This is a genomic window from Streptomyces sp. NPDC050422 (assembly GCF_044458665.1).
GTDB lineage: Bacteria > Actinomycetota > Actinomycetes > Streptomycetales > Streptomycetaceae > Streptomyces.
This window is the reverse complement of the sequence record NZ_JBITIE010000024.1, coordinates 1-55,946: the sequence shown is the minus strand read 5'-3', so window position 1 is coordinate 55,946 and position 55,946 is coordinate 1. Positions and strand designations below refer to the sequence as shown.

Annotated in this window: 53 protein-coding genes, 1 tRNA gene, 1 pseudogene and 1 riboswitch; of the genes and pseudogenes, 16 read left to right on the top strand and 39 right to left on the bottom strand. The window is 69.5% G+C overall.

All coding sequences use genetic code 11. The features are described 5' to 3' along the window. Nucleotides 1-467: 467 nt before the first annotated feature. Nucleotides 468-1,313 (bottom strand): MurR/RpiR family transcriptional regulator, encoded by an 846-nt coding sequence (locus ACIBJG_RS32270; RefSeq protein ID WP_399312942.1) that lies wholly within the window; start codon nucleotides 1,311-1,313, stop codon nucleotides 468-470. 181 nt (nucleotides 1,314-1,494) lie between these two features. Between ACIBJG_RS32270 and ACIBJG_RS32265 the strand changes: the two genes are divergently transcribed. Beyond that, nucleotides 1,495-1,923 carry a hypothetical protein gene (locus ACIBJG_RS32265; protein WP_399312940.1) on the top strand — a complete coding sequence of 143 codons (429 nt, stop codon included), beginning with the start codon at nucleotides 1,495-1,497 and terminating at the stop codon, nucleotides 1,921-1,923. Between the two features lie 15 nt (nucleotides 1,924-1,938). On the opposite strand, the gene ACIBJG_RS32260 is transcribed toward ACIBJG_RS32265, so the two are convergent. Further along, nucleotides 1,939-2,700, bottom strand: a complete 762-nt coding sequence (locus tag ACIBJG_RS32260; protein WP_399312938.1) for an SDR family oxidoreductase — start codon at nucleotides 2,698-2,700, stop codon at nucleotides 1,939-1,941. 148 nt (nucleotides 2,701-2,848) lie between these two features. Here ACIBJG_RS32260 and ACIBJG_RS32255 point away from each other — a divergent pair, with 148 nt between their 5' ends. After that, nucleotides 2,849-3,682: a helix-turn-helix transcriptional regulator gene (locus ACIBJG_RS32255; protein ID WP_399312936.1), complete on the top strand. Its 834-nt coding sequence runs from the start codon at nucleotides 2,849-2,851 to the stop codon at nucleotides 3,680-3,682. 474 nt (nucleotides 3,683-4,156) lie between these two features. Here the strand turns inward: ACIBJG_RS32255 and ACIBJG_RS32250 are convergent, their stop codons facing one another. Then, nucleotides 4,157-5,569 (bottom strand): cystathionine beta-synthase, encoded by a 1,413-nt coding sequence (locus tag ACIBJG_RS32250; protein WP_399312934.1) that lies wholly within the window; start codon nucleotides 5,567-5,569, stop codon nucleotides 4,157-4,159. Between the two features lie 163 nt (nucleotides 5,570-5,732). Here ACIBJG_RS32250 and ACIBJG_RS32245 point away from each other — a divergent pair, with 163 nt between their 5' ends. From ACIBJG_RS32245 to ACIBJG_RS32235, 3 genes are all read left to right on the top strand, one after another. Continuing rightward, entirely contained in the window at nucleotides 5,733-6,782 is a 1,050-nt protein-coding gene (locus tag ACIBJG_RS32245) for an SGNH/GDSL hydrolase family protein (protein ID WP_399313033.1), read from the top strand. A 151-nt stretch (nucleotides 6,783-6,933) separates the two neighbouring features. Further along, nucleotides 6,934-8,154, top strand: a complete 1,221-nt coding sequence (locus tag ACIBJG_RS32240) for an acetyl-CoA C-acetyltransferase (RefSeq protein WP_266779662.1) — start codon at nucleotides 6,934-6,936, stop codon at nucleotides 8,152-8,154. A gap of 359 nt (nucleotides 8,155-8,513) precedes the next feature. After that, nucleotides 8,514-9,383: a hypothetical protein gene (locus ACIBJG_RS32235; RefSeq protein ID WP_399312931.1), complete on the top strand. Its 870-nt coding sequence runs from the start codon at nucleotides 8,514-8,516 to the stop codon at nucleotides 9,381-9,383. A 136-nt stretch (nucleotides 9,384-9,519) separates the two neighbouring features. Here ACIBJG_RS32235 and ACIBJG_RS32230 read toward each other — a convergent pair whose 3' ends face one another. The 3 genes from ACIBJG_RS32230 to ACIBJG_RS32220 form a co-directional block, all read right to left on the bottom strand. Then, the gene (locus ACIBJG_RS32230) at nucleotides 9,520-9,837 is read right to left on the bottom strand and encodes a hypothetical protein (protein ID WP_399312929.1); all 318 of its coding nucleotides are present in this window, start codon (nucleotides 9,835-9,837) and stop codon (nucleotides 9,520-9,522) included. Between the two features lie 150 nt (nucleotides 9,838-9,987). Continuing rightward, complete coding sequence (locus ACIBJG_RS32225) at nucleotides 9,988-10,875, bottom strand: Bax inhibitor-1/YccA family protein (protein ID WP_399312927.1); 888 nt, start codon at nucleotides 10,873-10,875, stop codon at nucleotides 9,988-9,990. A 196-nt stretch (nucleotides 10,876-11,071) separates the two neighbouring features. After that, nucleotides 11,072-11,683, bottom strand: a complete 612-nt coding sequence (locus ACIBJG_RS32220) for a DinB family protein (protein ID WP_399312925.1) — start codon at nucleotides 11,681-11,683, stop codon at nucleotides 11,072-11,074. A gap of 127 nt (nucleotides 11,684-11,810) precedes the next feature. Here ACIBJG_RS32220 and ACIBJG_RS32215 point away from each other — a divergent pair, with 127 nt between their 5' ends. Beyond that, complete coding sequence (locus ACIBJG_RS32215) at nucleotides 11,811-12,746, top strand: aldo/keto reductase (RefSeq protein ID WP_399312923.1); 936 nt, start codon at nucleotides 11,811-11,813, stop codon at nucleotides 12,744-12,746. A gap of 23 nt (nucleotides 12,747-12,769) precedes the next feature. Next, nucleotides 12,770-13,117, top strand: coding sequence for a MerR family transcriptional regulator (locus ACIBJG_RS32210; RefSeq protein ID WP_399312921.1), 348 nt, complete (start codon nucleotides 12,770-12,772; stop codon nucleotides 13,115-13,117). A 231-nt stretch (nucleotides 13,118-13,348) separates the two neighbouring features. Here ACIBJG_RS32210 and ACIBJG_RS32205 read toward each other — a convergent pair whose 3' ends face one another. Together ACIBJG_RS32205 and ACIBJG_RS32200 are read right to left on the bottom strand one after the other, a co-directional pair. Continuing rightward, nucleotides 13,349-13,726, bottom strand: a complete 378-nt coding sequence (locus ACIBJG_RS32205) for a DUF4259 domain-containing protein (RefSeq protein WP_399312919.1) — start codon at nucleotides 13,724-13,726, stop codon at nucleotides 13,349-13,351. 93 nt (nucleotides 13,727-13,819) lie between these two features. Next, a complete protein-coding gene (locus tag ACIBJG_RS32200) occupies nucleotides 13,820-14,233 on the bottom strand; it encodes a DUF3592 domain-containing protein (protein WP_399312917.1) in 414 nt (137 codons plus the stop codon). Between the two features lie 541 nt (nucleotides 14,234-14,774). Here ACIBJG_RS32200 and ACIBJG_RS32195 point away from each other — a divergent pair. Then, nucleotides 14,775-15,122, top strand: a pseudogene (locus ACIBJG_RS32195) (zinc ribbon domain-containing protein); the annotation flags it as partial. Nucleotides 15,123-15,167: 45 nt separating this feature from the next. Here the strand turns inward: ACIBJG_RS32195 and ACIBJG_RS32190 are convergent. From ACIBJG_RS32190 to ACIBJG_RS32175, 4 genes are all read right to left on the bottom strand, one after another. Continuing rightward, nucleotides 15,168-15,617 (bottom strand): hypothetical protein, encoded by a 450-nt coding sequence (locus ACIBJG_RS32190; protein ID WP_328894378.1) that lies wholly within the window; start codon nucleotides 15,615-15,617, stop codon nucleotides 15,168-15,170. 36 nt (nucleotides 15,618-15,653) lie between these two features. Beyond that, entirely contained in the window at nucleotides 15,654-16,244 is a 591-nt protein-coding gene (locus ACIBJG_RS32185; RefSeq protein ID WP_399312915.1) for a hypothetical protein, read from the bottom strand. 25 nt (nucleotides 16,245-16,269) lie between these two features. Continuing rightward, nucleotides 16,270-17,853 carry a hypothetical protein gene (locus ACIBJG_RS32180; protein ID WP_399312913.1) on the bottom strand — a complete coding sequence of 528 codons (1,584 nt, stop codon included), beginning with the start codon at nucleotides 17,851-17,853 and terminating at the stop codon, nucleotides 16,270-16,272. Between the two features lie 238 nt (nucleotides 17,854-18,091). Next, on the bottom strand, nucleotides 18,092-18,307 hold the full coding sequence (locus ACIBJG_RS32175; protein ID WP_399312910.1) for a superinfection immunity protein: 216 nt from the start codon (nucleotides 18,305-18,307) through the stop codon (nucleotides 18,092-18,094). Between the two features lie 141 nt (nucleotides 18,308-18,448). Between ACIBJG_RS32175 and ACIBJG_RS32170 the strand changes: the two genes are divergently transcribed. Next, nucleotides 18,449-18,676 carry a hypothetical protein gene (locus ACIBJG_RS32170; protein WP_399312908.1) on the top strand — a complete coding sequence of 76 codons (228 nt, stop codon included), beginning with the start codon at nucleotides 18,449-18,451 and terminating at the stop codon, nucleotides 18,674-18,676. Between the two features lie 44 nt (nucleotides 18,677-18,720). On the opposite strand, the gene ACIBJG_RS32165 is transcribed toward ACIBJG_RS32170, so the two are convergent. The 7 genes from ACIBJG_RS32165 to ACIBJG_RS32135 form a co-directional block, all read right to left on the bottom strand. Beyond that, nucleotides 18,721-18,806, bottom strand: a tRNA-Leu gene (locus tag ACIBJG_RS32165). A 248-nt stretch (nucleotides 18,807-19,054) separates the two neighbouring features. Next, complete coding sequence (locus tag ACIBJG_RS32160) at nucleotides 19,055-21,463, bottom strand: glycoside hydrolase family 2 protein (protein WP_399312906.1); 2,409 nt, start codon at nucleotides 21,461-21,463, stop codon at nucleotides 19,055-19,057. Continuing rightward, on the bottom strand, nucleotides 21,460-22,368 hold the full coding sequence (locus ACIBJG_RS32155) for an ATP-binding cassette domain-containing protein (protein ID WP_399312904.1): 909 nt from the start codon (nucleotides 22,366-22,368) through the stop codon (nucleotides 21,460-21,462). Before ACIBJG_RS32155 ends, ACIBJG_RS32160 begins: the two co-directional genes overlap by 4 nt. Then, nucleotides 22,353-23,294 carry an ABC transporter ATP-binding protein gene (locus ACIBJG_RS32150; RefSeq protein ID WP_399312902.1) on the bottom strand — a complete coding sequence of 314 codons (942 nt, stop codon included), beginning with the start codon at nucleotides 23,292-23,294 and terminating at the stop codon, nucleotides 22,353-22,355. Before ACIBJG_RS32150 ends, ACIBJG_RS32155 begins: the two co-directional genes overlap by 16 nt. 149 nt (nucleotides 23,295-23,443) lie before the next feature. Continuing rightward, a complete protein-coding gene (locus tag ACIBJG_RS32145; protein ID WP_399312900.1) occupies nucleotides 23,444-24,346 on the bottom strand; it encodes an ABC transporter permease in 903 nt (300 codons plus the stop codon). Then, nucleotides 24,343-25,338, bottom strand: coding sequence for an ABC transporter permease (locus tag ACIBJG_RS32140; protein WP_399312898.1), 996 nt, complete (start codon nucleotides 25,336-25,338; stop codon nucleotides 24,343-24,345). The genes ACIBJG_RS32145 and ACIBJG_RS32140 overlap by 4 nt, the downstream gene beginning before the upstream one ends. Before the next feature lie 119 nt (nucleotides 25,339-25,457). Next, entirely contained in the window at nucleotides 25,458-27,194 is a 1,737-nt protein-coding gene (locus ACIBJG_RS32135) for an ABC transporter substrate-binding protein (protein WP_399312896.1), read from the bottom strand. Nucleotides 27,195-27,417: 223 nt separating this feature from the next. Here ACIBJG_RS32135 and ACIBJG_RS32130 point away from each other — a divergent pair, with 223 nt between their 5' ends. The 4 genes from ACIBJG_RS32130 (at nucleotide 27,418) to ACIBJG_RS32115 (ending at nucleotide 32,972) form a co-directional block, all read left to right on the top strand. Next, nucleotides 27,418-28,437: a LacI family DNA-binding transcriptional regulator gene (locus tag ACIBJG_RS32130; RefSeq protein ID WP_399312894.1), complete on the top strand. Its 1,020-nt coding sequence runs from the start codon at nucleotides 27,418-27,420 to the stop codon at nucleotides 28,435-28,437. A 124-nt stretch (nucleotides 28,438-28,561) separates the two neighbouring features. Then, the gene (locus tag ACIBJG_RS32125) at nucleotides 28,562-29,395 is read left to right on the top strand and encodes an NAD(P)H-binding protein (protein WP_399312892.1); all 834 of its coding nucleotides are present in this window, start codon (nucleotides 28,562-28,564) and stop codon (nucleotides 29,393-29,395) included. 222 nt (nucleotides 29,396-29,617) lie between these two features. Next, a complete protein-coding gene (locus ACIBJG_RS32120; RefSeq protein ID WP_399312890.1) occupies nucleotides 29,618-30,388 on the top strand; it encodes an ABC transporter ATP-binding protein in 771 nt (256 codons plus the stop codon). A gap of 55 nt (nucleotides 30,389-30,443) precedes the next feature. Further along, a complete protein-coding gene (locus ACIBJG_RS32115) occupies nucleotides 30,444-32,972 on the top strand; it encodes an ABC transporter permease (protein WP_399312888.1) in 2,529 nt (842 codons plus the stop codon). A gap of 70 nt (nucleotides 32,973-33,042) precedes the next feature. Here ACIBJG_RS32115 and ACIBJG_RS32110 read toward each other — a convergent pair whose 3' ends face one another. The 8 genes from ACIBJG_RS32110 to ACIBJG_RS32075 form a co-directional block, all read right to left on the bottom strand. Next, complete coding sequence (locus ACIBJG_RS32110; protein WP_399312886.1) at nucleotides 33,043-34,347, bottom strand: class I SAM-dependent methyltransferase; 1,305 nt, start codon at nucleotides 34,345-34,347, stop codon at nucleotides 33,043-33,045. A gap of 362 nt (nucleotides 34,348-34,709) precedes the next feature. Then, the gene (locus tag ACIBJG_RS32105; protein WP_362542815.1) at nucleotides 34,710-36,095 is read right to left on the bottom strand and encodes an NAD(P)/FAD-dependent oxidoreductase; all 1,386 of its coding nucleotides are present in this window, start codon (nucleotides 36,093-36,095) and stop codon (nucleotides 34,710-34,712) included. Nucleotides 36,096-36,553: 458 nt separating this feature from the next. Beyond that, nucleotides 36,554-37,498 (bottom strand): exopolyphosphatase, encoded by a 945-nt coding sequence (locus ACIBJG_RS32100; RefSeq protein ID WP_399312883.1) that lies wholly within the window; start codon nucleotides 37,496-37,498, stop codon nucleotides 36,554-36,556. 216 nt (nucleotides 37,499-37,714) lie between these two features. Continuing rightward, the gene (locus ACIBJG_RS32095; protein ID WP_399312881.1) at nucleotides 37,715-38,254 is read right to left on the bottom strand and encodes a DUF501 domain-containing protein; all 540 of its coding nucleotides are present in this window, start codon (nucleotides 38,252-38,254) and stop codon (nucleotides 37,715-37,717) included. Between the two features lie 64 nt (nucleotides 38,255-38,318). Continuing rightward, complete coding sequence (locus tag ACIBJG_RS32090; protein WP_399312879.1) at nucleotides 38,319-38,789, bottom strand: septum formation initiator family protein; 471 nt, start codon at nucleotides 38,787-38,789, stop codon at nucleotides 38,319-38,321. Between the two features lie 112 nt (nucleotides 38,790-38,901). Beyond that, nucleotides 38,902-40,182: a phosphopyruvate hydratase gene (gene eno / locus ACIBJG_RS32085; RefSeq protein WP_399312877.1), complete on the bottom strand. Its 1,281-nt coding sequence runs from the start codon at nucleotides 40,180-40,182 to the stop codon at nucleotides 38,902-38,904. Between the two features lie 285 nt (nucleotides 40,183-40,467). Then, nucleotides 40,468-41,226, bottom strand: coding sequence for a transglycosylase family protein (locus ACIBJG_RS32080; RefSeq protein ID WP_399312874.1), 759 nt, complete (start codon nucleotides 41,224-41,226; stop codon nucleotides 40,468-40,470). 4 nt (nucleotides 41,227-41,230) lie between these two features. Beyond that, nucleotides 41,231-41,402: riboswitch (cyclic di-AMP (ydaO/yuaA leader) on the bottom strand. A gap of 301 nt (nucleotides 41,403-41,703) precedes the next feature. Next, a complete protein-coding gene (locus ACIBJG_RS32075; protein WP_399312872.1) occupies nucleotides 41,704-42,678 on the bottom strand; it encodes a transglycosylase family protein in 975 nt (324 codons plus the stop codon). Nucleotides 42,679-42,955: 277 nt separating this feature from the next. On the opposite strand from ACIBJG_RS32075, the gene ACIBJG_RS32070 reads away from it, so the two are divergent. After that, a complete protein-coding gene (locus ACIBJG_RS32070) occupies nucleotides 42,956-44,194 on the top strand; it encodes a cytochrome P450 (protein ID WP_399312870.1) in 1,239 nt (412 codons plus the stop codon). Between the two features lie 72 nt (nucleotides 44,195-44,266). Here ACIBJG_RS32070 and ACIBJG_RS32065 read toward each other — a convergent pair whose 3' ends face one another. The 9 genes from ACIBJG_RS32065 to ACIBJG_RS32025 all read right to left on the bottom strand — a co-directional run bounded on the left by ACIBJG_RS32065 (nucleotide 44,267) and on the right by ACIBJG_RS32025 (nucleotide 52,587). After that, a complete protein-coding gene (locus ACIBJG_RS32065) occupies nucleotides 44,267-45,235 on the bottom strand; it encodes a nucleoside triphosphate pyrophosphohydrolase (protein WP_399312868.1) in 969 nt (322 codons plus the stop codon). 32 nt (nucleotides 45,236-45,267) lie between these two features. After that, entirely contained in the window at nucleotides 45,268-45,924 is a 657-nt protein-coding gene (locus tag ACIBJG_RS32060) for a SurA N-terminal domain-containing protein (protein ID WP_399312866.1), read from the bottom strand. 137 nt (nucleotides 45,925-46,061) lie between these two features. After that, a complete protein-coding gene (locus ACIBJG_RS32055; protein WP_399312864.1) occupies nucleotides 46,062-46,463 on the bottom strand; it encodes a GtrA family protein in 402 nt (133 codons plus the stop codon). Next, entirely contained in the window at nucleotides 46,460-47,428 is a 969-nt protein-coding gene (locus tag ACIBJG_RS32050) for a glycosyltransferase family 2 protein (RefSeq protein WP_399312862.1), read from the bottom strand. Before ACIBJG_RS32050 ends, ACIBJG_RS32055 begins: the two co-directional genes overlap by 4 nt. A 98-nt stretch (nucleotides 47,429-47,526) precedes the next feature. Continuing rightward, nucleotides 47,527-49,059, bottom strand: a complete 1,533-nt coding sequence (locus ACIBJG_RS32045) for a protein kinase (RefSeq protein WP_399312860.1) — start codon at nucleotides 49,057-49,059, stop codon at nucleotides 47,527-47,529. Then, nucleotides 49,056-49,607, bottom strand: a complete 552-nt coding sequence (locus ACIBJG_RS32040) for a hypothetical protein (protein WP_399312858.1) — start codon at nucleotides 49,605-49,607, stop codon at nucleotides 49,056-49,058. Before ACIBJG_RS32040 ends, ACIBJG_RS32045 begins: the two co-directional genes overlap by 4 nt. 1,029 nt (nucleotides 49,608-50,636) lie before the next feature. Beyond that, nucleotides 50,637-51,128: a DUF4265 domain-containing protein gene (locus ACIBJG_RS32035; protein WP_399312856.1), complete on the bottom strand. Its 492-nt coding sequence runs from the start codon at nucleotides 51,126-51,128 to the stop codon at nucleotides 50,637-50,639. Between the two features lie 266 nt (nucleotides 51,129-51,394). Next, the gene (locus tag ACIBJG_RS32030; protein ID WP_399312854.1) at nucleotides 51,395-51,865 is read right to left on the bottom strand and encodes an NUDIX domain-containing protein; all 471 of its coding nucleotides are present in this window, start codon (nucleotides 51,863-51,865) and stop codon (nucleotides 51,395-51,397) included. A gap of 2 nt (nucleotides 51,866-51,867) precedes the next feature. Continuing rightward, complete coding sequence (locus ACIBJG_RS32025; RefSeq protein WP_399313031.1) at nucleotides 51,868-52,587, bottom strand: XRE family transcriptional regulator; 720 nt, start codon at nucleotides 52,585-52,587, stop codon at nucleotides 51,868-51,870. Nucleotides 52,588-52,869: 282 nt separating this feature from the next. On the opposite strand from ACIBJG_RS32025, the gene ACIBJG_RS32020 reads away from it, so the two are divergent. Continuing rightward, nucleotides 52,870-53,112, top strand: coding sequence for a hypothetical protein (locus ACIBJG_RS32020; RefSeq protein ID WP_399312852.1), 243 nt, complete (start codon nucleotides 52,870-52,872; stop codon nucleotides 53,110-53,112). Further along, the gene (locus ACIBJG_RS32015; RefSeq protein ID WP_399312850.1) at nucleotides 53,100-53,345 is read left to right on the top strand and encodes a hypothetical protein; all 246 of its coding nucleotides are present in this window, start codon (nucleotides 53,100-53,102) and stop codon (nucleotides 53,343-53,345) included. The genes ACIBJG_RS32020 and ACIBJG_RS32015 overlap by 13 nt, the downstream gene beginning before the upstream one ends. Before the next feature lie 423 nt (nucleotides 53,346-53,768). Here ACIBJG_RS32015 and ACIBJG_RS32010 read toward each other — a convergent pair whose 3' ends face one another. From ACIBJG_RS32010 to ACIBJG_RS32000, 3 genes are all read right to left on the bottom strand, one after another. Next, entirely contained in the window at nucleotides 53,769-54,341 is a 573-nt protein-coding gene (locus tag ACIBJG_RS32010; protein WP_399312848.1) for a T6SS immunity protein Tdi1 domain-containing protein, read from the bottom strand. 118 nt (nucleotides 54,342-54,459) lie between these two features. Continuing rightward, entirely contained in the window at nucleotides 54,460-54,867 is a 408-nt protein-coding gene (locus ACIBJG_RS32005) for a hypothetical protein (RefSeq protein WP_399312846.1), read from the bottom strand. Nucleotides 54,868-54,961: 94 nt separating this feature from the next. After that, nucleotides 54,962-55,912 carry a polymorphic toxin type 24 domain-containing protein gene (locus ACIBJG_RS32000; protein ID WP_399312844.1) on the bottom strand — a complete coding sequence of 317 codons (951 nt, stop codon included), beginning with the start codon at nucleotides 55,910-55,912 and terminating at the stop codon, nucleotides 54,962-54,964. Between the last annotated feature and the right edge of the window lie 34 nt (nucleotides 55,913-55,946).

Sequence of the window (55,946 nt, the reverse complement as noted above, 5' to 3'; positions counted from 1 at the left end):
GTTCCTTGGTGCGGGGTTCCGTCCTCAATCGCCGGACAGGCTTGTGTGCGGGTCCCCCGCGGGGTGCGCGTCACGTCCGGTGGGTGGGGGTGGGGTCCCTCCGGGGAGACTCCTCAAAAATGGCGTGTGCACCCGACGACGAACCTGTACCCGGGTCGTACGCCATTTTCTGCGGGGACTCCCCTGCACGCCCCCACCCGGTCCCGGCCGCGTCTGCACGCCGGTGGGACGAATGGTGCAGACGCACGGCGGCCGGGTCCGGGGGCGTGCAGGGGAGTCCCCGCAGGTCGACGAACAGATACCCGGGTCCGCTACGTACCCGCCGAACGTTCGTCGTCCGAGGAGACGCCCCGGAGGGACCCCGGGCCCCCACCCACCGGGGAACCGCGCCTCCGCAACGCGGAGCACCCGCACCACCCAAGCCCGTCCGGCAATTGAGGACGGAACCCCGCCTCACCGCGAACCGCTCACTCGACGAACAGGCCCCGGGCCACCGCTCCCGCGTCGAACTCCTCCAGCCGGGCCTGCGCGTCGGGCAGGTCGTCGCACATGGCCTCCAGCAGCACCCGCCCCAGCAGCATCGGCGCACACGCGGTGTCGAAGGCGAGCCCCGTTCCGACGGCGGCGGGAATCAGCAGGTCGCTGTGCGCGGCCACCGGTGCGAAGGCGGAGTCCGCGACCGACACCACGGCAAGGCCCTGGTCCCGTGCGTGGGCGAGGGCGTCCACGACCTCGCGGGGGTGGCGCGGCAGCGCGAAACAGATCAGCGCGCTCGCACCGGCCCGCCGGGCCATGTCGATCCGGTCGTGCAGCATGCTGCCGCCCTCGTCGAGCACCCGGACGTCGGGGTGCACCTTGGCGGCGAAGTATCCGAAGCCCCGCGCCTGCGAGGAGGCGGCGCGCAGCCCGAGCACGAGCAGGGGCCGCGAGGCGGCGAGGAGCCGGCCGGCCCGCTCGACGGGGCCCGGGTCGGCGAGCAGTTCCGCAAGGTGGCGCAGATTCTCGATCTCGCCGAGCACCGCCTGCTGGTACTCGTTGTACGTGTCCTCCCCGTCGCCCTCGCCGGCTCCGACCGGGGCGACCTCGCGCAGGTGCTTGCGCAGCGCGGGGTAGCCGTCGAACCCGAGGGCGACGGCGAACCGGGTGACGGAGGGCTGGCTGACCCCGGCCAGTTCGGCCAGTTCGACGCTGGACAGGAACGGGGCGTCGCCGGCCCTGCGCACCATCGAGTGCGCGATGCGCCGCTGCGTGGGCGTGAGCCTGCGCCCCTCGAACAGCTGCTGCACACGCGCGGCCGGGCTGCTCCCGCTCATCCTGTCCCCTCGGTAGACCTGTCGCACCGGGATCCGGCACCGACGAATCCATTCAGCCAGCAAGCCGACTGCATGTCCATATGCAGCCAGTGCGTGGACGGGCCACCGGCCGGGCCGCCGGAGGAAAAACAGGGGGGTTAGCCCCACTGACCCGGCCGCCCCCGCTTCGTACCGTGGAAGCATGGACGCACCCGACACCGAGCTCAAGAAGGAGCTCAAGGCCACCCTGCAGGCCCGCAGCGAGCTGGGGGCCGAGTACGAGTCCGCGCTCGTCGAGTCGTTTCTGGAGAAGGTCGAGCAGCGGCTCGACGGCACGCTCGACCGCCGGGTCCGGCGCCATCTCGCGGAGCAGCAGATCAACGTCGCCCGGGGCGCGCGGACCCCGCAGCCGCCGCTGGGGAACTTCGGTGAGCGCTTCGGGTTCGGGATCATCTCGATGATCCTGGCGATCCCGCTGTCCGCCATCGGTGTCGCGAACGCGGGGATCGAGGGGCTCGTCGTGGCCTGGCTCGGCATCGTCGGCGTCAACGTCGTCCAGGCCGCCCACGGCGGGCGGCTGTTCAAGCGCCGTGAGGACGAGCGGCGGACGGCGTCCGACTGGGAGGAGTGAGCGGAGCGGTCGCGCTCAGGCCTGACGGGTCGGCAGCACGACCACCTGTCGCAGGTTGATGTGGCGTGCGCGGCTGGTCGTGTACGCGATCAGGTCGGCGATCTCGTCGCTGGAGAGCCCGCCGAGCGCGTCGAACATGCCGTCGAGCTGGCCGCTGAGTTCCGCGTTGTCGACGTGTCCGGCCAGTTCGGAGTCGGTGAGACCGGGCTCGATGTTCGTGACGCGGACGTCGCGCGGGCCGAGTTCGGTGCGCAGCGAGGCCGACAGGTACGTGAGGGCGGCCTTCGTGGCCCCGTACACGGCGTAGTTGGGGAACGTGACGTGTGCGCCGATCGACGAGATGTTGACCAGGTCGGCGGTGCGGCCCTCTGCGGCGGCCGCCACCAGGTCGGCGGTGAAGGCCCGGATGATGCGCAGGGCGCCCGCCACGTTGGTGTCGAGCATCCGCTGCCATTCGTCGGCACGGCCCGCGTCCACGGGGTTCGGCAGCATCACACCGGCCGCGTTGACCACCAGGTCCACCGGGCCGAACTCCGTGTGCACCCGCTCGGCCGCGGCGTCCACGGACGCCTGGTCGGTGACGTCGGTGACCACGACGAGGGCCCGGCCGCCGTCGGCGGTGATCTTCTCGGCGAGCTCCTCCAGGCGCTCCGCGCGGCGGGCCAGCAGCGCGACCCGGACTCCCTGGGCGGCGAGCAGCCGGGCGGTCGCGTTCCCCATGCCGCTGGCGGCTCCGGTGACGACGGCGGTGCGGCCTGCGAGCGTTGCGTACGACATGTCCGTGCTCCCTGATGTGTTGCCGCCGGGGCGCTTCCCCGGCCTGGGCCCCACTCTGTGACGGCGCGCGCCGGTTACCCAGGGATGCGTCTTTCCTGGGTCCGGCAGTACCAGGCTGGGAAACGGCCGGTCTTCTACGATCGGCGGCATGGACGGCGACCTCGGAGACTTCCTCCGCTCACGACGTGCCCGCATCCAGCCCGAGGACGTGGGGCTGAACTCCTATGGCCGCAGGCGCGTTCCCGGGCTCCGGCGCGAGGAGGTCGCGCAGCTCGCAGGGGTCAGCGTCGACTATTACATCCGGCTGGAACAGGGCCGCGGCCCCAGCGTCTCGGATGCCGTACTCGACGCGATAGCCCGGGTGCTGCGGCTGGACGGGACGGAACACGCCTACCTGCGTACGGTGGCCCGCCCCGTACCCCGTAGGGCGAAGCCGCCCGCCGCGCAGCGGGTACGGCCCGGGCTGCGGCTGCTCCTGGACACGTTCGACCGGGCGCCCGCCTTCCTCCTGGGCCGCCGGATGGACGTTCTGGCGTGGAACGCGCTGGGTGACGCGCTCGTCGGCTTCTCCCGGATGGCCGCCGCCGATCGCAACATGCCGCGGCAGACGTTCCTGGAACCGGCGGCGCGGGAGCTGTACCCGGACTGGCCGGCCGTGGCGGCGGAGACGGTCGCGTATCTGCGCCTGGACGCGGGACTTCACCCCGACGACAGGCAACTCGCCACGCTGGTCGGCGAACTGTCCGTGAAGAGCGAGGACTTCCGCCGGCTGTGGGCGGACCACCAGGTGAAGGCGAAGACGTACGGCGTGAAGCGGATCGACCACCCGGTCGTGGGCGGGCTGACGCTTCCGTACGAGACGCTCGGCGTGCCCGGCGACCCGGATCAGTCCCTGGTGGTCTACACCCCGGAGCCCGGTTCGGAGACGGCGGAGCGCATCGCCCTGCTGGCCAGTGCTGCGTCGGTCAAGGTTTGCCCGTAAAGGAGCGGCGTCGGGCGCGTGCTCTCGGCGTGCCGGCCGGAAGGCCTCGTACTGGATGTACCTGGGCTTTCGGCCGGTGCGGCGAGAGTGCGTGCATGGCGTCGCGACGGGGCGGACCTTGGCTGACGCAGCACTGGCTGGGCGGCCGCGCCGAGGGCGCAGGACGGGGAGGCGGCGCGCGATCTGCGCGCATAGATGTGTCGCGGGGACCGCCGCACCCCCGGTTTCCCAGGGGGCGGGACGACGGCGGTCCCCGCGAAGGACGCGGTCCCGGGTCAGGGCCGGTCGCGCATCCGGGCGACGGTGGAGGTCCGGGAGCCGCTCCGTAGTCCGTGTCGCCGTAGGGGTGTCGGCGGGTTTCCCTGCCGACACCCACTAATCTGCCCGAGCCGTGTTAAGCCGGTGCTGCGGCCACGTGTCGCGCTCGTACCGTTTTCGCGAAGTGCGCGTTCCGGCCGGGCCCCGGGCCCTGCCCTACGGCTGGGCGGGCGTGGCCGACGCGTCCTTGGCGAGGAACGCCAGCAGGTCCTGCCGGCTGACGACACCCTTCGGCTTGCCCTCCACCAGCACGATCGCCGCGTCGGCCGCACCCGTGCCGCCGAGCACCGCCATCAGGTCCTCGACCGGTTCGCCGGAGCCGACCTGCGGCAGCGGCGGCGACATGTGCTTCTCCAGCGGGTCGGTGAGCGAGGCCTGCTGGGCGAAGAGCGCGTTCAGCAGCTCCCGTTCGACGACGGAGCCGATGACCTCGGCGGCCATCACGTCCGGGTGGCCCGCGCCGGGCTTCACGATCGGCATCTGCGAGACGCCGTACTCGCGCAGCACGTCGATCGCCTCGCCGACGGTCTCCTCCGGGTGCATGTGGACGAGCGTCGGGATCGGGCCCGCCTTGTAGTCGAGGACGTCGGCGACGCGGGCGGACGGGCCGGTGTCCTCCAGGAAGCCGTAGTCGGCCATCCACTCGTCGTTGAAGATCTTGCTGAGGTAGCCGCGGCCGCTGTCCGGCAGCAGGACGACGACCACGTCGTCGGGCCCGAGCCGCTTCGCGACCTCCAGCGCGCCCACGACCGCCATGCCGCAGGAACCGCCGACCAGCAGCCCCTCCTCCTTGGCGAGGCGGCGGGTCATCTGGAAGGAGTCCTTGTCGGACACGGCGACGATCTCGTCGGTGACCGTCCGGTCGTAGGCCGACGGCCAGAAGTCCTCGCCGACGCCCTCCACCAGATACGGCCGCCCGGAACCGCCGGAGTAGACCGAGCCCTCCGGGTCCGCGCCGACGACCTTGACGGCGCCGCCGCTGGCTTCCTTCAGGTAGCGGCCGGTGCCGCTGATCGTGCCGCCGGTGCCGACCCCCGCCACGAAGTGGGTGATCTTCCCGTCCGTCTGCTCCCACAGCTCGGGACCGGTGGTCTCGTAGTGGGAGCGCGGGTTGTTCGGGTTGGAGTACTGGTCGGGCTTCCAGGCTCCCGGCGTCTCACGGACCAGCCGGTCCGAGACGTTGTAGTACGAGTCCGGGTGCTCCGGGTCGACCGCCGTCGGGCAGACGACGACCTCGGCACCGTAGGCGCGCAGCACGTTGATCTTGTCCGTGGACACCTTGTCCGGGCAGACGAAGATGCACTTGTAGCCCTTCTGCTGCGCGACGATCGCGAGGCCCACGCCCGTGTTGCCGCTCGTCGGTTCGACGATCGTTCCTCCGGGCTGCAGGTCGCCGCTCTGTTCGGCGGCCTCGATCATGCGCAGGGCGATCCGGTCCTTGACCGATCCGCCGGGGTTGAAGTACTCGACCTTGGCCAGGACCGTCGCCTGGATGCCGGCCGTCACACTGCGCAGCCTCACCAGCGGGGTATTGCCTACGAGGCTGATCATCGAATCGTGGAATTGCACCGTGTACTCCGGGGTCTCCGAGATGGTGCCGCAAGAGTATGCGTACGGGCACGAGATTGGGCGAAGCGATTGAACGACGGCCACTTGGGGGCAGTTAGCTCTGTGTACGGCGGTACGGCGTCATGGCGATGAGGAGGTGGACCGGACTGTGTCGAGGGCAAGGGTGGCACGGCGGATCGCGGCGGGCGCGGCCTATGGAGGTGGCAGCATCGGGCTGCTGGGCGCGGCGGCGGTCGGCGTCGTGCTGGCGGAGGTTCAGCTGGCGAAGCGGCTGGTGGGAGGCGGCACCGCGCCGGTCCCGCCGAGCGCGAACGGGCGGTACGGGGTGGCGTTCGCCGGCCCCGCGGAGCCGGTGCGGTTCGGGATGCTCGGGGACTCCACGGCGGCCGGGCAGGGGGTGCGCCGGGCCGGGCAGACTCCGGGGGCGCTGCTCGCGTCGGGGCTGGCGGCGGTGTCGGAGCGGCCGGTGGACCTGCGCAACGTCGCGCAGCCGGGCGCCCGGTCGGACGATCTGGAGCGGCAGGTCTCGCTGCTGCTCGCGGACCCGGCCCGGGTGCCGGACGTCTGCGTGATCATGATCGGTGCGAACGACGTGACGCACCGGATGCCCGCCACCCAGTCGGTGCGCTGTCTGACGACGGCGGTGCGCAGGCTGCGTACGGCGGGGGCCGAGGTCGTCGTGGGCACCTGTCCGGACCTGGGCACGATCGAGCCGGTCTACCAGCCGCTGCGGTGGCTGGCCCGGCGGGTGAGCCGGCAGCTGGCGGCGGCGCAGACGATCGGCTCGGTGGAGCAGGGCGGGCGCACGGTGTCGCTGGGCGACCTTCTGGGCCCGGAGTTCGAGGCGAACCCCCGGGAGCTGTTCGGCCCGGACAACTACCACCCGTCGGCAGAGGGCTACGCGACGGCCGCGATGGCGCTCCTGCCGACGCTGTGCGCGGTGCTCGGCCTGTGGCCGGAGACCGACCGTCTGGACGGGGCCCGGCGCGAGGACATGCTGCCGGTGGCCAAGGCGGCCTCCCAGGCGGCCAGGGAGGCCGGTACGGAGGTCACCGGGGCCCGGGCGCCGTGGGCACTCCTCAAGCACCGCAGGCGGCGGCGTCTGCCCGCGGCCACGGAGCCGCACCCGCACCCGGAGATGCACGGGGGGGCGGGCGGCTCGACGCGGGTGGAGCGGCGTCCGGGCACGGACACCTCGCCGCACAGCATCTGAGGGTGTCGCGCGGCCTCACGACAGCGAACTGAGCGGTCGCTTAGAAAAGAGGCCCGCATCACACGCCCCGTCGGGTGACCTCAGCAGTACGTCCGGGTAACTTCCAGAGCAGTCCTGCCAGACAGCCTTCCAGCCCTCATGGAGCCGCGTGATGCCCGAAGCCGTGATCGTCTCTGCTGCCCGCTCGCCCATCGGCCGGGCCTTCAAGGGTTCGCTGAAGGACCTGCGCGCGGACGACCTGACCGCCACGATCATCCAGACCGCCCTCGCCAAGGTTCCCGAGCTGGACCCGAGGGACATCGACGACCTGATGCTCGGCTGCGGCCTCCCCGGCGGCGAGCAGGGCAACAACCTGGGCCGCATCATCGCCGTGCAGATGGGGATGGACCACCTTCCCGGCTGTACGGTCACGCGCTACTGCTCGTCCTCCCTGCAGACCAGCCGCATGGCGCTGCACGCGATCAAGGCCGGCGAGGGCGACGTCTTCATCTCCGCCGGTGTGGAGATGGTGTCCCGCTTCGCGAAGGGCAACTCCGACAGCCTGCCGGACACCCGCAACCCGCTCTTCGCCGACGCCGAGGCCCGCACCGCGGCCCGCGCCGCGGAGTCCGGTGCGAGCTGGCACGACCCGCGCGAGGACGGCCTGGTCCCGGACGCGTACATCGCAATGGGGCAGACGGCGGAGAACCTGGCCCGGATCAAGGGCGTCACCCGTCAGGACATGGACGAGTTCGGCGTCCGCTCGCAGAACCTCGCCGAGGAAGCCCTGAAGAACGGCTTCTGGGAGCGCGAGATCACCCCGGTGACGACCCCGGACGGCACCGTGGTCTCCAAGGACGACGGTCCGCGTGCGGGCGTCTCCCTGGAGGGCGTTCAGGGCCTGAAGCCGGTCTTCCGCCCCGACGGTCTGGTCACCGCGGCCAACTGCTGCCCGCTCAACGACGGCGCCGCGGCGCTCGTGATCATGTCCGACACCAAGGCGCGCGAGCTGGGCCTGACCCCGCTGGCGCGGATCGTCTCCACCGGCGTCTCCGGCCTTTCCCCCGAGATCATGGGCTACGGACCGGTCGAGGCGAGCAAGCAGGCGCTGAAGCGGGCCGGGCTGACGGTCGACGACATCGACCTGGCCGAGATCAACGAGGCGTTCGCCGCCCAGGTGATCCCGTCCTACCGCGACCTGGGCCTGCCGCTGGACAAGGTCAACGTCAACGGCGGCGCCATCGCCGTCGGCCACCCCTTCGGCATGACCGGCGCCCGGATCACCGGCACGCTGATCAACAGCCTGCAGTTCCACGACAAGCAGTTCGGTCTGGAGACCATGTGCGTGGGCGGCGGCCAGGGCATGGCGATGGTCATCGAGCGGCTGAGCTGAGCCGAGTTGAGCGGTGCGGTGCGCGGGGGCGGGTCGTGCGAGCCGCCCCCGCAACCCGTGTTTTCCGGTGACTCTCCGGATCCGCCGGATCACCGCTCATCGGCGCCCGCCGGGCCCACGCCGCCTTCCGGGCCCTTCGGCCGGGCGAAGTGGCCGGTTCCGAGCCCCGACCGTGACCGAATCTCCCCCAGGATGTGACCTATCTCCTGGGGGAGAGTCATTCCCGCAGGTCACACCCACATCAGGGTTAAACCCTGGGCACAAAGACCTGTCCAATTCGTGACGTAATGCACTGACACAGGGTGCCGGTACAGGACAAGCTGATGTAGGAAGTCGGGGGATCGATTGAAACCGGGAGTATGTCAGTGAGCGCCATGCCTCTTGCCCTGTTGCTGACCACCGCCGCTGCCACGGCCGTGGGCGCTGCTGCTCTGCACGCCGCTCACGGGCTGCGTCAGCAGGTAGCCGCCCTCCGGAAGGAGCTTGCCGACGGCCGCGCCCACAGTGCTGCCGTACCCGCTCAGAGCCGTAACGACGCCACCCCTGCCGCGGAAATACGCGCGGCGGTCGCCGACGCGCTGGCCGAGGAGCGGGAGCGCGAGCTCGCCGAGGCCCGGGCCTTCTGGGCCACGCAGGAGGCGCGTGACGCCCAGGACGCCCCGTCCCTGCTGGGCGGTCTGGCCGGGCTGGGCGAGGACGCCCCGTTCTTCATGCCACGCCAGAGCGACTTCGCCGGGCTGGAGTCGATGGACCTGGACGCCACGGAGGCGTTCGAGGAACTGACGGAACTCGCCGAGCTGACGGAACTGGCCGACATGGCCGAGCTCCCGGAGACCGCCGAGTTCGCCGAGGACTCCCCCGAGCTGGCCGCGGCCCGCCGCCGTCACCCCTCACACCCGGACTTCGTGCCGGTGCAGACGCCCGTCGTCACCGACCACGAGCGCACGGTGAACCGCCTGGAGGAACTGGCCGACAGCCGGACGGAGCTCTCCGACGTGCGCCCCGGCCCGCTCGGCACGCTCGACGTGTACGTCTTCGCCGACGGCACCACGCTCTGCATGACGCCCGGCCACCGCGAGACGGCCGAGCAGCTGGCCGCGTCGCTCCGGGCCGGCGAGCACCCCGTGCTGCTGGGCGGTTCCGGCGTCTCCGGCGCTTACGCGCTGACGTTCTCGTGCGGCAGGGACAACGTCTACATACTGGCCGACCGCGTCATCGCGAGCTTCTAGCCCGCGGACCGGTCTCCGGCCCCACCCCCGGCACAGCGGCTCTCGTCGGCCGCTGCCCCAGGACAGTGCGCGCGATCACCCCAGCGTGCGCCCACACTCCGACGCACCTGAGCGAACAAACACCCGCGCGCATCACTTACGCGAACGCCCGCGCCGCCGCTTCCTCGACGAACTGCACGGCCTCGTCCAGCTCCACGGACGGGGCCATTTCCAGTGCCACGGCCAGATCCCGCCCCGCGACGGCGAGTTGGTCACCGATGGCGAAGATCCCGGCGTCCGGCATGGTCCTCGGCTCCCGGTCCGGCCTCTCGACGCGCTGGGCCCGCACCGCCAGCTCCCTTGCTGCGGCCAGCCCTTCGGCCGCCGCTCCCCGCTGCAGCCTGCTCTGCGGGGCGGCGCGCAGCCGGTCGGCGAATCGGTCCACAGCAGCGATCAGGGGCGTCGTATCAAGCACCCCGCGACCCTACGCGCCCCTCCCGGGGGGTTGCCAACGAGCCGATGCCCGGGCCCGTCGCGGGGGCCGTCAACGCGCACGACGAGAAACGGCCCGCAGGCTCCGTGAAGGAGCCTGCGGGCCGTTCCCGCGATCACATCAGCGTGCGGACTAGTCGTCGCCGCTGAGGATGGAGAGCAGGCGCAGCATCTCCAGGTAGATCCACACCAGGGTCATGGTGAGGCCGAAGGCCGCCAGCCAGGACTCCTCGCGCGGAGCGCCGTACGCGATGCCGTCCTCGACCTGCTTGAAGTCCAGGGCCAGGAAGCACGCGCCGAGGATGATGCCGACGACGCCGAAGAGGATGCCGAGACCTCCGCTGCGGAAGCCCAGGCCGTCCCCGCCACCGAAGGCGGCGAACAGCAGGTTGACCACCATCAGGAGCATGAAGCCCATGGCCGCGGCCATCACGAAGCCGTAGAACCGGCGGGTGACGCGGATCCAGCGCATCTTGTACGCGAGCAGCACACCGGCGAAGACACACATGGTGCCCAGCACCGCCTGCATGACGACACCCGGTGAGATGTACGTGCTCACCGCGCTGGAGATGACCCCCAGGAACACGCCTTCGAAGGCCGCGTACGAGATGATCAGCGCGGGGACGGGCTTGCGCTTGAAGGACTGGACGAGCGACAGCACGAAGGCGACGATCGCGGCGCCGATCGCAATGCCGTACGACTTGCCCAGGTTGGCCTCGTCGACCGGCAGCAGGGCCCAGGCGAGCGCGGCACCGAGCACGACCGTGCCCAGCGTCAGCGCCGTGCGGGTGACGACGTCGTCGATCGTCATCACACCGGAGCGCGCCGGCGCCTGCGGGGCGCCGTGCTGGGTGTCCTGCTGGGCATAGGGGTTGGTGGCGTACGGGTTCGGGGCGGTGCCCTGCGCGTACGGGTTGGCACCCGCTGCGGGGGCCCCGGCCTGCGGTGACGCGTTGAAGCCCGCGTAACCGTTGTCGCGGCTGAAGCCCCGTCGCGAGAAGACCGGGTTGCTGCTCCTCATCTCACTCCTCCATGGCCACCCAGCGTGGCCTTGGGACAAGAGTAATGGGTAGGCAAAACAAACCGCCTAGTGCCAGGGGAGGATCTTTCCGCGATCGAAACGCGGCCCGGCCGCAGATGCGGGAGGGCAGGCAGCCCGGCACGGCCCGGAGCCCATGAGTCCGCCCGCCCCAGCCGCACCCCCGCCCACATCGCTCTCAACTCCCCGACCCCGCCTCCCGCGATGCCCGCTCCACCCGGGCCCGGTGGTCAGCCCACCACGCGGCGTCACCGGGCGCCATGTTGCCGTCGCTCTCCCGTTGCCCCGTGGCCCCGTCGATCAGTTCGCGGACGACGTCGGCGTGTCCGGCGTGGCGCTGGGTCTCGGCGACCATGTGGACGAGGGCCCGGTGGAGCGTGAGCTCCCTGCCCTCTCCCCCGGGGAGGCGGCCCGTCGCTTCGAGCTCCAGTGCGTCGATCGTCGCGTCGGAGTGGGCCCACACCCGGCGGTAGCGCGTGACGATCTCGGCGCGGGTCTCGTCGGCCGTCGCCCACAGGTCCGCGTTCGGCTCGGCGTCACCGGCGATCCAGAGCTCCGGCGCGTCGGCCGGACGTCCGAAGACGTCGCCGAAGTAGAATCCCTCGGCTCCGGTAACATGCTTGACCAGGCCCAGCAGATTGGTGCCGGTGGAGGTCATGGGCCGCCTGATGTCGTACTCCGACAGTCCTTCCAGCTTCCACAGGAACGCGTCGCGGGCATCCTGCAGATACAGGTGCAGGTCCTTCTTGTAGCCGGTCTCCTGGTCTGCCTCGTGGCCTGTCCTGGTCATGACGCCACTCTGCCGGGCGGCCGGGCCGTACCCAAGCGCTTTTCTCCCCTGCCCTCGGGCACGCGGGGAGAAGCACTCGTCACGAGCGCTTGACCTGGAGCGCGCTCCAGATCCGAGGATGGCCGACATGGATACCAAAGACCCCCGGATCGCCCTCGGAACCATGGACTTCGGCACCCGCGTCGCCCAGGACCGCGCCTTCTCGATCCTCGATGCCTTCGTCGCCGGCGGCGGTGTCTGGCTCGACACCGCGAACTGCTACTCCTTCTGGAACGACCCCGCCGGTGTCGGCGGCGCCAGTGAACGCGTCATCGGCGCGTGGCTGAAGGCCCGCCCGGGCGCGCGCGACACCGTACGGATCGCGACGAAGGTCCGCCACAACTCACTCGTCCCGCACGCGCCGGAGAGCGCCGAGGGGCTCTCGGCGCGCGCCGTTCACGCCGGTGTGGAGGAGAGCCTGGGGCGTCTCGGAGTCGACCACGTCGACCTGCTCTGGGCCCACGCCGAGGACCGCACCGTGCCGCTGGAGGAGACGGTCGGAGCCTTCGGTGAACTGGTCGCGAAGGGAGTGGCGCTGCGGGTCGGGGCCGCGAACCATGCCGCCTGGCGCGTCGAGCGCGCCCGGTCACTGGCCCGGGAGCAGGGCGTGGAACCGTGGACGTGCCTGCAGTTGCGCCACTCGCTCGTCCAGCCGCGCCCGCTCACTCCCGTCGCGGAGGGCGGCCACCGGCTGCTCACCACCGAGGATCTCGACCTCGCGCGGTCGGAGGGGCTCGCTGTGTGGTCGTACAGCTCCCTGATGTGGGGTTCCTACGTACGCGCGGACAAGCCGCTTCCGTCGACCTACGATCACCCCGGAACCACTCGGGTGCTGGCGGTTCTCGACGACGTCGCCGACGCACTCGGGGCCACGAAGAACCAGGTCGTGCTGGCATGGCTCATACGACAGGGGATCGACCCCATCGTCGGTACGAGCCGGGTGGAGCAGATCGACGAGGCCCTTGCCGCGCACCGGGTGCGGCTCGGGGCCGAGCACCTCGCGCGCCTCGCCGAAGCACGGTAGCGGCGGTGACAGAAGGAGCCCCCATGACGACTCTCGCCCCGGCGGCCGCCGCCGACCGCACCGGCGTCTCCATCGACACCCTCCGCTACTACGAGCGCGAAGGGCTCATCGGCCCGATCCGGCGCTCAGTAGGCGGACGCAGGGAGTACACCGAGGACGACGTCTTCTGGATCGGTCTCGTCACGTGCTTCCGCGAGGCCGGTCTCGGCATCGCGGAGCTGCGAAAGTTCGTCGCCCTCCTGCGCGCCGAACACCCTCCGCAGGAGCGAGTCGCCTTCCTGCGCGAGCGCCGTACCGCTCTGGAGCAGCGGGTGACAGCGCTGCACCGGGCCATGGGAGTCCTTGACGACAAGATCGCCTACTACAGCTGAGCCCGGCCGGCAGCCGCTAGGGCGTGTTTCGAAAGTAGCGCCGTCCGCCCGGAGGGCGGGCCGGGCGGCGTCTGGTGCGTGCGATCGCAAGGCGCCGGGAAGTCCTCGTAGCGGAGCTACCAGGACTTTTCGGCAACGCCGCGAGCAATGGGGTCTCCCCTGCTCGAGCGAAGCCGAGAGCTCGGGGAAGTGCCAGACGCCGCCCGGCAGGCGGGACTTTCGAAACACGCCCTAGTGCTGCGACCCGGCCGCCGACGCCTCGGCCAGACGCTCGAACGTCTCGTTGAGCACCGCTCTGCGTTCGTCCTTGTATTCCGGCTTCGGCTCCAGACCGTCGATCGTCGCCTCCCACACCGCCAGGAACGTCTTCTGCCAGGACCGGATCACCTCGGGCGACGGGAGGGTGACTCCCACCCAGCCCTGCCGGTCCAGGACGAGCAGCAGTTCCAGGTTGCAGGGGACCGTCACGCCCCAGTACTCGTCCGGTTCGAGTTCCACCCGGTCACCGGCCATCGCCTCCGTCACCTCGGCCACCAGCCGGCCTGCCAGGTCCCCGAGGTGGTCCGCCGCCGTGTCGCTGTCGAAGTTTCCCGCTCCCCATGTGCCCACTGTTCCGCCTCCGCGCTGTGCTGTCCGCCGTCGCTTCCGTACGCATCACAGCAGAGGGCACTGACAATCGGAGGACAGCCGGTGGGCCGGACGTCAGCCGAACAGGTTCTCCGGGAAGTCCGTGAGGAACATCAGCAGCACCAGCGCCATGAGCAGCAGCGAGACGGCTCCCTCGGCCAGCGCGGCGCGCGGGCTGCCCGCCAGGGTGGCCGTCCGGTGCGGGTCTGCGGGGTCGTAGCGGACCGTGACCCGCGCCCCTTCGTGGAATCGCTTGTTGCCGGTGTTCCGGAACTCGACCCATTCCCCGTTCTGCGCGGTGAACGCGAACACGTGCCAGGACCGCCGGTCGCCCGACGAGCCCGTCGCCGTGTCCCGCTCGTCCACCCGGATGCAGCGCGCCGGGGCGGACACGCCGGAGCGTGCGCCGCGCAGCTGCTGAAAGGTCCGGCCCAGGGATCTGAGCGCCACCAGCGCGACCACACCGATGAGTACGAGCGACGTGTCCATCCCTAGCCTTCGCAGGAAATCCCAACCTTCTGGCCGGGCGGGAATGCGATCTTGTCGTTGCTCTGACGCGATGGTCGGAGCGGACGATTCTGCGGCTCGATAGTACTGCTTGGCGGTGCTGTTTCCGCAGGACCCTGCGAAGCAGGACGGGGACCAGAACCAGCCGTGCATGGACGCCCGGTCGATGCGGCCGGGGAACTGCTGGCGCAGGTACCGAGAGAGGTTGGCAGCGTCCCTTCAGGGGTGGTGCACACCCGTAGGCGGGTGTGGTCGTCCTCGCCGTTGCACTCGCGCAGCCCTGCATCGAAGAACTGGCTGATGTGGTCAATCCTGCGAGTGAAGCGGCTTTGATTCTTGTCGTGTTGATGTTCGCCGACGGTACGTTGATTCGCAGAGCCGGGTGAAGGGGGTGGGCTGGTTGATGCGTGTGTACAAGTTTCTGTTGCGGCCCACGGTGGGTCAGGCGATCGCGCTCGGTGAGATGCTGCGTGATCGCTGCTCGCTCTACAACGGTGCGTTGCAGGAGCGCCGTGACGCCTACCGGCACCCCTCGCCGAAACCCGACCCCGAAACTGCGGGCGCGTTTCTCCCCAACGGGGCAGCAGCCAAGGCGGGGCTCAACTATTCGATCGCTGATGCCGGATGGGGGGGGGTGTTCCTGACAATCCTGAACGCGAAGGCTGAGAGTGCCGGGCGGGAAGTGATGGCCGTGGACCCCCGCAACACCTCCCGGAAGTGTCCCGCATGCGGGCACACCGCGAAGGAGAACCGGCCCACGCAGGAGAAGTTCCACTGCGTCGACTGCGGCCACCAGGCTCACGCCGACGAGGTCGGGGCACTCAACGTCCTACGGGCCGGGCTGGTCCGTCGCCACGCCAACACGGCATAGCGAGAAGCCCTGCCCCTCAGGGCGGGGAGGAGTCACGGAGTCCTTCTAACCGTTGCGCAGCCTGTCGACGAGGAAGCCCACCGCACACCCAACCACCAGGACCACCAGCTGCACCAGGAACGTGATGACGGTGAGATCACTTCCCTGGGACAGGAAGATCACCAGCTGGAGTACGACGGCGGGGGTGAACGCCGCGATGAAGTGCCGTACCTGTGACTCCCGTGACGCGCCCTGGTGCACGGCCGCCGCGGCCCACACGCCCAGCGCGACGCAGGCCGCGGACGGCAGGTGCAGCAGCAGGACGGTGCGGACCGGTGAGGCCATGGTGGAGACGTCGTCGCCCGTGATGACGTCCCAGACGAGCACGGCGAGGACCAGTTGCGTCACCAGTGTCACCACGATGCCGGCGGCCCAGGGCAGCATGAGGTTCATCAGCCGCGGCCGGTCGTGGGCGGGTGCGGCGGCGTAGCCGCGGTGTGCGTCGTATCTGGACATTCGGCTGCCTCTTCGTCGTCGCCCGGCGTTCGGACGTCACTTCACGTGGATGCTGTCAACGATCTTCGTCCGGTCCGCGTCGCTGAGCTTGCCCTGCTGGGCGTCGATGCGGACGGAGTAGATCTTCCCTTCGGAGTCGACGCCCGTGATGACCACACCGTCGACCGTCGCGCCCTTCGGGGGCGACTGCGGCACACCCGTGCCGGTGTAGGTGAAGTCGATGCGCTTGGCATCCTTCGCACCCTCGATGTCCGCGTTCTTCGTGCCCTTCACCTCGGTGGTCGCCATGAGGAGGGCCCGGCCGACGGAGGCGGCGTCGTCACCGGTGGAGGCGTCGGCGAAGCCGCTCTGGATCGACACCTTCACCGTCGGCCGGTCCCCCTCGTTCTGAAGGGCCGCGGCGTCGTTGAGTTTGCCGCGCTCCGCCTTGGTCTGCTCGGTGAGGCCCGGCGGGTAGGCGAGCGACACCGTGGGGCCCGCGAGCTTCTTCCAGCCGCTGGGCGTGGCGGGCGCAGCCGTGTCCGAGCCCTTCTCGCCGCCGCACGCGGCGAGCATCAGACCTGCGGTGAGGACGGCGGTCGTGACGGCGACAGTCCGCACCGTCCGCCGGACGGAAAGCTTGGTCATGATCACGTCTCCTTGTACCGGTGGATCACTTGGCACAGTAGCTGTACGGGAAGAACGAACGCTGTCCGGCGGACGGAGCCCCCAGGAACTCGGCCTTCGTCAGGCTCTTCTCCGTCTCGGAACTGGTGTAGGCGCCGTTGATTCCGGCGACTTCCAGGTTGATGTCGAGGCCGATCTCCTCGGACGAGGAGGAGCCGTCGTACTCCTGCTTGCTGACCTGGCCGTGGTTGAACGCGTAGTGGCCGAACGGGTCGCCCGCACCGGGGTCCTTGGTCGGCACCGGCGTCCCGGTGAACAGGTAGTTGAAGGCACTGTTCATGCCCTGGCCGGAGAACAACTGCGCCTTGATGGCGTCGGACTCGGCCTGGGACATGTTCTTGTCGTCCAGGGGGACGGTGGTGGTGATGACCTGGGTGGTCGTCCCGCCGCCCTTCTGGTTGCCGTTCACGTCGCCCTTGAGACCGGCGTTGGCCTCCGCCTTGCCCTCCAGGGTCCGCGTCATCGTGATGCTCTTCACCTTGCCGGTCTTGCTGTCGACCGTGACGGTGATGGCGCCCGCCGCCGAACCGGACGCCTCCGCACCCGCCTTGGCCGGCCCGGCCTCACCCTTCGCGTACGCACCGCCGGTGGCCTTGGCCTGGTAGGTGTACGCGTCGGTGTTGTTGATGTGGTTCTGCGTCAGCGTGACTTCCTGGGCCTCGGAGATCTTGAGGCCGGCCTCGATGGTGGCGCCGGGCTTCGGGGCCGGGGTGGTCGTGCCGTCCGGGTTGGTCGTGTCGGGGGCGTTCATCCCCGCACCGAACTGGAAGCCGGCCTGGGCGGCGACTTCGAGGCTGATCTTCTGCGTGGTGATGTGCTTGTTGCCGAGCTTGTCCTCGATGTTCTGCTTGAGGCGGCTCTCCTTGGCCTTCGGCCCCTTGCCGAACCAGCTGGCGATCTCGGTGGAACCGCCCACGATCGGACTGAGGTTGGAGAGCTTGTTCAGCCGGCTGAGCTTCTTGTACTCCTCGAGGTCCTTGCGGAACTGGTCCGCCTCCTCCTGGCTGTCGAAGACCCAGGTGTCGCCCGTGGTGACGGTGAGGCCGGCGCCGATCTCGACCTTGTCCTTGCCCACGTCGCCGATCTTGACGCGGGCCTTGGGCTTCTCGGTGCCCTTGATCGAGCCGGCGTCCGTGAAGGTGAGCGAGACCTGCTCGTCGTTGTCGTCGATCTTGCCGTCCTTGTTGACGTCCGTCTTGGCCTTGGACGTCGTCTCCTCGAAACCGAACTCGCCGCCGAACTCGACGCCGAGCGTCTCGAAGGAGACCCCGAACTTGCCGCCCTGGGTACCGGACTTGGTCACCGTGGCGCAGGTGAGAGGTTCGAACTCGGCGTTGGGATCGCCGCCCGCCTCACCGCCCTTGCCGCTGTCGCAGCCGGCGCTGCCGCCACCGATCGACGAGACGAGGCACTGGATCCGGTCACTGATCTGCCCGCCGAGGCCGGCCACCGCCATACCGCCGATGAGGGCCACGACGACCAGAATCGTGCCGAGGTACTCGAACGCGGTAGCCCCGCGGTCACCCCATCTGCTGCTGGGTATGGTCTCCCGATACCTCGTCCGCGGCATGGCTTGTCCTCCCGTATGGCCTTAGGGCAGGGAGGTTATGAGAGGTGCATCTGTTGCGACACGGGCCCGTGGGCCCAAATCCAGGTCCCAATTCGCCGGCCGCGACCCGCCGGCAGGCCTCTTCCGCGGGCAGAGGGCCCAACAGGTAGCGGACCGCGCATCAGTCGTTACGTAAGGTGATGCGCGGTCCCACGCCGGCCGCCGGCCCCCAGGCCCTCGGTCGGCGGGCCCCTGTGCGTCAGTAACGAGGGCCCGGCTGCTGACTGCGCGCTGCCATGGCCAGCGACACGACCCAGCCCACCAGGGTCCATCCCAGGAACAGGTTCAGCACGAGCACGGAACCCTTGTTCGGCACACCTCGCGAGAAGGCGACCAGCGTCGGCACGAAGTAGGCCACCACGCCGAACAGCAGCCCTAATACGACAATGAGTATGTTGCCGTCCGTAAAGCCCATTGGATCCCCCACAGCGTTCGGATAGGGAGATTCATTCTCCCTACCCGGCCACGGATGTCTACAGTGCGTTGACCATGATCACCGGACGGTGACCGACGGAGTCCGGGTCGTACGCCCGCCGCCCCTCACTACACTCCCCCGATGAACAACATACGGTGCACCCAGTGCGGCACGGTGGGACTGGAACCTGGCTTCGTCGAGGACTCGGGGCAGGGGACGCAGGGGTACGCACGCTGGATCGCGGGCCCCCTCCAGCGAGGCCCGTTCGGCGGCGCGAAGCGGATGGGCCGGCCGCGGTGGCAGATCGACGCATACCGCTGCCCCGCCTGCTCGCACCTGGAGCTGTTCGCCACCGAACGCGTCAACTGACGACCGTTCAGCCCGTTCGCCTCCACGTTCCCCCGTGAGCGCGATGGTGCCCGGAACCGGACTCGAACCGGTACGCCCCCGAGGGGCAGCGAGGTTTAAGCTCGCCGTGTCTGCATTCCACCATCCGGGCTTGGCGCGCGGCTCCGCGTTGGCACATGACCCTATCCGGGGGCTCCCCCCGGCCGGACGGACAGTGGCTCGATGTTGTCTTATTTTATTGATCGCTTGAGGGTCCGTCAGCACACGCGAGAGGCATAGTCACCTGCCTGGGCGGGGTGTCGGGTGCGGCGGTCGCGTATCCGAATTGACGGAAAGTCGCCGCACCCGCACAGCCGATGCGCCAGGGGCGCGCCATGGATCGCCAGGGCCGCGCCACCCCTACCGGGTGACGGTGTCGTTGACGCAGCGCAGTACCGGGTGCGTGCCCAGGGCCTCTGGGTCCGCCAGGACCGCTCCTGTGATCATGAACACCTTGCTCTCCCCGGGCAGCAGCGTGACGAGCATCTCGTCCACGGCGGCCGCCGGGTCCAGTCGGTCGGGGAAGATCGCGAGGTCCCGCACAAGCGTGCGGGCCGTCACCTCGACGCGGTAGCCGGGCGTCTCGCCCCCGCTCTCCGTCACCGTGACGTCGTACCGGGCCGGCGGCAGCGCCAGGCGGGTGTCCTCCTCGTAGAACTCCACCGCCCGGGTGTCACCGAGGCGGACGACCAGCAGCTCGCCGGCCCGGTCCGCCGGTTCGGCCATCGACGGCGGCAGCGGGACCCGGCCGGCCGAGCGTGCGGCCGTGCTCACCACCACCTCCTCCTCGGCCAGCACCGCCCCGTCCAGGCCCTGCCGGGTGAGGTGCAAGGTCCCCGCCCAGGGCGTGGGCGCGTCGTTGACGAGGTGGACGGCTCCGTCGCGCACCACGATCAGGCGGTCCGCGTACACGGCCCGCAGGGCGTACCACAGGGGTTTGCGGCGGCCGTCGCCGTCGACGGCCGACCAGGAGACGACCGGCCAGCAGTCGTTGAGCTGCCACACGATCGTGCCCATGCAGTACGGGGTGTGGGAGCGGAAGTGGCGGATGCCGAACGCCACCGCGCGGGCCTGGTTGAGCTGGGTGAGCCAGTGCCAGTCATCGAAGTCCGCACCGGGCTGCGGCAGGTGGTCACCCAGGCCCCTGAGCAGCTTGGCATTGCCGTCCTCGGCCTTCTGGTGGTGCGCCAGGAGCGGGGCGTCGGGGGTGAGCGGGCCGCTGATGGCGCGGCGCAGGGTGGCGTACGCGGGCGGGCCCTGGAAGCCGAACTCGGCGACGAAGCGCGGCACCCGGTCCGCGTAGGCGCGGTAGTCGGCCCGGTTCCACACGTCCCAGATGTGGATGGTGCCGCGGGCCGGGTCCTGCGGGTGGACGTCCTCGGTGCCGGAGTAGGGCGAGCCGGGCCAGTAGGGGCGGGTCGGGTCCGTCTCGGCGACGATCGCGGGGAGCAGCTCGTGGTAGTAGCCGTGGCCCCAGGTGCGGTCACCCAGCTCCTTCTGCCAGCCCCAGTCGGCGTGGCCCTCCAGGTTCTCGTTGTTGCCGCACCACAGGACGAGGGAGGGGTGCGGGGCGAGGCGGGTGACGTTCTCCCGGGCCTCGGCCGCCACCTCGTCCCACAGCGGCTGCTCCTCCGGGTAGGCGGCGCACGCGAAGGGGAAGTCCTGCCAGACCAACAGGCCTTTTTCGTCGGCCAGTTCGTAGAAGTCGTCGCTCTCGTAGAGTCCGCCGCCCCAGATCCGGATCAGGTTGACACCGGCGGCGACCGCCTGGTCGAGGCGGTCGGAGATCCGCTGCCGGGTGACACGAGTGGGGAAGCAGTCCTCGGGGATCCAGTTGACGCCGCGTACGAAGACGGGCTCGCCGTTCACCGCGATGCGGAACGCCTCGCGCTCCAGGGTGACGGCACGGAAACCGGTCCTGAGCCGGCGGACGTCGTCGCCCACGCGGACCTTCACGTCGTACAGCGGCTGTTCGCCGTGGCTGTGCGGCCACCAGACCTCGGCCTGGGGAACCGAGAGGGTGACCGAGATGCGGCGCTCGTCCTCCGTGGCGATGAACACGGCGCCCGCCCCGATCACCCCGACCTCGCCCGACAGCGGCGCGAAGCCGTCGTGTTCGACCTCCAGCTCGGCGGTCAGGCGCGGCACCCCGTCCGCGTCCAGGTCCGGCAGCAGCTTCACCGACGCGATCCGCGGACCGCTCCAGGTCTCCAGGGCGACCGGCCGCCAGATGCCGGAGGTCACCAGGGTCGGCCCCCAGTCCCAGCCGAAGTTGCACGCCATCTTGCGGATGAAGGCGTACGGCTCCGCGTACGCACCGGGCCGGTCGCCGAGCCGCTCGCGCAGCTCCTCGGCGTAGGTGTACGGGGCGGTGAACCGTACGTCGAGGGTGTTGGCGCCCTCGGCCAGCAGGGCGCGGACGGGGAAGCGGTGGCTGCGGTGCTGGTTGGCGGCGCGGCCCACCTCGATGCCGTTGAGCAGGACGGTGGCGACGGTGTCGAGGCCTTCGAAGCACAGGTCGGCGTGGTCGTGCCCGTCCGGCGTCCAGTCGAACGTGGTCCGGTAGGTCCAGTCGGTGCGGCCGATCCAGCCGAGCCTGTCCTCGTTGTCGTCCAGGTACGGGTCGTCGATCAGCCCCGCCGCGAGCAGGTCGGTGTGGACGCAGCCGGGCACGGTGGCGGGGACGCCCCCTGTGGGGAGCCCGAGGGGCACGGGGCTGTCGGCGCCGAGCGTCCAGCCGTCGTCCAGGGGCAGGTGGCGAAGGGTCACGCGGAGGTCCTTCCGCAGTCGGGGAGCTGGGCGCAGGCGACGAAGTGGTCCGGCTCGGTCTCGTACAGATCGGTGTCCGGGGCCCCGGCCTCGTGGAAGGCGCAGCTTTCCAGCGGTTCGGCCGCGGTCCACGGGGTGTTGAGCCGGGGCACGGCGGCCAGCAGGGTGCGGGTGTAGGGGTGGAGGGGGTTGCCGAACACCTTCTGGGTGTCGCCGCGTTCCACGACCCGGCCGCGGCGCAGCACGACGGTCTTCTCGGCGAGGTAGGTGCCCAGCGCCAGGTCGTGCGTGATGTAGAGGACGCCGAGGCCGCGTTCCTTGAGGACGGCGAGGAGGTTGAGGACGTCGATGCGGGTGGAGGCGTCGAGCATGCTGGTGATCTCGTCGGCGACCAGGAAGCTCAGGTCGAGCAGGAGGGCGCGGGCGATGAGGAGGCGTTGCAGCTGGCCGCCGCTGAGCTGGTGCGGGTAGCGGCCGAGCACCTGTCCGGGGTCCAGGCGCACGTCCCGTACGGCCTTCTCGACGCGGCCGGCCCACTCCTTGTCGGCGACGCCCGGGTGGTAGGCGCGGCGGATCATGTCGAAGACGCGGTCGGCCCGGAAGACCGGGTTGTAGCAGGAGAAGGGGTCCTGGAAGACGCCCTGGACGCGGCGGTAGAAGTCCTTTCCGGGGCGGACCGGCCGGCCGTCCAGGGTGAGGCTGCCGGAGCTGACTCCGGTCAGGCCGAGGATCATCCGGCCGATGGTCGACTTCCCGCTGCCGCTCTCGCCGATGAGGGAGACGACCTCGCCCGGTTCGGCGGTGAAGGACACCCGGTCCACCGCGGTGACGGAACCGCCGCCGAAGGCTCCGGCGCGGTAGGTCTTGGTGACGTGGTCGAGGGTCAGCATCAGGCCTTCCAGCATGCGACGGAGTGACGGGGGGCGATCTCGATGACCGGTGGTTCCTCGGCGCACCGCTCGTCGGCGAGCGGGCAGCGGTCGCGGAAGCGGCAGCCGGCCGGGGGGTTCAGGAGGGAGGGCGGGGCGCCCGCGATGCCCTTCAGCGGCTTGTCGGCGTACCGGGCGCCGACCTCGGGGAGCGAGCCGAGCAGGAGCTTGGTGTACGGGTGGCGGGGCGCGGTCGTCAGGACCTTCGTGGGCGCCTTCTCGGCGAGCTTGCCCGCGTACATCACCATGATCGAGTCGGCGATGTGCGAGGTGAGGCCGAGGTCGTGCGTCACGAAGATCATGCTGGTGACCAGGCCCTTGTCGCGCAGCCCGGTGAGCGCGCCGACGACGGCCCGCTGGGTGGAGACGTCCAGGGCCGAGGTGACCTCGTCGGCGATGAGGACGGACGGGTCGAGGAGCGTGGAGATCACCATGACGGTGCGCTGTTTCATGCCGCCGGAGAGCTCGATCGGGTAGCGGTTCAGGACGTCGTGGTCCAGGCCCACCAGGTCGAGGCGGCGGTGCAGTTCGGCGGTGTCCACGCTGACGCCGCGCGAGGCGAGCAGCTCGCGGATCATGCGTCCGATGCGGCGGGTGGGGTTGAGGGCGCTCATCGAGTACTGCGGTACGAGCGAGATCCGGTGGAAGCGGAAGGCGTTCATCGCCCGGTCGTCGGCCACGGGTACGTCGTCGCCGTCGAGGGTGACGGTGCCGCCCGCGTGCCGCATCCGGCCGTCGAGGCGGATCAGCGACTTGCCGAGCGTCGTCTTGCCGCAGCCGGACTCGCCCGCCAGGCCGAGGATCTCCCCGTCGGCCAGGTCGAAGGAGACGCCGTCCAGCGCCCGGACCTCGCCGCGCAGGGTGCGGTAGTGGACCCGGAGATCGGTCACGGTCAGGGTCATGTGCTCAGGCCTCCGGGAGAACGGTCGGGGTCATGTGCTCGGGCCTCCCCGGGAGAACGGACGGGGTCATGTGCTCGGGCCTCCCCGGGAGAACGGACGGGGTCATGTGCTCGGGCCTCCCCGGGATCGGTCACGGTAGAAGTCATGTCTCAGGCCTCGCGGAGCTTCGGATTGAAGACCTCGTCGAGGCCGACGTTGGCGACGTACAGCGCGCCGACGATCGCGGTGATCCCGGCGCCCGGCGGGACGAACCACCACCACATGCCGAGTTGAAGCGCGCTCCACTGCTGGGCGCTCTGCAGCATCAGCCCGAGCGAGACGCCCTCGGTGGGCCCGAGCCCGATGAAGTCGAGCGAGGAGGCGATCAGGATGGAGCCGCCGAAGAGCAGGATGAACATCATGAAGAGGTACGAGCTCATGTTGGGCGCGATCTCGCGGAAGACGATCCGCCAGGTGCCGCTGCCGCTGAGCCGGGCCAGGTCCACGAACTCCCGGGTGCGCAGCGAGAAGGTCTGCGCCCGGATCGCGCGCGCCGCCCAGGGCCAGGAGGTGAGCCCGATGAACAGTCCCTGCACGGCGACCGAGCGGACGCCGAGGTAGGCGTTGATGATCAGCAGCACGGCGAGCGCGGGCAGCACCAGGACCACGTTGGTGAGCATGTTGAGGATCTCGTCGACCGCTCCCCCGCGGTAGCCGGCCAGGAAGCCGACGAGCATGGCGATGACGGCGGCGATGGCCCCGCCGACGACGCCGACCAGGAAGGTGGCGCGCAGCCCGTGCACGAACTGGGCGTACACGTCCTGGCCGAAGGTGGTGGTGCCCATCCAGTACGTGCCGTCGGGCGGCGCGGCCTGCGGGCCCACGTACTCGTTGGGGTCGGCGTTGTCGAGCAGGGGCGGGCCGATGATCCCGGCGAGCAGGAGCAGCACGACGACGGTGAACCCGATGATGAGCTTCGGGTTGCGCACGGCGTAGTGGAGCGTCTCGCGGCCGGGCTTGGCCGCGGCGGTGGCCGCGGCGGGCTCGGTGGCCGGTTCGGGCACGGTGCTCATGACTGGCCTCCTGCCATGCCGGTACGGGTCCGGGGGTCGACGACGACGTACACGACGTCGATGAGGAAGTTGGCGATCAGTACGCCGATGACGATGAACAGGAACGCGCCCTGGAGCAGGAAGAAGTCCTGGTTCTGGATCGCGGCCAGGATCAGTGAGCCGAGCCCCGGATAGGCGAAGACGATCTCGGTGACGAGGGCTCCGGCCACCAGCACGCCCAGCTGGAGGGCGAGGCCGGTGATCTGGGGCAGGACGGCGTTACGGAAGGCGTAGCGGCGGATGAGCCGCTGCGGTGCGCCGAGGGCCGACAGGTAGGACGAGTAGTCGGACTCCAGCTCGTAGATGATCATGTTCCGCATGCCGATGGCCCAGCCGCCGAGCGCGACCAGGAAGAGGGAGAGGAACGGCAGTACCCAGTGCTGGAGCAGGTCCCAGGCGAAGGCGGTGGACCATGTCGGCTGGATGTCGAGGCTGTAGCCGCCGGAGAGCGGGAACCAGCCCGCCTTGGAGCCGAGCGCCCAGGCGAGGATGACGGCGATCCACATGTACGGCATCGCGGTCAGCAGGTAGCCCACCGGCAGCACGGTGTTGTCGAGCACCTTGCGGCGGGCCGCCAGCGCCCCGGCCCAGTTGCCGACGAACCAGCTGAGCAGGACGGCCGGGATCATCAGCCCCAGCGTGTACGGGAGTGCGTCGAGCAGCACGTCGGCGACGGGCTTGGGGAAGACCCAGATGGACAACCCGAAGTCGCCCTGCAGCAGGGCTCCCCAGAAGTGCAGGTACTGCTGCCAGACGGGTTCGTCGAAGCCGAAGAGGTTGTTGTAGTAGGCGCGCATGGCCTCGACGGCCTCGGGCTGCGAGACCCGGGCCCTGGCCACCATGGCGGCGACCGGGTCGCCGGGCATGAAGCGCGGGATCATCCAGTTGACGGTGACGGCGACGACGAAGGTCAGCGCGTAGATCAGAAGTTTGCGGGCGAAGTAGCGGCGCAAGGGAGCTCCCCGGAGAGAGCCCCGCCGTGCGGGCGGCGGTCAGGGCAGCATGCGCACGGCGGGGCGGTCATGGAAGGAGAAGGACCGGCGCGGGGCCGGTCCTTCTCAGAACGGCCGTGTCACTTGGCGGGCTTGAGCTGGGTGAGGGCTTCAAAGCCGCCCATCTCCAGCCAGTTGCGCCACAGCGCCGGTGCGTACTTGGGCGCGCCCGCGGCGTCGGAGGGCCAGTTCGTCCAGCTTCCGGTGGTGGACTGGGCCCACAGGCCGTTGTACCAGAGGGGGATGACGGGCATCTCCTTGAGCTGGATCGCCTGGATCTTGGAGATGATCTTCTTCATGCCCTCGGTGTCGTCCGTCTTCACCCCGCCGAGCTCCTGGACGAGCTTCCAGGCCTCGGGGTTCTCGTACCGGCCGAAGTTGACCGTGTTCTGCTGCTTCTGGACGGGCAGCTGGAACATGTACTCGTAGTACGTCCACGGGGTGTTGGACAGCTGGCGTTCGTTGTTGACGACCAGGTCGAAGTTGCCCTTGCCCCGCGTCTCGTTGAGGGCGTTCGCGTCGGGGAACTCGGTGGTGATGCTGATGCCCGCGTCCTTGGCGGACGAGGCGATGACCTTGGCGGCCTCCATCCAGTCGGTCCACCCGGTGGGCACGGCCAGCTTCAGACTGAGCTTCGAACCGTCCTTGTTCTCCACGAGGCCGTCGCCGTCGGCGTCCTTGTAGCCGGCGTCCGCGAGGATCTGCTTGGCCTTGTCGGTGTCGAAGGAGAAGCCCTCACTGGCCACCAGGCCCTGGTCGACGAACTTGTCCCACTGCGGGAGCAGACCCGTCGGGTTGGCGGGCTTCACCAGCTCCCCGTACACGCCCTTGACGATCTTTCCGGTGTCGACCGAGGCGGCGAGCGCCCTGCGGAAGGCCGCGTCGTTCATCGGCTTCTTCGTGGTGTTGGGCACCAGCCACGCCGTGTTGGCGGAGAGCATGTAGGGCGGCTTGTCGTAGTACGAGACGACCTTCTTGCTCTTGATCAGCGAGGAGGCGCCGGGCAGGAAGTTGTTGCTGAGGTCCAGCTGGCCCTGACCCAGCTGGCCGATGACGACCTCGTTGCTCGGGTTGGAGACGTCGACGATGTAGCGGGGCGCGGGCTTCATGGAGAGCGCCTTGACGCCCCACCAGTCGTCGCGCCGCTGCCACACGACCCGGTCCTGGGAGTGGCTCTTGAGGGTGTACGCACCGGTGCCGACCGGCTTGTCGTTGACGCCGTCGAGGATCTCCTTCTCGGAGCGCTTGCTCCAGATGTGCTCCGGGACGATCGGCTGCCCGTAGAGGGTGAAGTCCCACTCCTGGTAGCGGGCCTCCTTGAAGGTGAAGCGGACCGTCGTGGCGTCCACCGCCTTCGCGTCCGACAGCCAGCTCCACAGGGTGTGGAAGGACGAGGCCTCGATCTTGCCGATCCCGTAGGAGTACGCGACGTCCTTGGCGGTCAGCGGCTTGCCGTCCGACCAGGTGATGCCCGGGCGGAGCTTCACCTCGTACGTCTTGTCTCCGGTCCAGCTGCCCGACTCGGCCAGCCAGGGCGTCAGCTTGCCCGCGTTGGGGTCGAAGTGGAACAGCGTCTCGTAGACCAGCCCCTTGGTGCCGGTGGCGTGGTCCCAGTTGTGCAGCGGGTTGTAGTTGGCCGGCGGCCCCCACTGCGTACCGGTGGTGTAGAGCGTCTCGTTGCGCGGGAGCGCGCCGCCCCCACCACCGCCCGTGCCGCCGGAGCCGCCCGCCGACGAGCCGCCCCCCGTACACGCGGTGGCGGCGAGTCCGATCACGGCGAGCGTGGCCGCGATCCGTCCCCGGAATCCCGTACCCATCGTCCCTCCTTCTCCCCGCCGTCCCTGCCGAGCGGAGTTACTGAACCGGGTAAGTGCCGTGAAGCTAAGGCCGCCGGGAGACCGTGTCAAGAGTGCGGGAGCGCTCCCATCTCTTTATTTTCAGGGCCAGTTGGGCGATCATCATCCCTGGCAATAAGCCGCACCACGAGACAGCAGGCGACTAGGGTGTTCGTGTAATACGAACCGGTTAAGTGAGGTCGCATTGCCCAGACACCGCCCCACGATCGCCGACATAGCGCGCCGCGCCGGGGTTTCCAAGGTCGCGGTGTCCTATGCGCTGAACGACCGGCCGGGCGTCTCCGCAGCGACCCGCGCCACCATCAAGGCCATTGCCGAGGAGATCGGCTGGCGGCCCAACAGCGCGGCCCGCGCCCTCACCCGCGCCCGGGCCGACGCGGTCGGCCTCGCCCTGTGCCGGCCCGCCCGGCTGCTCGGCGTGGAGCCGTTCTTCATGGAGCTGATCAGCGGGATCGAGAGCGAGCTCTCGCCGCGCGGCTGCGCCCTGCTCCTCCAGGTCGTCACCGATCCGGCGCAGGAACTGGAGGTCTACCGCCGCTGGTGGGGCGAGGGCCGGGTGGACGGTGTGTTCCTCGCCGACCTGCGCAGCCCCGACCCGCGGATCGAGGGCGTCGCCGAACTGGGCCTGCCGGCCGTGGTGATCGGCCACCCCTCGGCAGCCGGCCCGCTCCCCTCCGTATGGTCGGACGAGCACACGGCGCTCCGGGACACCCTCACGTACCTGACCGCGCTGGGCCACCGGTCCGTCGCCCGGGTCGCGGGGCTGCCCGACCTCAACCACACGGGGCTGCGCGACCGGGCCCAGCGCGAGATCTGCGCCGAACTCGGGCTCGGCGAGCCCGTCATCGTCCATACGGACTACTCCGGACAGGACGGGGCGCACGCGACGCGGCGGCTGATCAGCTCCCCGCAGCGCCCCACCGCCGTCCTCTACGACAACGACATCATGGCCGTGGCCGGCCTCTCGGTGGCCCAGGAGCTGGGGCTCGACGTACCGGACGACCTCTCCCTCGTCGCCTGGGACGACTCCCAGCTCTCCCGGGTGGTCCGGCCGCCGCTCACCGCACTGAGCCGTGACATCCCGGCGTACGGGGGCCATGCCGCGCGCATCCTGCTGTCCCTGGTCGCCGACGGCACGGCGGCGGGCTTCGAGGACGCGGCGGCCCGCCTGGTCCCGCGCGGGTCGACGGCTCCCCCGCGGTAGCGGGTAGTCGACTCCGGCCCCGGAACGCGGCGGCCGGGGCCTCGGGAACCGCCTTGACCTGAAGTGCGATTGAGCTTCTAGCGTGTTCTCCAGTTGCCCGTCCGTCGAACAGGAGAAGGCCCTCATGATTCTCGTAACAGGAGCCACCGGGAACGTGGGAAGTGCGCTCCTCGCGGAACTGCACGCGTGCGGTGCCGGACCGCTGAGAGGGCTCACCCGTGACGCGGCTGGGGCCGTGTTCCCCGAAGGGGTCGAGGCCGTCGAGGGCGACTTCACGGACCCGGCCTCGTTGAAACCCGCGTTGAACGGGGTGCGCTCGCTGTTCCTCGTGTCGCGCCTGGGCCCGGATGCCGACATCCTTGAGGCCGCCCGGCAAGCGGGTGTCGAACACGTGGTGCTCGTGTCGTCCATCACGGTCCTGACCCATCCGCACCTCGGCCCCGCAGGCGAGAACCTGGCGGTCGAACAGCTCCTCAAGGACAGCGGCATGGCGTGGACGATCCTGCGCCCGACGCAGTTCGCCTCGAACTCCCTGATGTGGGCGGCGTCGATCCGCGCACACGAGACGGTCCGCGCGCCCTATGCGGACACCGGGCTCCCCACCATCCACCCCTCGGACATCGCATCGGTGGCGCGGGTGGCGCTGACGGAGCCCGGCCACCACGGGCAGATCCACACCCTGACCGGTCCTGAGCGGGTGACTGCCCGGCAGCAGGTCGCGGCCATCGCGGCAGTACTGGAGCGGCAGGTGCCCTTCGCCGAGATCAGCCGGCAGGAGGCCCACGCCCGGATGGCCGCGGTCTTCGGGGCCGAAGCCGCGGACGCGGTGCTCGACATCACGGGCGGGGACGTCAACGACGGGATACTGGCGGTGCGCCCCACGGTTTCGCAGGTCACCGGCTCCCCGGCCAGACCGTTCCAGCAGTGGGCCGCGGAGAACGCCGCCGCCTTCCGCTGAACCGCCCGGCACATCGACGGCACACCGTGGGTGTCATACCGCAGGAGTACGCCGGGCCCCTGTGATGCGACTCAAGGCTGTCCCGGGAACGGGCACCGGGAGTGACGACCTGCGGCCGGCCGGCGGAGACGATGGTGTGGTGCCCCAGCCCCGGGCCCCCGCCGCCCGGCGGGGCCGTCGGGCGGGCCCCCGTCCCGTACGAACCCGACCCTGGAGTCTCCCGTGACCACCATGTCCACCGCTCACCGCGCCACCGCGGTGGCCGCCCGCGCCACGGAACTCTCCAAGGTCTACGGAGAGGGCGAGACCAAGGTGACCGCGCTGGACCGGGTCACCGTGGACTTTCCGCAGGGCGAGTTCACCGCGATCATGGGACCGTCGGGCTCCGGCAAGTCCACGCTGATGCACTGCGTCGCCGGTCTCGACAGCTTCAGCAGCGGTTCCGTGCGCATCGGTGAGACGGAGCTGGGCTCCCTCAAGGACAAGCAGCTGACCCAGCTGCGGCGCGACAAGATCGGCTTCATCTTCCAGGCGTTCAACCTGCTGCCGACGCTCTCGGCGCTGGAGAACATCACGCTGCCGATGGACATCGCGGGCCGCAAGCCCGACCAGGACTGGCTGCGCAAGGTCATCGACATGGTGGGCCTCGCCGACCGGCTGAAGCACCGGCCCACCGAGCTCTCCGGCGGTCAGCAGCAGCGCGTCGCGGTGGCCCGCGCCCTGGCCTCCCAGCCCGAGATCATCTTCGGTGACGAGCCCACCGGAAACCTGGACTCCCGCTCCGGCGCCGAGGTCCTCGGCTTCCTCCGCAACTCGGTGCGCGAACTCGGCCAGACCGTGGTGATGGTGACCCACGACCCGGCCGCCGCCTCCTACGCGGACCGGGTCATCTTCCTGGCGGACGGGGCGATCGTGGACCAGATGATGCACCCCACCGCGGACGGGGTGCTGGACCGGATGAAGGCGTTCGACGCCAAGGGCCGCACCAGCTGAGCCCCGGCTCCCTCCCGCGCCCCTTTCCGGCCCCCTCCCCCCAGGACTGACAGCCATGTTCCGTACCGCCCTGCGCAATGTGCTCTCGCACAAGGCCAGGCTGCTGATGACCGTCCTCGCCGTGATGCTCGGCGTGGCCTTCGTCTCCGGCACCCTGGTCTTCACCGACACCCTCGGCAACGCCTTCCGCAACCAGTCGGCCAAGAGCTACGACGACATCGCCGTAGCCGTCACCACCTACGCCGGCGGGAACGACGAGAAGTCCGGCGCCATCGACGCCGCCACCCTGAAGAAGATCCGGGCCCTGGACGGCGTGGCCTCCGCCACCGGCCGCGTCGACGGTTTCGCCGGCGTCGCCGACCCCGACGGCAAGCTCATCGGCAACGGCTGGTCCAACACCGGCTCCAACTTCGCCCCCGGCAAGGACGGCAAGGACGCGCAGTACACCTTCACCGACGGCTCCGGACCGACCGCCGCGGGCAGCGTCGCCCTGGACAAGGACACCGCGAGGAAGGGCGAGTACAAGGTCGGCGACAAGGTACGGGTCGCCACCAACGGGCCGGTGAAGGAGTACACCCTGTCCGGGGTCTTCACCACCGAGGACGGCGCGGTCAACGCCGGCGGCAGCCTGGTCCTGTTCGACGCCCCCGTCGCCCAGAAGCTGTTCCTGCGCCCGGGCGAGTTCCGCGACGTCACCCTGACCGCCGCGCCCGGCGCCTCCGACCAGCAACTGCTGACCGCCGTGAAGCCGCTGCTCCCCGAGAACGCCGAGGCCAAGACCGGCCAGGTGCGCGCGGACGAACAGGCCGACCAGACCGAGAAGGCCCTCGGCAGCCTCAACAAGCTGCTGCTCGCCTTCGCGGGCATCGCCCTGTTCGTCGGCATCTTCCTGATCGCCAACACCTTCACCATGCTGGTCGCCCAGCGCACCAAGGAGCTCGCACTGCTGCGCGCCGTCGGCGCCTCGCGCCGCCAGGTCAAGCGCTCGGTGCTGCTCGAAGCGGCCGTGGTCGGTGTGATCGCGTCCGTCGTCGGCTTCGCGCTGGGCCTCGGTCTCGCGGTCGGGCTGCGCTCCGCGATGAGCCTGATCGGCGGGAAGATCCCGGCCGGACCGCTGGTCGTCGCACCGTCCACCGTCGCCGCCGCCTTCGGCGTCGGCGTCCTGATCACCGTGCTGGCCGCCTGGCTGCCCGCCCGCAGGGCCGCGAAGATCCCGCCCGTCGCGGCGATGAACAGCCAGTACGCGGTGGCCACGGTGAAGTCCCTGGTGCTGCGCAACTCGATCGGCGGCGTCATCGCCCTGCTCGGCGGCGCGGCCGTCGTGGCCGGCGCGGCACAGGCCGGGTCGAACGGTCAGATGCTCCTCGCGGGCGGCGCCTTCCTGGCCCTGATCGGCGTCATCATCCTGATCCCGCTGCTGTCCCGCCCCGTGATCGCCCTGGTGCGCCCGCTGCTGCTGCGGCTGTTCGGGGTCTCCGGCAAGCTGGCCGCGCAGAACGCGGTCCGCAACCCGCGGCGTACCGGCGCCACCGCCTCCGCACTGGCGATCGGCCTCACCCTCGTCACCGGCATCTCGGTGCTCGGCGTCACCCTCGGCCAGGCGGTCGACAAGGCGACGACGGACAACATCAAGGCCGACTACATGGTCTCGATGGCCAGCGGCGACCCGCTCGACAAGTCGGCGCTCACCGCCCTGGAGAAGGCCGCCGGCGTCACTGCGGTCTCCCCCCAGCAGGCGACCTGGCTGGACATCGGCGACACCTCGCTCTCCGCGTCCGGTGTCACCCCCGGAGACGTGCAGAAGGTCCTCACCGTCGACACCGTCGCGGGCTCCCTGGACGCCCTGGGCAAGGGCGAGATCGCCGTCTCGGACAAGACCGCGAAGTCGCACGGCTGGAAGCCCGGCGACAACGTCCAGGTCACGTACGAGGACGACAAGAAGGGCACCCTGAAGGTCGGCGCCCTCTACAAGGACAACGAGTTCCTCTCGCCGGTCCTGATCCCCCGTGAGGTCGTGGCCCCGCACCAGGGCCGTGCGGACATCCGCGAGATCTGGGTGAAGACGGACGGCGGCGCGAGCGCGGCCAACGAGCAGGCGCTGGTCGACGCGCTGGGCGACAACCCCGGCATGAGCATCATGGACCGCAAGGACATCCGTGACATGTTCGGCGGCTCCATCAACCTCGCGATGAACATCATGTACGGGCTGCTGGCCATGGCGCTGATCATCGCGGTGCTCGGGGTCGTCAACACCCTGGCCATGTCGGTGTTCGAGCGGCAGCAGGAGATCGGCATGCTGCGGGCCATCGGCCTGGACCGGCGCAAGGTCAAGCGCATGATCCGGCTGGAGGCCGTCGTCATCTCGCTCTTCGGCGCGGTGGTCGGCATCGGGCTCGGCATGTTCCTGGGCTGGGCGATCGGGCAGACCGTGTCGGCGGAGATCCCGGGTTACGTCCTGGTCGTCCCGTGGGGCCGGATCGCGGTCTTCCTGCTCCTGGCCGGTCTGGTCGGGGTGCTGGCCGCCCTGTGGCCGGCCCGCAACGCCGCGAAGCTGAACATGCTGACGGCGATCAAGACGGAGTAGCACCACGTGAGACACGGCCGAGGGCCGGTTCCCGCTCGGAGCGGGAACCGGCCCTCGGCCGTGTTCTGCCTCAGCCGGTCGCGTCGGCCTTCCAGTCGCGGGCGCGCAGCGGCATGCGGGCGCCCCCGCCGTCGGCCGGCCGGACCGCGAGGATCTGGTTCACGCCGATCTTGTTGTGCTCGAAGGAGAGTGCGGAGGCGGCCATGTAGAGCCGCCAGACCCTGGCCCGGCCGGGCGAGGTCATCCGTACCGCGCGCTCCCAGTCACGCTCCAGGTTGGCGACCCAGCGACGCAGGGTCAGGGCGTAGTGCTCGCGGAGCGACTCGACGTCGCGGGCCTCGAAACCGGCTTCTTCGAGGGTCGCGACGGTCCGGCCCACCGGGGCCAGTTCGCCGTCCGGGAAGACATAGGCGTCGATGAACTCGTCCACGTGGTACGCGGACTCGTCCTTCTCCGGGCGGCGGGCGATCTGGTGGTTGAGGAGGCGCCCGCCGGGCTTGAGGAGTGCGTAGAGGTCGTCGGCGTACTCGCGGTAGCGAACCGAGCCGACGTGTTCGGCCATGCCGATCGAGGAGATGGCGTCGTACGGGCCGTCCCTGACGTCCCGGTAGTCCTGGACCCGGATCTCGATCCGGTCGGTCAGCCCCTCCTCGGCGATGCGCTTCCTGGCGAAGGCGGCCTGTTCGACGGAGAGGGTCACTCCGGTGACCCGGGCGCCGTACTCGCGGGCGGCGTGAATGGCCATGGAGCCCCAGCCGCAGCCGACCTCCAGGAGACGGTCGTCCTCCTTCAGCGCGAGCTTGCGGCAGACCAGGTCGAGCTTGTCGCGCTGGGCGTCCTCGAGGTTCCCACCGTCCTCCCAGTAGGCGCAGGAGTAGACCATGGACGGGCCGAGGACCAGTTCGTAGAAGTCATTGCCCACGTCGTAGTGGTGGCTGATGGCCTCCTTGTCACGGCGCTTGGTGTGCAGCGTGCCGGTGCGGCGGCGTACCTCCTCGGGCGGCGGCGGGGGCGGGGGCCAGGGACCGGCCAGTTGGAGCAGCCCCTTGGCGGCGGCCCTCAGCTTCGGGTCGCGGACCGGGTGGACGCTGTCCTTCGCCTCGCCGCCGCGTTCCCAGAGGAGCCCGGCCATCAGGTCCAGGGCCCCGTACAGGTCTCCTTCGATGTCGAGTTCCCCGGCCACCCAGGCGCGGGCCAGGCCCAGTTCGCCCGGCTTCCAGAGCAGGCGGCGCAGGGCACGGCGGTTCCTGATGACGAGGACAGGGGCGCCGGGGGGCCCGGATTCGCTGCCGTCCCAGGCCCGGATGCGGACCGGTAGGGGTTCTCCCAGCAACTCCTGGGCGAGAACGGTCAGCCGCAACGCGGCGTCTGCCATGGCGCACACCTCCGTGATGGTGTTTCCCAACGTGCCCAGACATGCCCACACATGTCTCGGACCACGCCCCGGCACTCTTGGCGTCGCGGCGAGGTACACCCCCCACAACAGTCTCCGGCGGCCGGACCATCCCGCTACTGCGCAACGGAACGGCAAAATACCTGTATCACACATGCATCCGCCGGGGCGCTGGTCCCCGCACTCCCGCACCGGCCGCCGCGCCGACCTGCACCGATACGCCGAAGGGGCCGTCCGCACCACGGATGGCGGACGGCCCCTTCGGGCGTCGTGCGACTGTCTGTCGCGGATACGGATATCCGCGGACCGGACCGGCGGGCCGGGGCCCTCCCGTCCGGGCGGGACTAGGAGGCCTTGGCCTTCTCGCCCACGGGCTTGGCGGCGGCGGGGGCCGGCGCCGGCTTGGCGGCCTCGTAGAACTCCTCGCGGGGAGTCTCCATGGCACCGAGCGAGACGACCTCGCGCTTGAGGAACATCGCCAGGGTCCAGTCGGCGAAGATCCGGATCTTACGGTTCCAGGTCGGCATCGCCATGCCGTGGTAGCCACGGTGCATGTACCAGGCGAGACGGCCCTTGAGCTTGATCTTCACCTTGCCCATGACGATCATCGCGACGCCCTTGTGCAGGCCCAGACCGGCGACCGCACCCTTGTTGGCGTGGCTGTAGTCGCCCTGCGGGAAGCCGCGCATCCCGGAGATGACGTTGTCACCGAGGACCTTGGCCTGACGCAGCGCGTGCTGGGCGTTCGGCGGGCACCAGGCGTTCGGGTTACCGGCCTTGCGGCCGACCAGGTCCGGCACCTGGGCGTTGTCGCCCGCGGCCCAGATGTAGTCGGTGCCCTGCACCTGGAGCTTCTCGGAGGTGTCCACGTGGCCACGCGGGCCGAGCGGCAGACCGAAGCGGGCCAGGGCCGGGTTCGGCTTCACACCGGCGGTCCACACGATGGTGTTGGAGTCGACCTCCAGGCCGTTCTTCAGCACCACGTGACCGTCGACGCAGGAGTCCATGGAGGTCGAGAGGAAGACCTCGACACCGCGGGACTCCAGGTGCTCCCGGCCCCAGGTGCCCAGCTTCGGGCCGACCTCGGGAAGGATCTTGTCGGCGGCGTCGACGAGGATGAAGCGCATGTCCTCGCGCTTCACGTTCGTGTAGTACTTCGCCGCGTCGCGGGCCATGTCCTCGACCTCGCCGATGGTCTCCGCACCGGCGAATCCGCCGCCCACGAAGACGAAGGTGAGCGCCCGGCGACGGACGTCCTCATCGGTCGTCGAGTCGGCCTTGTCCAGCTGCTCGAGAACGTGGTTGCGCAGGCCGATGGCCTCCTCGATGCCCTTCATGCCGATGCCCTGTTCGGCCAGGCCGGGGATCGGGAAGGTACGGGAGACGGCGCCCATCGCGATGACCAGGTAGTCGAAGGGCAGCTCGTAGGCCTCGCCGACGAGCGGCGCAACCGTGGCGACCTTGCGGTCCTGGTCGATGGTCGTGACGCGGCCGGTGAGGACCTCGGCCTTGGGCAGCACGCGTCGCAGCGGGACGACGACATGCCGAGGCGAGATGCTGCCGGCAGCAGCTTCGGGGAGGAAGGGCTGGTAGGTCATGTACGACCGGGGGTCGACGACCGTGACGGTCGCCTCTCCATAGCGCATCTTCTTCAGAATGCGCCGAGCTGCGTACAGGCCTACGTACCCACCGCCTACTACGAGGATCCTGGGACGCTCCGTGGTGCTCATGCCATCGAGTATCCACCCCCCTCGGGGGGCATGCTCGTGAGCCCCTTCACAAGGTATGGCCCACCCTCTGCTACACTTCGCCGCCCGCGTGACCCAGGTCATGGCCCGACAGGGGAACCACAACACCCTGGCGAACGTTGTTCACCGCTTGTGAGCTGGCGCTTGAGCCACCGGGCAGGGTGGACCACCCCTCGGATTCACACTCCCGCAACGTACCCGGAACCGCCCCGTCCGCGAGGCGGGTGACCCCGTGCACCCTCCCGCGGGCCCGTTCGGAGCAGAAGTCCGGCCCAGGGGGCCCAATTCCTTGTGAAGAAGTTCACGAACTTCGTCGCGCCACGTCTCCGAAGGTGCCCGCAGGACGGTCCCAAGCAGCTCAAAGGTGCAGGCCGGAGTGCCGATGAGCGGCGTTCGCGGGCACCTGCGGACCGGCCCTGGCGGGCGCCTGCGGACCGGACCTAGCGGGCCGCGTAGAAGGCGATGCCGTCGAGGATGTCGTGCTCGCTGACGACGACCTCGCGGGCCCCGGTCCGCTCCATCAGGGCCAGCAGGATCAGCGCCCCGGAGGTGATCACATCGACCCGGCCCGGGTGCATCGCGCCGATCGCCGCACGCTCGGCGTGGGTGGAGGCGAGGAGCCGTCCGGTGATCTCCCGCACCTGTTCCAGGGAGATCCGGGAGTGATGGATCGCCTCGGAGTCGTACTCCTCGAGCCCCAGCGCGATGGCGGCCACGGTGGTGACCGTCCCGGCGAGGCCGACGAGCGTGGCCGCCGAGGTGAGCGGGACGGTCTCCTCCGCGAGGTCCAGGGCGGCGGCGACGTCGGCCCGGATCGCGTCGATCGCGGCCGGTGCGGGCGGGTCGCTGACGACACCGTCCCGCATGAGGTGGCGCTCGGTCATCCGGACACAGCCGATGTCCACGGACCGGGCGGCCCGCACCCGGTCATCGCCGACGACGAACTCGGTGGACCCGCCGCCGATGTCCACGACGAGGTACGGCTTCGGGAGGTCGTCGCGCCCGACGAGCTCCTTGGTGGCCCCGTCGAAGGAGAACTCGGCCTCCTGGTCGCCGGTGATCACCTCGGGCTCGACGCCCAGGATGTCGAGCACGCCACGGACGAAGTCGTCCCGGTTCTCCGCGTCCCGCGAGGCGGAGGTGGCGACGAACCGCACGCGCTCCGCACCGTGCTCCTTGATCACCGCGGCGTACTGCCGACAGGCGGCGAAGGTCCGCTCCAACGCCTCGGGGGCGAGCCGGCCGGTACGGTCGACGCCCTGCCCCAGCCGGACGATCTCCATCCGCCGGTCGAGCTCGACGAGCTCCCCGGTGTCGGGGTCGGCATCGGCGACCAGCAGCCGGATGGAATTGGTACCGCAGTCGATGGCGGCCACACGCGTCATGAGTACTCCCACATCAAGGGAAATCAAGCCCCTCCGCCGCCGAAATCAAGCCCCTCCGGCGATTGAGGAGCAGGGGTCGAGGGGCAGCGCCCCCAAATCAAGCCCCTCCGGCCCCGGCGATTGAGGAGCAGGGGTCGAGGGGCAGCGCCCCCAAATCAAGCCCCTCCGGCGATTGAGGAGCGGGGGTCCGGGGGCAGCGCCCCCGAGGAGGGAACCTCAGCCCTCGTCCGAGCCGGCCCCGCCGCAAGGCGAAACGCACGGCCCCTTGCGCCACCACTCCGGCAGCATCGCGATCGCCTCGTCCCCGAGCGGGTTCACCCCCGGCCCCGCGGCCAGCGAGTGCCCGACGAGCACGTGCAGGCACTTCACCCGGTCCGGCATGCCCCCCGCGCTGGGGAAGCCCTCCAGCACCTCGATGGCGTCACGCCGCGCGATGTAGTCCTCGTGCGCGGCCCGGTAGGCCGCGGCCAGCTCGGGGTCCGTACCGAGACGCTCGGTCATCTCCTTCATGACCCCGTTCGCCTCCAGCGTGCCGATCGCGGAAGCCGCACGCGGGCACGTCAGGTAGAACGTCGTCGGGAACGGCGTACCGTCCTCCAGCCGGGGCTGCGTCTCGACCACGTCCGGGTTGCCGCACGGGCAGCGGTGCGCGATCGCGCGCAGACCGCGCGGCGGGCGCCCCAGCTGCTGCTGGAACGCGGCGATGTCCGCGTCGGTGGGCGCGGTGGACTCGGTCTGGGGAGGGGGCGTTTCCATGCCTGCCTAAAATTCTGATCGGACTGCTCGAACTGCGGTTCTGCAGAGCTGAGGGGAATACGGGTCAGCCGCGGTCGGCGCTGTCGACGCCGTCCCACAGGTTGGAGTGCCAGGGCCGGTCGGTCTCCTCCGGCGTCCCGTTGCGCTCCTTGACCGCGTCGGGGTCGACCACGGTGTAGCCGGTCTCCCCGGGAAGAAGGTAGTGCAGGTGCTCGCGGGCCAGCCGCTTGACGTACGCGTCGTCCTGGAGCCGCGCCTTCTCGTCGCGGAGCTCCTCGGTACGGGCCTCGGCCTCCTGCGCCAAACGCTCCTGGTCGGCGATCTCGTCGCGCTGCGACACGTACTGCCGCATCGGGTACGCGAGGGCGACGATCAGTGAGCAGACGATCAGGGCCAGGAAGGCGGCCCGGCCGGTGAGCCGGGAGCGGCGGGCCTGACGGCGGTTCTGGGAGCGGTAGACACGGGCGGCGGTCTGCTCACCGAGCAGCCGCAGCCGGGTCGCGGTGGAGAACCGGTCCCGGTCCTTCGCGGCCATGTCTCCGCCTCCCCATTACGCACGTCCGTCCCCGCACACGGTACGGGACCGAGTGCGGGGACGGACGGAGGCCGGGGCACTTGACCCCGCCGGGCTTCATCGGACCTGGGTGTCAGCCCTTGAACCGCGGAAACGCCGAGCGGCCCGCGTACACCGCGGCGTCGTCGAGGATCTCCTCGATGCGCAGCAGCTGGTTGTACTTGGCGACACGGTCCGAGCGGGCCGGGGCGCCGGTCTTGATCTGGCCGCAGTTCACGGCGACCGCGAGGTCGGCGATGGTGACGTCCTCGGTCTCGCCGGAACGGTGCGACATCATGCACTTGAAGCCGTTGCGCTGGGCCAGCTCGACGGCGTCCAGCGTCTCGGTCAGCGAACCGATCTGGTTGACCTTGACGAGCAGGGCGTTGGCGGAGCCCTCCTCGATGCCACGGGCCAGACGCTCCGGGTTGGTGACGAAGAGGTCGTCACCGACGATCTGCACCTTGGCGCCGATCTTGTCGGTGATGACCTTCCAGCCGGCCCAGTCGTCCTCGTACAGCGGGTCCTCGATGGAGACCAGCGGGTACGCGGAGACGAGCTCCTCGTAGTACTCGGTCATCTCGGCGGCCGAGCGGGACTTGCCCTCGAACTCGTACGTGCCGTCCTTGTAGAACTCCGAGGCGGCGACGTCGAGCGCGAGCGCGATGTCCTTGCCCGGGACGTAGCCGGCTTCCTTGATGGCCTCGACGATGAGGTCGAGGGCCGCGCGGTTCGACTCCAGGTTCGGCGCGAAGCCGCCCTCGTCACCGAGACCGGTGGACAGGCCCTTGGTCTTCAGGACCTTCTTCAGCGTGTGGTAGACCTCGGCGCCCCAGCGCAGGGCCTCGGAGAAGGACTCCGCGCCGATCGGCGCGATCATGAACTCCTGGATGTCCACGTTGGAGTCGGCGTGCGACCCACCGTTGAGGATGTTCATCATCGGGACGGGCAGCAGGTGCGCGTTCGGGCCACCGAGGTAGCGGAACAGCGGCAGGTCCGAGGCCTCGGACGCGGCGTGGGCCACGGCGAGCGAGACGCCGAGGATGGCGTTGGCGCCGAGCGAGCCCTTGTTCTCCGTGGCGTCCAGGTCGAACATCGCCTGGTCGATCAGCCGCTGCTCGGTCGCGTCGTAGCCGACGAGCTCCGGGCCGATCTGCTCGATCACGGCGAGGACGGCCTTCTCGACGCCCTTGCCGTGGTAGCGGTTGGGGTCGCCGTCGCGAAGCTCAATGGCCTCGAACGCGCCGGTGGAGGCGCCGGACGGAACGGCAGCACGACCCGTGCTGCCGTCGTCGAGGCCGACCTCGACCTCGACCGTGGGGTTTCCGCGGGAGTCGAGGATTTCCCTGGCTACGACGACGTCGATGGACGGCACGAGGCATCTCCTTCTGGGATATGACGCTGGTGGTGCAGGGTCGCTTTGGCCTTGCGACAAGAGCCTAACCGGCCGGGCCGCCGCAACCGGCCGACCGCCCGTCCCCTGGGACGAAAAAGGACCCAAGGGCAGGCACAGCGGGGCAAAAGGCCGGAAATTTACTGACTAGTAACCACAACAGTTGAACGATCAACGCAGAAACCGGCCGACCCCGGCCCGGTCCGCACGGGGGAAGGTGCGCACCGGGCCGGGGCGGCCGGAGTGTTCAGCGAGGAGAGATCGCGACTACTTCGTCAGGTGGAGCTGCTGACCCGGGTAGATCAGGTCGGCGTCCGAGATGATGTCCTTGTTCAGCTTGAAGATCTGCTCCCAGCCGCCCTTGACCTTGTGGTCGGCGGCGATCTTGCTCAGGGAGTCGCCGGTGACGACCTTGTACTCGCCGTCACCCTTCTCGACCTTCTTGCCGGTCGGGGTGGTGACGGTCTTCGACTCGGCCTTGGGGGCGGTCGAGCGGTCCGAGCGGTTGGTGGAGGGGGCCTCGGTGTGCTCGGCCTTCTTCGGCTCGGCCTTCTGGACCGGCGCCTCCTGCTTCGGGGCGGACTCGGCCTTGGGGGCGGTCTCGGTCTTGGTGGCGGAGGAGCCGGTGTCGACGCCCGGGTCGACACCGTCGTTGCTCAGGTTGCCGGCGCCGGCGCAGGACCAGGCACCCGGACCCTGCATGTCGAGGAGCTTCTCGGCGACCGCGATCTGCTGCGACTTGGTGGCCAGGTCGGCGCGGGCCGCGTACTGCGTACCGCCGGCGGCTGCCCAGCTGGACTGCGAGAACTGCAGGCCACCGTAGTAGCCGTTGCCGGTGTTGATGGACCAGTTGCCACCGGACTCGCACTGGGCGACGGCGTCCCACGTGGAGACGGAGGCGGCGGACGCGCCGGTCGCACCCATCAGGGGTACGGCGATGGCGGCACCGGTGACACCGGCGAGCGTGGCGATACGGACGGCCTTGGACGGGCGACGGTGCTTGTTGCCCTTGCGGTTGAGCAGCATCGAGACTTCTCCTCACCGACGCCTACGAGGTGAGCTGTCGGGTTCGGGCCAAGTGAGTTGCCCGGTCGCACGTCCTTGCGCACGACTTCACCCCAAGCCGGTCCTGATGCGTCTTGCGACGATCGGGCCCGGCGCTTACCTGGGTCCCCCGCTCCTGCCTACGGCGCTTTACGCGTCTGTTCCCTTCGACCGACGGCAGGATTCGGCGTGACGATCGACGGGGCCCGCGGTGCGAGCGGTTCCGACCGTAAACACACCCAACCCTCATATCCAAAGATGGACATACCGGATAAACAGCCCTTCCTTGCATCCCAAGAACCCCTATTTGCGCAGGTGGGAACGGATGCGGCGGGACCTCCCGGACAAGACACGCCAGTTCACGCAAAGAGACCCATGTCTCACTTAGTCAAAAGTGGGACATAGGCCTCTTAACTACCCCAGCTTTCGGGGTGTTCTCAGCTGATCATCAGACTGTGCTCATTCGGCCTTCACGCCGAGATCGAGGCTCTGGCCAGGCAGGATGAGGTCCGGGTCGGATCCCACCTCCGCTTTGTTGGCCTCGTACAGAGCCGTCCACCCGCCGGGCAGCTTCTGTGCATCAGCAATCGCCCAGAGGTTGTCGCCTGCCCGGACGGTGTACGTGCCGTCAGCAGCCGGGGCACCGGTGTCGCGTGCGTCACCGTCACCTCGCGAGGCATGCCGCCCCGCGTCCCGGTCACTGCCGCTCCCCCGGGTCTCCTCGGGAGCCGGCGCGCCGCGGTGCTTGCCGGCCTTCTCCTGGCCCCCGGAGGGGCCCTCCTCGGCGCCGGAGGCGTCGCCCGAGGGCGTGGTGGAGGGTGTGGCGGACGGCGTGGCCGACGGGGACGCGGACGCGTCCGGCTCCTCGCTCTCGCCCTTCGCACCGTCTGCCGGGGTCGCAGTCGCCTCCGGTGACGCGTCGTCCGACGCGGCGGCGTCCCCGGAGGGATCGGAGGGATCGGAGGGATCGGAGGGATCGGCGCTCGCGGACGGGTCCGCGCTGCTTCCGGTGGGGTCGACGGACGGAGTGCTGCCCGGGTCCACACCCGGAAGGCCGCTGTCCGGGACGAGGCCCGAGATGACCGCACAGCTCGGCCACGCCTTCGGCCCCTGGTCGTCCAGGACCTTCTCCGCCACGGCGATCTGCTGCGAGCGGCTGGCGAGGTCCGCGCGTTCGGCGTACGACTCGCCGCCGTACGACTTCCAGACCTCCTGCGAGAACTGCAGGCCGCCGTAGTAGCCGTTACCGAGGTCGGCGCTCCACATGCCACCGCTCTCGCACTCGGCCACCCGGTCCCAGGTCGAGGCGTCGGCGGCGTGCGCACCTGCCGCGCCGAGCAGCGGGATGGCGATGGCCGAACCGGTCACGCCTGCGGCGACGATGATCGCGGGTGCCTGCCGAGGGCGACGGTGTCTGCCGTTAGCGGAGCCCATGGGGATGCCTTCCGTGTGACTGACGAGTGACTGGTGAGTCGAACGGTGAACCTAGCGGGACTCGAACGCATGTCACAAGTCGATGCAGCAGAGATCACGTGAAAGTCACAGAGTTGACAGAGTGTCACCTCTGCCGGGCGCCGGTTCCGGCGTGAACTCCACCGGAAGCGTGCGCAGTCCGCGCATGACGAGCCCGCCACGCCCCCGCAAATCGGCAGGATCCCCCGCGATTCGCCACAGTGCAGGCCGTGGCACGCGCGCCCTATACCGTCGTCACGTGAACGACACTCCGCCACCACCCGAACTCTTCACCTGGGAGTTCGCCACCGACCCGTACCCCGCCTACGCCTGGCTGAGGGAGCACAGCCCCGTGCACCGGACGACGTTGCCCAGCGGCGTCGAGGCGTGGCTCGTCACCCGATACGTGGACGCGCGCCAGGCCCTCGCCGACAGTCGCCTGTCGAAGAACCCGGCGCACCACGCGGAGGACGCCCGGGGGAAGAGCAAGACCGGCATCCCCGGCGAGCGCAGCGCCAATCTCATGACGCATCTGCTGAACATCGACCCACCCGACCACACACGACTGCGCCGGCTGGTGTCCAAGGCGTTCACACCCCGGACGATCGCCGCTTTCGGGCCCCGCGTGCAGGAGTTGGCGGATCGCCTCATCGACGACTTCGCGGAGAAGGGGGAGGCCGACCTGATCCATGACTTCGCCTTCCCGCTCCCCATCTACGCCATCTGCGATCTGCTCGGCGTGCCCGAGGAGGACCAGGACGACTTCCGTGACTGGGCGGGCATGATGATCCGGCACGGCGGCGGTCCGCGCGGCGGGGTCGCCCGCTCCGTGAAGAAGATCCGCGCCTACCTCGCCGAGCTGATTCACCGCAAGCGGGTGAACCCCGGCGACGATCTGATCTCCGGCCTGATCCGGGCGAGCGACCACGGTGAGCACCTCACCGAGAACGAGGCCGCCGCGATGTGCTTCGTGATCCTCTTCGCGGGTTTCGAGACGACCATCAACCTGATCGGCAACAGCGCCCACGCGTTCTTCCGCAACCCTCCGCAGCGCGCCGTTTTCCAGAGCGCGGTCCAGCGGGGCGACGACCGCCTCCTGGACACCGCCATCGAGGAACTGCTGCGTTTCGACGGCCCGGTGGAGCTGGCCACCTGGCGATACGCCACGGAAGCCCTGGAAATCGGAGGGGAGCAGATCCGGGAGGGGGATCCCGTGCTCGTGGTCCTCGCGGCGGCCGACCGCGATCCGGCACGATTCGCGGAACCGGACACGCTCGACCTGTCCCGGCGGGACAACCAACATCTGGGATACGGCCACGGCATCCACTACTGCCTGGGCGCCCCCCTCGCACGCCTGGAGGGCCGCACCGCGCTGGAGACCCTGTTCCGCCGCCTGCCGGACGTTCAGCTCGCCGTGGACCCGGGTGACCTGCGATGGAGGGGCGGCCTCATCATGCGCGGCCTGCGGACACTGCCGGTGGAGTTCACGCCTCGGTGAGGGCCGACTGGGCATACCGACAGCGTGAGCCGGGCAGTCCCTCGCTCCGACCCGATCCGCTGCCCCCTGCCGCTACCCGACGCCCTCCGCCGCCCTGATCGCGTCCCGGTACGCACGCCCCGCGGCCCTCAGAGCCGCCTCCGGGTCGATGCCGTCCTCCTGGGCGCGCACGGCCAGGGCGAGGAGCCGGTAGCCGACGTCGTCGCCCTCGCCCTCTGGAAGGGGGACGTCGAGTCCGGCGGTACGGACCCGGCTCGCCAACTTCGCGGCAAGTGCCAGGCCGGGCTGGCCGAGGGGCACTCCATCAGTCACCGAATCGCGCTGCTTCTCGATCGCCTTCGTCCGCAGCCAGTGCGCGTGGACGTCCTCCGGTGTCTCAGCGGTCTCGTCGCCGAAGACGTGCGGGTGGCGGTGGATCAGCTTCTCGACGAGCGTGGCCGCGACGTCGTCGACGGAGAACGGCTCGTCCTCATCCTCTTCCGCGATGCGCGCGTGGAAGACGACCTGGAGCAGTACGTCCCCGAGCTCCTCACGTAGTTCCTCGCGGTTGCCGTCCTCGATCGCCTCGACGAGTTCGTACGCCTCCTCGATGGCGTACTTGGCGAGGCCCTTGTGGGTCTTCTGCGAGGTCCACGGGCATTCGAGGCGGATCCGGTCCATGACCTGGACGAGATCGAGGAGCCGGGCACCGGGAAGGTCGTACGAACCGGGCAGCAGCTCCAGGTTCGGCATCCGCACCCGTCCCGAACCGGCGAGCCGGGCCAGCCCGTCGGTCAGCGGCTGATTGCCCTCACCACCGGTCAGGACCACCACGGTCCGGCCACCGGCACACACGTCGACGAGCTCCTGCGCATCGGGTACCCCGAGCGTGACGGTGACGCCCGCATCGCGCAGGTACGGCAGCTGCGGCTGGTCCTGCTCCCCGCAGTGCACCCGGTCGGCGGCGTGCAGTGTCTGCCAGGCGGGCCAGGACAGGAGTCCGGGCGCGACGCGGTGGCTGGCGGTGAGCAGGACGATGCGGCCGGGGTCTTCAGCGTTCACGCACCGAATCTACCTCGGCCGTCGGACAGTCCTCAGGCCCCGGCCTCCGCGGCCGACTGGGCCGGCTTGGTGACCTGGGTGATCCAGGGGGCCTTGTACTCGGCGAGCTGGATCTGCTGGTTGTCCCAGGCGCCGAAGCGCGGGTTGACGTCGACCTTCAGTGCCTTGGACGCCTTGGTCAGCGCGTCGCCGAGGACCTTCGTACCGGCCGGGGTCGTCGGGTCGGCGCCGAGCGCCTGGCCGAGCTTGGTCAGCTGGATCTGCTCGCGCAGGAAGGCGTCGATCTGGTCCGGGGCGATCCAGCGCTCCTGGAGCACCGCGGCGCGCAGCCCGTCCTCCCCCTTGTACTGGGCGACGGCCTGCTGCCGCATCTGCTGGATCTCGGCACGGGTGACGGTCACCCCGGCGTCCGCCGAGGCCTTGTCCAGGACCCGGTCCAGGATCAGCCCGTGCAGCTTGGCGCGGCCGAGCTGGCCGGACTGGTCGGTGATCTGGGCGGCCTGCTTCGAGGTGTCCTGCGCCTGGCGCACCTCCGCCACCTGGCCCTGCACGGTGGCCACCGTGATCCGGTCCCCTCCCACGACGGCCGCGGCGCCCGGGTGGGCCTGGCTGCCGCAGGCGGCGAGGAGTGGCACTGCGGTGAACAGTGCGGCGGAGACGGTGAGCGCGGTGCGACGGCGGCGGTGCAAAGGAGCCTCCCGAGGAGATTGTGCGGCGGTGCACAAAGCCTTGCGGTGATCGATGTTAGGTAGTGGAAGCGGTCCGGGCCACTGATTCGACCAACGATTCGGGAGGAGTTGGGGATGTGGCCTGCCTGCGGCGCGGCTCAGCCGACCCGTTCGACCTGTTTCGGCGGGGTGTCCGGCCGCAGCATGATCGTGCGCGAGACCACGAAGGTGATGGGGATGGCGGCCGCCGCCGCGACGAGCGGGGCGTAGCGGCTGCTGAATCCGGCCAGGTCGACCAGCAGGTAGACGCCGCCGGTGGTGATGACGAAGTTGGCGGCGTTGGTGAGCGGGAAGAGCAGGAACTTCCGCCAGGTGGGCCGGGTGCGGTAGGTGAAGTACGAGTTGAGGAAGAACGACCCGATCATGCTCAGCGCGAAGGCCAGCACGTGCGCGGCTATGTAGGGCAGCCAGTGCAGCAGGACGAGGTAGCAGCCGTAGTACGTGCCGGTGTTCACGGCGCCCACGAGGGCGAACCGGACCAGCTGTGCCTTGACCGTCATCGGCGTACGAACTCCAGGGGTTCCGGCTCCCCGGCCGACCGGTGCGGCTGGGTGTTGGTGGCCTTGACCAGGAAGTGCGGGCGGCGCTTCACCTCGTAGTAGATCCGGCCGACGTACTCCCCCACCACCCCGACCATCACCATCTGGACGCCGGCGAGGGCGGTGAGCACGACGAGAAGGGTGACGTATCCGGGGGTGTCGACGCCCTTCACCAGGGCGACGCCGACGATCCAGGCGGCGTAGACGAAGGCCAGGGACATCAGGAGCATGCCGAGGTAGAGCGCGGCGCGCAGCGGCTTGTTGTTGAAGGAGAGGAGTCCGTCGAGGCCGTAGTTCAACAGCTTGCCGAAGGTCCATGCGGAGCGGCCCTGCTCCCGGACGGCGTTCTCGTAGCTGAACGTCGTGGTGGGGAAGCCGACCCAGGCGAAGAGGCCCTTGGAGAAGCGGTTGTACTCGGTGAGTTCGAGTACGGCGTCGGCGGCCCGCCGCGAGAGCAGCCGGAAGTCGCCCACTCCGTCGACGAGTTCGATGTCGACGAGGCGGTTGATGAGCCAGTAGTAGGCGCGGGCTGTGAGGGTGCGGGTGACGCGGTCGCCCTTGCGGGTGCGGCGGGCAATCACCTGGTCGTAGCCCTGCGCGTGTTCCTGGAGCATGCGGCCGACGAGCTCGGGAGGGTGCTGGAGGTCGGCGTCCATGATGACGACGGCGTCGCCCTCGGCGTGCTGGAGTCCGGCCAGCATGGCGGCCTCCTTGCCGAAGTTCCGGCTGAAGGAGACGTAGCGGGCCCGGGGGTCGGCGGCGGCCAGCTCCTGGAGGATCGGGAGCGTTCGGTCCGCGCTTCCGTCGTCCACGTACACGAGTTGGAAGGCATGACCGAGGCGGGTCATCTCATCCGTCACGCGTTCATGGAAGCGTTCGAGGATGTCTTCCTCGTTGAAGCAGGGCACCACCAGCGAGATCAGCACGAAAGTACATCAGCCGGTCAACGTGTCGGGTGCGGATGGCGGGTGTGGCCTGGGGGCGACGATTGGGTGAACTGGCCTGGATCGAGGGGCGCGGGGGCTCAGCCGCCCCGGACCTTCAGCTGGCGCTCCAGCTGCCGGCGCAGTTCGGCGGGCAGCGGGTGGTGCGGCCCGTACATCCGCTCGGTGTCGTACAGCAGTGCCTGGAGCTGGCCGCGTGCGCCCACGTGGTCGCCCAGTGCGAGCAGCAGCTGACCGATGCGGTGGCGGATCTCGTAGGAGCGGGCCGGGTCGTTGCCCGTCGCGTACTGGTTCTCGTAGTACGGAAGGACCGCGCGGTACTCGGCGAGGGCGGCGGCCGGTTCACCGAGTTGCTCCAGGCACTGTGCGGCGTCGTAGCGGAACTGCAGGGTCTGGAGGTCGGCGGGTCCGGCCTCGGCCGCGCGGTCGTCGGCGAGGCGGCGCAGTTCGGGCAGGGCGCGGCGGTACTGGCCGTCGTCCATCAGCGTCGCCGCGTACTGCTTGCGCAGGATGCGGACGACCGGGGAGCCCTCGCCGTGCTGCTCGGCGGCGGCCGGGAGGATGCCGCCGAGCATGTCGACGGCCTGGGTGATCCGGCCTTCGCCGAGCAGCTTCTTGACCTCGTCGACGGCGGCCGCGACGTCGGGCCGGGCGGGCGTCGGTGCGGGCTGGGCGGCCGGCGGGGTCGCGGCTCGGTCGGGCCAGGGCGCGTGCGGGCGCAGGAAGGGGCGGGTCGGGTCGAGTGGCCCTCGGGGCTGCCCGGAGTTCCGGGTGGGCAGCAGTGGGGCGAGGTGCTCGTACACCTCCTGGGCGCTGGCCGGGCGATGCTGCGGGTCCTTGGCGAGCAGCCGCAGGACGAGGGCTTCGAGCGGTGCGGGGATGTCGGGCCGGATCTGCCGGACGGGCACCGGCGGATCGTAGAGGTGGCGGTGCAGCACGCCGAGGGCGGTGGATGCTGTGAACGGCACGTCTCCGCTGAGGAGTTCATGCAGGAGCACGCCGAGGGCGTACAGATCGGTGTACGGGCCGACGGCACCGCCCATGGCCTGCTCGGGGGCCATGTAGGCCGGGGAGCCGATCAGCGTGCCGGTGTGCGTGAGGCGGGTGGTGTCGGTGTCCAGGACGGACGCGATGCCGAGGTCGAGGACGAGGACGGTGCCGTCCGGACGCACCATCAGATTGCCGGGCTTGAGGTCGCGGTGGACGATCGGCACCGCGTGCACGGCGGACAGGGCGGCGCAGAGCTGGGCGGCGACCGCGACGGACCACTGCCAGGGGTACGGCTTGTGCGCGGCGAGATGGCCGCCGAGGTCGGCGCCCTCGACGTACTGCATGACGAGGAAGAGTTCGTCGTCCTCGCTGCCCGCGTCGTGGACGGTGACGAGACCCGGGTGGTCGACCTGCGCGGTGACCCGGCACTCGCGGACGAAGCGGCGGCGCAACTCGCCCGCGGCGGAGCCGCCCACGGGGCCGGTAAGCCGGTCGGGACGCAGCAGCTTGACCGCGACCCTGCGGTCCAGGCGCTGGTCGTAGGCCGTCCAGACCTGGCCCATGCCTCCCTCTCCGAGAACCGTCGCCAGCTCGTACCGCCCGCCGATGAGGCGACCGCTCACCGGCCCTCCTCCTTGCGGAGGTAGTCGCTCAACTCGTCGAGTTCGGCGCGGACCTGGTCGATGCGCTGGGGGCGGGGCGCGGCGGACGGGTGCTGAGCGGGGGGCTGGGGCTGATGGGTGGGAGGCGTGGACCGGGGCTGCTGGTACTGCTGCGGCGGGTAGGGCTGCGGGGCGTGGGGCTGTCCGGGCGACTGCACGGGTTCCGGTACGGGCACGGTGGGCGCGTATGCATGGCCCGGTGTCGGCGGCACGGGTCCGCCCGTGGCGTTCTCCCGCATCAGTTGCGCGTAGTGCCGCGTATCGGCGACGAGGTAGTGCGTGAGGGCTGCCAGCATCGCGAGCACCATCAGCACTGTGGAGACGTAGTCTCCGCCGCCGTTTCTGGCGTCGTCGGTGGGGAACGGCAGCAGTACGCAGACAAGCGCGAACCCGGCTCCGGCCAGCCACCAGTCGACGGTTCTGCGACGGACGATCGCCAGCCGCAGCAGCGGAACCCACAGGAGCAAGCCACAGGAGAACACCGACAGCACGGTGAACAACACGCGCATCGACACGATCCTGGCCCTGGTGGGGACATTGCGTGGCGCCGTCGGCGGATAACCCGGGGCGTACATGGCTGCTCCTGAATACCTGGTCGTGGGAGGTCCGCGCGCACATGGGCGTGCGCGCAGGACCGAGCGTAGGGGGCGACACCGGCAAGCAGCGACGCGTTGCACGGAACCGTTGTGGTTCCGCTCACTTCGGCGTGACCGTACCGTCCGTCAGTCCCCTGTACGCTCCACGGACTTGTCGCCCATCGAGCCGGCCGGCGAGGCGTAGCCCGTTTCTCGAACGCGGCCAGGGTGCGGAACCGTTCACCGTACCGCTGCTGCTCGACCGGCGAAGGCCGGGGCAGTCCGGATGGGCCGGGGCGGGGAGTTCGGTCCCGTCGGTGAAGCGCGTGCGGTTGCCCGCCGCGTCGTAGCCGAAGGCCGTGGAAATCGGCTCGGTCTCCGAGACCGGCTGGACGGCCTTGGTGATCAGACCCGTCGCGTCGCTCGTGAGCGTGACCGTGCGACCTCGCGACCCCGGTAGTCCGTCACCGACGTCGAGTTGCCCAGATGGTGGTAGGCGGAGCTGCTGGTGCGCAGCACCTTGCCCCTCGCGCCCAGGTCCTTCGTGGCGGTCAGCCGGCCGTAGCCGTTGTAGGTACGCGTCCGACTGGACCGCTACGAAGCTCCGCTGGAACCTGACCGCCCACACCGCCGCCGCGTACTCACCGGACTGCCGCGAACCGGAGGGCCTCGGCGTTCACATCCCGGAACCGGCCCAGCCCCGCGTCTTCCGGATCGGCATGGGATTCGCCTCGGGAGTGGCGGGGCGCGGGTGGCGAGCACCTACGGCAAGTCGGGGCTCGTTCAGCCTTCCTGAACCGGTGGGCCGGCTCACCCCGCAGACACAAACGCGGGCCCCGGAAGAGTTCCGGGGCCCGCCTTGTGCGGCAGTCGAGGTGACAAGTTCATCGGCGCGCGATCAAGGTCGAAAAGACCGGGGCCCCGCTCCGTCAGTTCGCCTCCGAGGGCCGGCCGCCCCTCGGCCTATCGAGTGAAGGGCCTGGAATCGCTCCATTCCCAGTACACACGCTCAGCCTCCCGCTGCCCGGAAAAGAATTCTTGGAGTCCTCGCGAATCTGCCCCGGCCGGGATGTCGATGGCGACATGGCGGTGGCCACTCCACTCGCTGAGGAATCCCGAAGCTTCGACCAACTCGCCGATCGATGCGGAGATCTCAACGATTCCCTCAGCCGAAACGGCAGGAGCGATGAGCCCTCTCATTGTGCGGTGCCGTCCATGGCGGACGATGCGTGCCACGACGTCGTCGCCATCGAGTTCCACCACGTCATGCAGCGACATTCCGTAGACCCTGAACGGAACGCACAGGACTTCATAAGTTCCGCCCCCCAGCACGCCGAGCCATATCTGCTCCATGTGCTGGGCGAAACCGAACGGCGCCAGATCCACCATGGCGATGTACTGGTCGGTAGACATGATCGCCGGGTCCTCATGAACAATGTACTTCTGCGAATCCACTGCCTGGCGCCTTCCTGGGACGGTCCTAAAAGGGTCGGGCGCCGCTCGAAACCGCGGCGCCCGACCCGAAGGGCACTACTTCTTCACATAGAGGGGGAGCTTGTACATGCTGGCCCACCCGACCTTCGTGTTGGTCGGCCACCACGGTGGCGGCAAAGCCTTCGCCCTGCTCTTTCGCAGGTCAAATGCGGCCTGCTGGTCCGGTGAGGTGCGTGGATGTCCGTGGTTGTGCGGGGTTGTTGCCGTCGCTGCTGCAGTCAGGCGGTTCAGCCCAGGTACGGCTTCTCGCGCTGTTCCAGGAAGTGTTGGAGCCTGAGTCGTTGGGTGTGGTGCATCGGCAACTGCTCGATCTCTTCCGGCGGCACGAACCGGAGCTCAGTGGACTCGTCGGAAATCTCCAGCCGGCCGCCGGTGATGCGGGCGGTGAAGCAGACGTTGAACTGCCGCCGGACCTCGCCGTCGGCGTAGGCGATGATGTGCTTCGGGTCGGTGTAGGTGCCGACCAGGCCGGTGATCTCGACGTCGAGGCCGGTTTCTTCCTTGACCTCGCGGACGGCCGTGCCTGGCAGGGAGTCGGTGCGGTCCATGCTTCCGCCGGGCAGGGCCCATAGGTCGTTGTCGCGGCGGCGCTGGAGGAGGATGCGCCCGTGGTCGTCGGTGACGACGGCGGAGGCGGCGACGACCATGCTGTTCGGCTTGGGCGCTTTCGGGTCGTCGTAGTACTCGGTGCGGGCCACGGTCAGCCTTCCTCTCGTACGGGGGTCGCCGTCGACCACACGGCGTCGAAGCTCTCGGCGTAGGTGTCGAACATGCCGCCTGTCTCGTGTCGGCGAAGATGCCATACGGGGGCGGCGTAGGCGTTGACGCCCCAGGCATGGGCGTTGACGAGTTGCTGGTCGTCAACGCGGTAGAGGGAGTTGTAGAGCGTGGTGCCGTGGGAGCGGACTTCAATGCCCGGGGTGCCGGCGAGCGGCCGGTAGTGCATGAGCGCGAGGCGACAGCGGGATTCGATGCCGTGGCCGAACCGCTCCTCCTTGCCCCGGGCTTGGACGGTATCGCTGTCGGCGTCCCCGATCGCGATGCGGACGGTGCAGCCTTCAGCGGCACGTTCGGTGAGCAGTTCGTTCAGCCGCGGGTACGCCTCGTGGAGGAAGACAGCCGCGTAGACGAGGATGTCGATCCGTTCCCGGGCCTGGGCCATCAGGTCGGTGAACGTCGAGACGGGGATGTCGGCCCGCTGCTCGTAGAGCGCCACCAACTCAGGGCTGATGGCGCGGGCGGGGCGGGCCTGGCGGAGCGCCGGCCAGAGTGCGTGCACGTCTTCTCCCAGGGCCTTGGCCGCCTGGAGGGCGGTGGCACGACGTGGGATACGCCCGAGGTTCACCCAGCGCTCGACCGACTTGGGGTCGACCTCGACCTGCTCAGCGAGTGCGGCGTACGTCCAGCCTCCCGCCGCCATGACGGCTCGCAGTCTCTCGTTCGGCACGAGTCTCCCCCTTCGTCTCAGGACGGCACCAGGGACGTTCTACACGGTGCAGGACGTCCCGAAGTGGGGTTTGGTGGAGGTTCCTTCGTCCCGGTGACCGACGTGAGGATCGGTGCCGACCCTGCGGCACCAACAGGCCCAGGGACACGCATCAACGCCGCCGAGGAGCGTCACCGTGCGAATGAGCGCCACCCCATGTGTTCCCGCCCTGCGACTGGACGCCCGGTCGCGCGCCGCCTCGCCGAGGTGGTCACGATGACGGCCCCCACCCCTGATGCCGACGGGCACACCGTCTCGCCCGATCCCGGCGCCCTGGTGGTCGACCGGCGGAACGGCAAGGTGGGCGTGGTGATGGGGCATGTGGGGCCGTACGTGCGGCTTCGGCCACTGCGCGGTGGGCGGGAGTGGGACGTGCCACCCGAGGACGTACGTACGCCGACTCCGGCGGAGGAGTTGAGCGCGAAGGTGGCCGTGGCCAACCGGAGATGGGGACGGTGACCCCTCGCTCGGTCCTGCGCTACGAGACCTGGACTCTCCAGCCCAACCGCGAGCCGGACGCGGAGCCGGTCCTGTACGCGATGCAGTGCGTCGTGGACGGAGAGAGGTCGCCGACGAGCGAGGACTTCGCCGAACCACAGGACTGGGTACTGCGGCACTGCGGCCAGAACCCGTCCCACCACACCTACCGGGAGATCATCACCCGCCCCTGGCGGACCTGGCGCCAGAGGTGACCTACCTCGCTCGCCCAGGCGCCGCGCCGCGCTGATCCACCCGATTGTGTTGCCAAGACCGACGATGCCCCGCCAGGAACTGGCGGGGCATCACGCTTTTTTGACCGATGAGGTCAGTAGTCCAACGCTCAATGCGCAGAGATCGAGGGGGAGCTACTCCACGAACCTTACCGACAGCGCCTGGGCTTCCTGTGAATCATCTGCGAAAACTCTGATCCGCTGGAGCCCCCCTTCGCCGACTCGATACTGGCGAGGGAAGGTAGTACCGATAAGGTCGTGGGCTTGGCCGGTTACCCCTCGGCGACCTCAAGGAAGCCACCTCCAGAACGGAGCGGGAACGCCCCGCCGCAGAAGGGCTGCGCCGGAGCGTTCCGAGTGAGCTGACGATGCGAATCCCTCATCCTCAGCACCACGAAGGGAGATTCAGGACTGCGAACGAATCTGCCCGAGGAGTGACCAATAGACGGACTCGTCACTCACTTCCAGGTTGTCAACGGAACCTTCTCCCCCCAAGAAGAGAGGGACCTTGAATCCGACACACTGGTCACTCGACATAATGACAGAATTTCTCTCCCTCCAATCATCGAAAAGATCGGCGGCCAGAAACGTCTCAGAGTCAGCGACCATCTCTACGCTGAAGAGGTCCACCAACCCGCAATCGACGTCGAACACCTCGCCCGATCCAGGCTCCACGAGAAGCAGGAGACCTGAGCGGGCGCGTCCATTGATGAGAGGAACCACGAACTGGCGCCCGAGCCAGTCCTTCGCGAGAGGAACAGTACGGTCCCCAAGTTTGGAGAATGATTCCTTGATCAGCTCGCCCGCCCGCAGCGCCTCACCTTCGGAATGGATGCGAACAATTCCATTCCCGAAGGACAACCCGGCGCCGAAGGCGACAAGCTCATTGAACCCATCGAGTCGCTCCAGGCGCGGATCGACGAAGGGCTGAGACGTCCCGCCATCTGACGGAAACGCTGCCAGAAACTTTTCGTACATCGCGGCCTCTTGCAGATTAATATGCCACAGATTTCTGTCCCGTTAGCAAGCCCCGCCGGAAAGCAACTCCGGCGGGGCTTACGGTCTACTCCGGCAGTCGGAACGACTGCCCAGAGGATCAGTGCCCAGCGAGTCTCAGCGTCGGACCGTAGTCACCGGACCCGTCGGAGACGGCAACTTCGAGCTCCCGCCCAGGGAAAGCCTTCCGTGCCGCTGCTCGCCACATGGCGGCAATACTCTCCGCCAATGCGGGGAGTGCCTCGTACTCTGATTGCAGAGTGATCACGAAGTAGTCCCACAAGTGCACGTGGTTCACTACCGATTCAATCGCCCGCACATCTCCCTGCAGACGGTCATACCACTCATCGACGGCATTCCTGTCGAACTTGAAGCCGAGGAATACACAATCTCGGTATTCCACAAAGTTCGGCCAGTACAAGTCTGCCAGTGCTGCAGCCTCGGCCACGGTGACGTTGGCAGACATGAAGCCTTGAATGTGGTACCCGTCGGCCTCGTCGCCGGTCACCCATTCCGACAACTGCGGCAGCCCTCTAGGATCCATCACATTGGCTCGCTTCGTTCTCGAGTTCGTTTACCTGACACACACTCGCGAGATGTTCTCAACATCTCATCGGCGGAACATCACCCGGGCCCGTCGGGCGGGCAGTCTCTCCCTGGTACGGGAAAACTCGGCCGTTGGGAGTCTCGTTTCGGAGATAGTCCTGAACGTGCGGAGTATCAACGCCCTTGTGCGACTCACCGACGAGGTCCACTCTCCTGAGAATGATCCCGCGCTCGTCATAGACGGAGTAGTTCGTCATCTCGCCATTTACCCCGGTTCGGAAAAGGATTCCGTTCGATGGGCCCGGGACAGCACCGCGGGTGTCGCCACCCGTAGGGAACTTCTGTCCGACTGGCCACTCGCGGGCATTCGCCCAAGGGTTGTTTCCATCACTCCCGGAGTTATGTACGAGAACCGGGGTAGCGCCCGCCACCACATAGTACGTGTGCAGACCCTCGATACTCAGGTCGTACGTGACGCGCTGCGCTGTGTACGCCTTGATGTCGAGCACCACCGCGGGTCCGCCGGAGGCGTTCTGAAGCTTCTGGCCGGCCTTGAGGTCGGCGGCCTGGGTCCAGGCGTCCTTGGTGGATTCGTAGAACTGGTGGTGCTTGGTGGTCTGGATCGTCTTCGGGCCGGACTTCGTGGAGACGACGACGTCTACGTATTCTCGGTCCGTCTTGGTGACGATGACCGCCTTGACCTTGTGCTTCTCCTTCTTCTTCTTTCCGGGTTCGGCCGTCAGGACGTAGTCCCCGACCTTCACCTCGGAGATCGGCTTCGTCGTGCCTTCCGCCAGCAGGACCGCAGTCAGGCCGGTGAAGCTGTGGGGAACGCGGACCCGACAGCTGGCGGGCCTCGGAGAGGACGGCTGGCCGTCCGGCTCCTGCTTCGCCGTCGACTTGCGGCCGAACCTGCCCGCCGCCGCACCGAACACACCACCCGTTGCCGCGCCGACCGCCGAGGCCTTCGCCGCGCCGGAGACGCTGCAGCCCTCCTCGCTGGTCACGCAGGAGATGCCGTAGCCGACCGCGCCTTCCGCA

Coding starts and splice junctions, on each gene's coding strand:
- ACIBJG_RS32040 (WP_399312858.1), bottom strand. CDS start 49,607: ATGCGCGTGTTGTTCACCGTGCTGTCGGTGTTCTCCTGTGGCTTGCTC.
- ACIBJG_RS32100 (WP_399312883.1), bottom strand. CDS start 37,498: ATGACGCGTGTGGCCGCCATCGACTGCGGTACCAATTCCATCCGGCTG.
- ACIBJG_RS32010 (WP_399312848.1), bottom strand. CDS start 54,341: ATGTACGAAAAGTTTCTGGCAGCGTTTCCGTCAGATGGCGGGACGTCT.
- ACIBJG_RS32150 (WP_399312902.1), bottom strand. CDS start 23,294: ATGACCCTGACCGTGACCGATCTCCGGGTCCACTACCGCACCCTGCGC.
- ACIBJG_RS32025 (WP_399313031.1), bottom strand. CDS start 52,587: ATGGCGGCGGGAGGCTGGACGTACGCCGCACTCGCTGAGCAGGTCGAG.
- ACIBJG_RS32200 (WP_399312917.1), bottom strand. CDS start 14,233: ATGGACACGTCGCTCGTACTCATCGGTGTGGTCGCGCTGGTGGCGCTC.
- ACIBJG_RS32235 (WP_399312931.1), top strand. CDS start 8,514: ATGTCAGTGAGCGCCATGCCTCTTGCCCTGTTGCTGACCACCGCCGCT.
- ACIBJG_RS32185 (WP_399312915.1), bottom strand. CDS start 16,244: ATGACCAAGCTTTCCGTCCGGCGGACGGTGCGGACTGTCGCCGTCACG.
- ACIBJG_RS32215 (WP_399312923.1), top strand. CDS start 11,811: ATGGATACCAAAGACCCCCGGATCGCCCTCGGAACCATGGACTTCGGC.
- ACIBJG_RS32055 (WP_399312864.1), bottom strand. CDS start 46,463: ATGACGGTCAAGGCACAGCTGGTCCGGTTCGCCCTCGTGGGCGCCGTG.
- ACIBJG_RS32075 (WP_399312872.1), bottom strand. CDS start 42,678: ATGGGCTCCGCTAACGGCAGACACCGTCGCCCTCGGCAGGCACCCGCG.
- ACIBJG_RS32135 (WP_399312896.1), bottom strand. CDS start 27,194: ATGGGTACGGGATTCCGGGGACGGATCGCGGCCACGCTCGCCGTGATC.
- ACIBJG_RS32170 (WP_399312908.1), top strand. CDS start 18,449: ATGAACAACATACGGTGCACCCAGTGCGGCACGGTGGGACTGGAACCT.
- ACIBJG_RS32190 (WP_328894378.1), bottom strand. CDS start 15,617: ATGTCCAGATACGACGCACACCGCGGCTACGCCGCCGCACCCGCCCAC.
- ACIBJG_RS32090 (WP_399312879.1), bottom strand. CDS start 38,789: ATGGCCGCGAAGGACCGGGACCGGTTCTCCACCGCGACCCGGCTGCGG.
- ACIBJG_RS32105 (WP_362542815.1), bottom strand. CDS start 36,095: ATGAGCACCACGGAGCGTCCCAGGATCCTCGTAGTAGGCGGTGGGTAC.
- ACIBJG_RS32180 (WP_399312913.1), bottom strand. CDS start 17,853: ATGCCGCGGACGAGGTATCGGGAGACCATACCCAGCAGCAGATGGGGT.
- ACIBJG_RS32080 (WP_399312874.1), bottom strand. CDS start 41,226: ATGCTGCTCAACCGCAAGGGCAACAAGCACCGTCGCCCGTCCAAGGCC.
- ACIBJG_RS32240 (WP_266779662.1), top strand. CDS start 6,934: ATGCCCGAAGCCGTGATCGTCTCTGCTGCCCGCTCGCCCATCGGCCGG.
- ACIBJG_RS32095 (WP_399312881.1), bottom strand. CDS start 38,254: ATGGAAACGCCCCCTCCCCAGACCGAGTCCACCGCGCCCACCGACGCG.
- ACIBJG_RS32255 (WP_399312936.1), top strand. CDS start 2,849: ATGGACGGCGACCTCGGAGACTTCCTCCGCTCACGACGTGCCCGCATC.
- ACIBJG_RS32175 (WP_399312910.1), bottom strand. CDS start 18,307: ATGGGCTTTACGGACGGCAACATACTCATTGTCGTATTAGGGCTGCTG.
- ACIBJG_RS32115 (WP_399312888.1), top strand. CDS start 30,444: ATGTTCCGTACCGCCCTGCGCAATGTGCTCTCGCACAAGGCCAGGCTG.
- ACIBJG_RS32260 (WP_399312938.1), bottom strand. CDS start 2,700: ATGTCGTACGCAACGCTCGCAGGCCGCACCGCCGTCGTCACCGGAGCC.
- ACIBJG_RS32110 (WP_399312886.1), bottom strand. CDS start 34,347: ATGGCAGACGCCGCGTTGCGGCTGACCGTTCTCGCCCAGGAGTTGCTG.
- ACIBJG_RS32265 (WP_399312940.1), top strand. CDS start 1,495: ATGGACGCACCCGACACCGAGCTCAAGAAGGAGCTCAAGGCCACCCTG.
- ACIBJG_RS32225 (WP_399312927.1), bottom strand. CDS start 10,875: ATGAGGAGCAGCAACCCGGTCTTCTCGCGACGGGGCTTCAGCCGCGAC.
- ACIBJG_RS32125 (WP_399312892.1), top strand. CDS start 28,562: ATGATTCTCGTAACAGGAGCCACCGGGAACGTGGGAAGTGCGCTCCTC.
- ACIBJG_RS32155 (WP_399312904.1), bottom strand. CDS start 22,368: ATGCTGGAAGGCCTGATGCTGACCCTCGACCACGTCACCAAGACCTAC.
- ACIBJG_RS32020 (WP_399312852.1), top strand. CDS start 52,870: ATGACGGCCCCCACCCCTGATGCCGACGGGCACACCGTCTCGCCCGAT.
- ACIBJG_RS32015 (WP_399312850.1), top strand. CDS start 53,100: ATGGGGACGGTGACCCCTCGCTCGGTCCTGCGCTACGAGACCTGGACT.
- ACIBJG_RS32210 (WP_399312921.1), top strand. CDS start 12,770: ATGACGACTCTCGCCCCGGCGGCCGCCGCCGACCGCACCGGCGTCTCC.
- ACIBJG_RS32220 (WP_399312925.1), bottom strand. CDS start 11,683: ATGACCAGGACAGGCCACGAGGCAGACCAGGAGACCGGCTACAAGAAG.
- ACIBJG_RS32145 (WP_399312900.1), bottom strand. CDS start 24,346: ATGAGCACCGTGCCCGAACCGGCCACCGAGCCCGCCGCGGCCACCGCC.
- ACIBJG_RS32270 (WP_399312942.1), bottom strand. CDS start 1,313: ATGAGCGGGAGCAGCCCGGCCGCGCGTGTGCAGCAGCTGTTCGAGGGG.